This is a genomic window from Xanthomonas sp. NCPPB 2250 (genome assembly GCF_056725265.1).
In genome coordinates, this window is record NZ_CM161520.1 from 926201 (window position 1) to 983871 (window position 57671).

Annotated in this window: 45 protein-coding genes and 1 pseudogene (2 of these 46 running past the window's edge); 36 read left to right on the plus strand and 10 right to left on the minus strand. The window is 69.8% G+C overall.

Features of this window, described 5'->3' with window-relative positions; translation table 11 throughout:
* Together AC1PMG_RS03875 and AC1PMG_RS03880 are read right to left on the minus strand one after the other, a co-directional pair.
* Positions 1-1033: the 5' portion of an acetyltransferase domain-containing protein gene (locus tag AC1PMG_RS03875; RefSeq protein WP_481110726.1), read on the minus strand. It extends 155 nt beyond the left edge of the window; the window shows 1033 of its 1188 coding nt (coding positions 1-1033); its start codon is at positions 1031-1033; the stop codon falls past the left edge of the window.
* A 245-nt stretch (positions 1034-1278) separates the two neighbouring features.
* A complete protein-coding gene (locus AC1PMG_RS03880; RefSeq protein ID WP_010341927.1) occupies positions 1279-1734 on the minus strand; it encodes a nucleoside deaminase in 456 nt (151 codons plus the stop codon).
* A gap of 114 nt (positions 1735-1848) precedes the next feature.
* On the opposite strand from AC1PMG_RS03880, the gene ubiE reads away from it, so the two are divergent.
* The 13 genes and pseudogenes from ubiE (at position 1849) to AC1PMG_RS03945 (ending at position 17892) form a co-directional block, all read left to right on the plus strand.
* Complete coding sequence (ubiE, locus tag AC1PMG_RS03885) at positions 1849-2610, plus strand: bifunctional demethylmenaquinone methyltransferase/2-methoxy-6-polyprenyl-1,4-benzoquinol methylase UbiE (protein WP_152243601.1); 762 nt, start codon at positions 1849-1851, stop codon at positions 2608-2610.
* Positions 2611-3025: 415 nt separating this feature from the next.
* Positions 3026-3127: pseudogene (locus AC1PMG_RS03890) on the plus strand (bifunctional demethylmenaquinone methyltransferase/2-methoxy-6-polyprenyl-1,4-benzoquinol methylase); the annotation flags it as partial.
* Positions 3128-3342: 215 nt separating this feature from the next.
* Positions 3343-5283, plus strand: coding sequence for a M1 family metallopeptidase (locus AC1PMG_RS03895; protein WP_481110727.1), 1941 nt, complete (start codon positions 3343-3345; stop codon positions 5281-5283).
* 422 nt (positions 5284-5705) lie between these two features.
* Positions 5706-6056 carry a cupin domain-containing protein gene (locus tag AC1PMG_RS03900; protein WP_481110728.1) on the plus strand — a complete coding sequence of 117 codons (351 nt, stop codon included), beginning with the start codon at positions 5706-5708 and terminating at the stop codon, positions 6054-6056.
* Between the two features lie 33 nt (positions 6057-6089).
* The gene (locus AC1PMG_RS03905; RefSeq protein ID WP_481110729.1) at positions 6090-7109 is read left to right on the plus strand and encodes an alpha/beta fold hydrolase; all 1020 of its coding nucleotides are present in this window, start codon (positions 6090-6092) and stop codon (positions 7107-7109) included.
* Positions 7106-7825: a hypothetical protein gene (locus AC1PMG_RS03910; RefSeq protein ID WP_017910020.1), complete on the plus strand. Its 720-nt coding sequence runs from the start codon at positions 7106-7108 to the stop codon at positions 7823-7825. Before AC1PMG_RS03905 ends, AC1PMG_RS03910 begins: the two co-directional genes overlap by 4 nt.
* A gap of 5 nt (positions 7826-7830) precedes the next feature.
* The gene (locus tag AC1PMG_RS03915; protein WP_481110730.1) at positions 7831-8469 is read left to right on the plus strand and encodes an HAD family hydrolase; all 639 of its coding nucleotides are present in this window, start codon (positions 7831-7833) and stop codon (positions 8467-8469) included.
* A 416-nt stretch (positions 8470-8885) separates the two neighbouring features.
* A complete protein-coding gene (locus tag AC1PMG_RS03920; RefSeq protein WP_342074502.1) occupies positions 8886-10901 on the plus strand; it encodes a methanol/ethanol family PQQ-dependent dehydrogenase in 2016 nt (671 codons plus the stop codon).
* A gap of 38 nt (positions 10902-10939) precedes the next feature.
* A complete protein-coding gene (locus AC1PMG_RS03925; protein WP_481110731.1) occupies positions 10940-12646 on the plus strand; it encodes a quinoprotein dehydrogenase-associated putative ABC transporter substrate-binding protein in 1707 nt (568 codons plus the stop codon).
* A gap of 77 nt (positions 12647-12723) precedes the next feature.
* The gene (locus AC1PMG_RS03930) at positions 12724-13299 is read left to right on the plus strand and encodes a c-type cytochrome (protein WP_481110732.1); all 576 of its coding nucleotides are present in this window, start codon (positions 12724-12726) and stop codon (positions 13297-13299) included.
* The gene (locus tag AC1PMG_RS03935) at positions 13296-14315 is read left to right on the plus strand and encodes a beta-propeller fold lactonase family protein (protein WP_481110733.1); all 1020 of its coding nucleotides are present in this window, start codon (positions 13296-13298) and stop codon (positions 14313-14315) included. The genes AC1PMG_RS03930 and AC1PMG_RS03935 overlap by 4 nt, the downstream gene beginning before the upstream one ends.
* 53 nt (positions 14316-14368) lie before the next feature.
* A complete protein-coding gene (locus AC1PMG_RS03940; protein WP_481110734.1) occupies positions 14369-15478 on the plus strand; it encodes an S-(hydroxymethyl)glutathione dehydrogenase/class III alcohol dehydrogenase in 1110 nt (369 codons plus the stop codon).
* A gap of 17 nt (positions 15479-15495) precedes the next feature.
* Positions 15496-17892, plus strand: a complete 2397-nt coding sequence (locus AC1PMG_RS03945; RefSeq protein ID WP_481110735.1) for a TonB-dependent receptor — start codon at positions 15496-15498, stop codon at positions 17890-17892.
* Positions 17893-18277: 385 nt separating this feature from the next.
* On the opposite strand, the gene AC1PMG_RS03950 is transcribed toward AC1PMG_RS03945, so the two are convergent.
* From AC1PMG_RS03950 to AC1PMG_RS03965, 4 genes are all read right to left on the minus strand, one after another.
* Positions 18278-20260: a sigma-54-dependent Fis family transcriptional regulator gene (locus AC1PMG_RS03950; RefSeq protein ID WP_481110736.1), complete on the minus strand. Its 1983-nt coding sequence runs from the start codon at positions 20258-20260 to the stop codon at positions 18278-18280.
* A gap of 310 nt (positions 20261-20570) precedes the next feature.
* The gene (locus AC1PMG_RS03955; RefSeq protein ID WP_481110737.1) at positions 20571-22316 is read right to left on the minus strand and encodes an XVIPCD domain-containing protein; all 1746 of its coding nucleotides are present in this window, start codon (positions 22314-22316) and stop codon (positions 20571-20573) included.
* A gap of 43 nt (positions 22317-22359) precedes the next feature.
* The gene (locus AC1PMG_RS03960; RefSeq protein WP_152180764.1) at positions 22360-22872 is read right to left on the minus strand and encodes a hypothetical protein; all 513 of its coding nucleotides are present in this window, start codon (positions 22870-22872) and stop codon (positions 22360-22362) included.
* A 505-nt stretch (positions 22873-23377) separates the two neighbouring features.
* Positions 23378-24310, minus strand: a complete 933-nt coding sequence (locus tag AC1PMG_RS03965) for a carbohydrate kinase family protein (RefSeq protein WP_048491039.1) — start codon at positions 24308-24310, stop codon at positions 23378-23380.
* Positions 24311-24570: 260 nt separating this feature from the next.
* Here AC1PMG_RS03965 and AC1PMG_RS03970 point away from each other — a divergent pair, with 260 nt between their 5' ends.
* The 14 genes from AC1PMG_RS03970 (at position 24571) to AC1PMG_RS04035 (ending at position 42426) form a co-directional block, all read left to right on the plus strand.
* Positions 24571-25617, plus strand: coding sequence for a rod shape-determining protein (locus tag AC1PMG_RS03970; protein WP_010343692.1), 1047 nt, complete (start codon positions 24571-24573; stop codon positions 25615-25617).
* 173 nt (positions 25618-25790) lie between these two features.
* The gene (mreC, locus tag AC1PMG_RS03975) at positions 25791-26900 is read left to right on the plus strand and encodes a rod shape-determining protein MreC (RefSeq protein WP_481110738.1); all 1110 of its coding nucleotides are present in this window, start codon (positions 25791-25793) and stop codon (positions 26898-26900) included.
* Positions 26897-27382, plus strand: coding sequence for a rod shape-determining protein MreD (gene mreD, locus AC1PMG_RS03980; protein ID WP_010343694.1), 486 nt, complete (start codon positions 26897-26899; stop codon positions 27380-27382). Before mreC ends, mreD begins: the two co-directional genes overlap by 4 nt.
* 1 nt (position 27383) lies before the next feature.
* On the plus strand, positions 27384-29444 hold the full coding sequence (gene mrdA, locus AC1PMG_RS03985) for a penicillin-binding protein 2 (protein WP_481110739.1): 2061 nt from the start codon (positions 27384-27386) through the stop codon (positions 29442-29444).
* Positions 29441-30547 carry a rod shape-determining protein RodA gene (gene rodA, locus AC1PMG_RS03990; protein WP_017911558.1) on the plus strand — a complete coding sequence of 369 codons (1107 nt, stop codon included), beginning with the start codon at positions 29441-29443 and terminating at the stop codon, positions 30545-30547. Before mrdA ends, rodA begins: the two co-directional genes overlap by 4 nt.
* Positions 30548-30872: 325 nt before the next feature.
* A complete protein-coding gene (locus AC1PMG_RS03995; protein WP_481110740.1) occupies positions 30873-32213 on the plus strand; it encodes a virulence factor family protein in 1341 nt (446 codons plus the stop codon).
* Positions 32210-33640, plus strand: coding sequence for a glycoside hydrolase family 28 protein (locus tag AC1PMG_RS04000; protein WP_481110741.1), 1431 nt, complete (start codon positions 32210-32212; stop codon positions 33638-33640). The genes AC1PMG_RS03995 and AC1PMG_RS04000 overlap by 4 nt, the downstream gene beginning before the upstream one ends.
* Positions 33641-33964: 324 nt before the next feature.
* Positions 33965-35053, plus strand: a complete 1089-nt coding sequence (locus tag AC1PMG_RS04005) for an NAD(P) transhydrogenase subunit alpha (protein ID WP_481111604.1) — start codon at positions 33965-33967, stop codon at positions 35051-35053.
* Between the two features lie 3 nt (positions 35054-35056).
* Positions 35057-35371 (plus strand): NAD(P) transhydrogenase subunit alpha part 2, encoded by a 315-nt coding sequence (locus AC1PMG_RS04010; RefSeq protein WP_017909700.1) that lies wholly within the window; start codon positions 35057-35059, stop codon positions 35369-35371.
* A 4-nt stretch (positions 35372-35375) separates the two neighbouring features.
* Positions 35376-36782, plus strand: coding sequence for an NAD(P)(+) transhydrogenase (Re/Si-specific) subunit beta (locus tag AC1PMG_RS04015; protein ID WP_481110742.1), 1407 nt, complete (start codon positions 35376-35378; stop codon positions 36780-36782).
* A 65-nt stretch (positions 36783-36847) separates the two neighbouring features.
* The gene (locus AC1PMG_RS04020) at positions 36848-38239 is read left to right on the plus strand and encodes an NAD-dependent succinate-semialdehyde dehydrogenase (RefSeq protein WP_481110743.1); all 1392 of its coding nucleotides are present in this window, start codon (positions 36848-36850) and stop codon (positions 38237-38239) included.
* 196 nt (positions 38240-38435) lie between these two features.
* Positions 38436-39572 carry a lytic murein transglycosylase B gene (gene mltB / locus AC1PMG_RS04025; RefSeq protein ID WP_481110744.1) on the plus strand — a complete coding sequence of 379 codons (1137 nt, stop codon included), beginning with the start codon at positions 38436-38438 and terminating at the stop codon, positions 39570-39572.
* Entirely contained in the window at positions 39569-41065 is a 1497-nt protein-coding gene (locus AC1PMG_RS04030) for a septal ring lytic transglycosylase RlpA family protein (protein ID WP_481110745.1), read from the plus strand. Before mltB ends, AC1PMG_RS04030 begins: the two co-directional genes overlap by 4 nt.
* A gap of 149 nt (positions 41066-41214) precedes the next feature.
* Entirely contained in the window at positions 41215-42426 is a 1212-nt protein-coding gene (locus AC1PMG_RS04035) for a D-alanyl-D-alanine carboxypeptidase family protein (RefSeq protein ID WP_267082854.1), read from the plus strand.
* A gap of 232 nt (positions 42427-42658) precedes the next feature.
* On the opposite strand, the gene AC1PMG_RS04040 is transcribed toward AC1PMG_RS04035, so the two are convergent.
* Positions 42659-43714, minus strand: a complete 1056-nt coding sequence (locus AC1PMG_RS04040) for a lipid A deacylase LpxR family protein (RefSeq protein ID WP_481110746.1) — start codon at positions 43712-43714, stop codon at positions 42659-42661.
* A 352-nt stretch (positions 43715-44066) separates the two neighbouring features.
* Between AC1PMG_RS04040 and AC1PMG_RS04045 the strand changes: the two genes are divergently transcribed.
* The 4 genes from AC1PMG_RS04045 to AC1PMG_RS04060 all read left to right on the plus strand — a co-directional run bounded on the left by AC1PMG_RS04045 (position 44067) and on the right by AC1PMG_RS04060 (position 48483).
* Complete coding sequence (locus tag AC1PMG_RS04045; RefSeq protein ID WP_152243635.1) at positions 44067-44345, plus strand: YbeD family protein; 279 nt, start codon at positions 44067-44069, stop codon at positions 44343-44345.
* Positions 44333-45040 carry a lipoyl(octanoyl) transferase LipB gene (gene lipB, locus AC1PMG_RS04050; RefSeq protein ID WP_481110747.1) on the plus strand — a complete coding sequence of 236 codons (708 nt, stop codon included), beginning with the start codon at positions 44333-44335 and terminating at the stop codon, positions 45038-45040. The genes AC1PMG_RS04045 and lipB overlap by 13 nt, the downstream gene beginning before the upstream one ends.
* A 22-nt stretch (positions 45041-45062) precedes the next feature.
* Entirely contained in the window at positions 45063-46073 is a 1011-nt protein-coding gene (gene lipA / locus AC1PMG_RS04055) for a lipoyl synthase (protein ID WP_242081998.1), read from the plus strand.
* 232 nt (positions 46074-46305) lie between these two features.
* Positions 46306-48483: a carboxy terminal-processing peptidase gene (locus AC1PMG_RS04060; RefSeq protein ID WP_295976168.1), complete on the plus strand. Its 2178-nt coding sequence runs from the start codon at positions 46306-46308 to the stop codon at positions 48481-48483.
* 421 nt (positions 48484-48904) lie between these two features.
* Here the strand turns inward: AC1PMG_RS04060 and AC1PMG_RS04065 are convergent, their stop codons facing one another.
* Positions 48905-49648 (minus strand): sulfite exporter TauE/SafE family protein, encoded by a 744-nt coding sequence (locus AC1PMG_RS04065; protein WP_481111605.1) that lies wholly within the window; start codon positions 49646-49648, stop codon positions 48905-48907.
* Between the two features lie 86 nt (positions 49649-49734).
* Between AC1PMG_RS04065 and AC1PMG_RS04070 the strand changes: the two genes are divergently transcribed.
* On the plus strand, positions 49735-50634 hold the full coding sequence (locus AC1PMG_RS04070; protein ID WP_481110748.1) for a LysR family transcriptional regulator: 900 nt from the start codon (positions 49735-49737) through the stop codon (positions 50632-50634).
* A 583-nt stretch (positions 50635-51217) separates the two neighbouring features.
* Here the strand turns inward: AC1PMG_RS04070 and AC1PMG_RS04075 are convergent.
* On the minus strand, positions 51218-52099 hold the full coding sequence (locus AC1PMG_RS04075; RefSeq protein ID WP_481110749.1) for an endonuclease/exonuclease/phosphatase family protein: 882 nt from the start codon (positions 52097-52099) through the stop codon (positions 51218-51220).
* Positions 52100-52185: 86 nt separating this feature from the next.
* Complete coding sequence (locus AC1PMG_RS04080; RefSeq protein WP_481110750.1) at positions 52186-53184, minus strand: glycosyl hydrolase 53 family protein; 999 nt, start codon at positions 53182-53184, stop codon at positions 52186-52188.
* A 286-nt stretch (positions 53185-53470) separates the two neighbouring features.
* Here AC1PMG_RS04080 and AC1PMG_RS04085 point away from each other — a divergent pair, with 286 nt between their 5' ends.
* The 4 genes in view from AC1PMG_RS04085 to AC1PMG_RS04100 are tightly spaced (at most 60 nt apart) and all read left to right on the plus strand, a layout consistent with a single transcriptional unit that may run on beyond the window.
* Positions 53471-54526, plus strand: coding sequence for a bifunctional nicotinamide-nucleotide adenylyltransferase/Nudix hydroxylase (locus AC1PMG_RS04085; protein ID WP_017909091.1), 1056 nt, complete (start codon positions 53471-53473; stop codon positions 54524-54526).
* Between the two features lie 60 nt (positions 54527-54586).
* The gene (locus tag AC1PMG_RS04090; protein WP_481110751.1) at positions 54587-56011 is read left to right on the plus strand and encodes a nicotinate phosphoribosyltransferase; all 1425 of its coding nucleotides are present in this window, start codon (positions 54587-54589) and stop codon (positions 56009-56011) included.
* A gap of 9 nt (positions 56012-56020) precedes the next feature.
* A complete protein-coding gene (locus tag AC1PMG_RS04095; RefSeq protein ID WP_481110752.1) occupies positions 56021-57127 on the plus strand; it encodes a hypothetical protein in 1107 nt (368 codons plus the stop codon).
* Positions 57120-57671: the 5' portion of a DNA methyltransferase gene (locus AC1PMG_RS04100; protein ID WP_481110753.1), read on the plus strand. It continues 498 nt past the right edge of the window; the window shows 552 of its 1050 coding nt (coding positions 1-552); it begins with the start codon at positions 57120-57122; the stop codon falls past the right edge of the window. The genes AC1PMG_RS04095 and AC1PMG_RS04100 overlap by 8 nt, the downstream gene beginning before the upstream one ends.

Here is a 57671-nt window from a genome sequence, read left to right on the forward strand (position 1 = left end):
ACAGCGCCAGCGCGGCCAGGTAGGCGAGCTTCAGCACGTACAGGTGCAGCAGATAGAAGAACATCGGCGCCGCGCCGATCGTCGCCAGCGGCGCCAGGGTCCGGGCCACGGCGGGATGTTCATACAGGCGCAGCAACAGCAGGCCCACGCCCAGGGTCAGCAGTAGGAACTGCAGCGACGGCGGGTACTTGGTGACGTTGAAGAAGCTCATCGCGGTATGCGCGAGGTCGTCCTGCGCCTGCCAGGGCGCATCGCCGTAGCCGTTGTGCCAGCGCAGCAGGTGGAAGCCGGCCAGCGCGCCCAGCCCCCAGGCCAGCAGGCGCTGCTGGCGTTGCGCCGGCTCGGCGGCGGCGCCGTACCAGGGGCCGGCGGCATAGCCGAGCGCGATCACCCCGATCCACGGCAGTACCGGGTAGGAGGTGCGCAGACGCAGCTCGCCCAACTCCAGCCAGCGCCGGTCGTGCAGCACCGCCCAGGCGGCCGCGAGCGGGCCGTCGCCCTGCACCTGCACCGCGTCCAGCAGGTGGTGGCCGGCGACCAGGGCCGCGCCGAGCAGGGCCAGCGCCGGCCGCGGCAGCCACAGCAGTGCGGCCAGGGCGAGCATGCTCAGGCCGATCGCCCAGATCACCTGCAGGTACAGCGCCTGCGGCGGGAAGGCGCCGCTCCAGGCCAGGTTGACCAGGGTCAGCTCCAGCGCGATCAGGAACAGGCCGCGCTTGAGCAGGAAGCGGGCGGCCGCCGCGCGCCCGTCGGCCTGCCGGGACGCGTACAGCCAGGCCGACAGGCCGGTGAGGAACACGAACACCGGCGCACACAGGTGGGCGAGGGTGCGCGCGACGAACAGCGCCGGCGCGGTCCCTTCCACCTCCATCGGGTCGCCGACCGGGTGGTGCAGGTAGAAGGTCTCGCGCACGTGGTCGAGCAGCATCAGCAGCATCACCGTGCCGCGCAGCAGGTCGATCGAGGCCAGTCGCGCGGCGGGCGTCGCGGGAACGGCGAGGGAGGTGGGCGAAGCGAGGGCAACAGACGGCATGCGGTGAGATTGGTGTCGATTTTGAAACAATATAACACTCGACTGGCAGGCCCCTTCCCGCCGCTGCTGGCGCTGGGGTACTCAGGCTTGGCCGCGCCGGGGTGCCGGCGCGGCGGCGGCGAGGGGCGGGCGGGGCAAGCCGGCGCGCCAGGTTGGCGTCGCTCGGCATGGCCTGGTGTCGGCCCGTGGGCGCATCGGCGGGCGTCCTGCCTGGTGCGCCGAGCGCGGCGCCCGCGGCGGACCGCTCAGTCCTCGCCGATGTCCTCGTTCCACACGTCCGGGTGCGCGGCGATGAAGCCGCCGAGCAGGTCGATGCACTCCTGGCTGTGCAGGTCGATGACCTCCACGCCGCTCTCGCGCAGCCAGTCGATGCCGCCCTGGAAGGTCACCGATTCGCCGACCACCACGGTGCCGATGTTGAACTGCCGCACCAGGCCGCTGCAGTACCAGCACGGCGCCAGGGTGGTGACCATGATGGTGTCCTTGTAACGGCGCTGGCGTCCGGCCTTGCGGAAGGCATCGGTCTCGCCGTGCACGGACGGGTCGCCTTCCTGCACGCGGCGGTTGTGGCCGCAGCCGAGCAGGCGGCCGTCGCGGTGGTACAGGGCGGCGCCGATCGGGATGCCGCCTTCGGCCAGGCCCTGGCGGGCTTCGGCGATGGCGGTGTCGAGCAGGGCGCGGTAGTCGGGCGTGGTCAGCATGGCATGGCCTGGGGGAACGGGAGTCTGACCGCAGTCTGGCGCAGGCGGCCGGCGGCTGTCATCCCGGGTGGCGCTTCACCGGCACGGAGCGGCCGGCAGTGCGATAATCCCGGCATGAGCGAATCTCCCTACAAATCCGGCACCACCCATTTCGGCTTCCGCGACGTCGCCGCCAAGGACAAGCAGAAGCTGGTCGGCGAGGTCTTCACTTCGGTCGCCGGCAACTACGACCTGATGAACGACCTGATGAGCATGGGCATCCATCGGGTCTGGAAGCGCTATTTCGTCGCCACCGCGCAGGTCAAGCCGGGCGACCGCGTGCTCGACCTGGCCGGCGGCACCGGCGACATCGCCGCGCTGCTGAAGGACCGGGTCGGCGCCGACGGCGAGATCGTGCTGGGCGACATCAACGCCGGCATGCTCTCGGTGGGCCGCGACCGCCTCACCAACCGCGGCCTGGTCGCGGGCCTGGATTACGTGCAGTGCAACGCCGAGGCGCTGCCGTTCCCGGACCAGAGCTTCGACCTGGTGACCATCGCCTTCGGCCTACGCAACGTCACCGACAAGGACGCGGCGCTGCGCGAGATGTATCGCGTGCTCAAGGTCGGCGGCCAGGCGCGGGTGCTGGAGTTCTCCGAGGTCACCGCCGACTGGTTCAAGCCGCTGTACGACTTCCATTCGTTCAAGGTGCTGCCGCGCCTGGGCCAGCTGTTCGCCAAGGACGCCGACAGCTACCAGTACCTGGCCGAGAGCATCCGCAAGCATCCGCCGCAGGACGCGCTGAAGGCGATGATGGAAGAGGCCGGCTTCGCCCGCAGCCACTACAAGAATCTCACCGGCGGGATCGTGGCGATCCATTCGGGCTACAAGATCTGAGAAGCCGGGAATCGGGAGTGGGGATTCGGGAATCGTAAGAGCGGGCGATCTGTCGCCCACCGATCGCGGCGCTGGGCTGTTCTTGTGGGAGGGACTTCAGTCCCGACGCGCGGTCCGGCGGTGCCGGCGCAGTATCTGCCACAGAAAGCCGGGATTCGGGAATCGGGATTGGGGAATCGCAAGCGCGGGCGATCGGTTGCCGACCGAACGCGGCGCTGGGCTGTCCTTGTGGGAGGAACTTCGGTCCCGACGCGCGGTCCGGCGGTGCCGGTGCAGCATCTGCCACAGAAAGCCGGGATTCGGGAATCGGGATTGGGGAATCGCAAGAGCAGGCGGTCGGTGCTGACCGATCGCGGGCCCTGTGCCGTCTTTGCGGGAGGGACTTCAGTCCCCACGCGCGGTCCTGCGGTGCCGGCGCAAGCATTCGCCGCGGGACGCGAGGGCAAGGATGGAAGCAGCCGGCTTCGCCCGCAACCACTACAAGAACCCTGCCGGCGGCATCGTGGCGATCCACTCGGCGACAAGATCTGAGTGGAGCGGGGATTGGGAATTGAAGATTCGGGATTCGTCAGCGCGTCGGCTGTTCGCTGCTGCGAATCCCCAATCCCCAATCCCCAATCCCCGCTTAGATCGTCAGCGCGCGCCGCACGGCCGTTGCCAATCCCCACTCCCGAATCCCCACTCCCAGCCTTCCGGTAAACTTCGGGTTTTCCCGAACCGGTGCTGTCCGCCATGCGTTCCCCGTTCCTGTTGTTGTCCCTGGCCGCGGTGATCGCGTCCGGGTGTTCCCGTGAAGCGTCCGCGCCCGATGCGGCCGCCACTGCCGCCAAGCCGGCGCCCGCCGCGGCCAAGCCTGCCGATCGCAGCCACGACGAGACCTCCTACGCCGAGCCGTCCAAGGTGGTGATCAAGGATCTGGCGCTGGATCTGAAGCTGGATTTCGACAGCAAGCAGATCGGCGGCACTGCCACCTACACGCTGGACTGGAAGGACAAGAGCGCCAAGCAACTGGTGCTGGACACCCGCGATCTGACCATCGAGAAGGTGCAGGCCGACGACGGCAAGGGCCAGCAGGCGCCGCTGCAGTACGCGCTGGCGCCGGCCGACAAGATCTACGGCAGCAAGCTGACCATCGAGGCGCCCACCCAGCCGCAGACGATCAGCATCACCTACCACACCGCGCCGACCGCCTCGGGCCTGCAGTGGCTGGAGCCGTCGATGACCGAGGGCAAGAAGCTGCCCTTCATGTTCAGCCAGTCGCAGGCGATCCACGCGCGTTCGTGGGTGCCGCTGCAGGACACGCCGAGCGTGCGCTTCACCTACAGCGCGCATGTGGTCTCGCGTCCGGACGTGATGGTGCTGATGAGCGCCGACAACGATCCCAAGGCGGTGCGCAACGGCGACTACCGCTTCAAGATGCCGCAGCCGATCCCGTCCTACCTGCTGGCGATCGCCGCCGGCGACCTGGTGTTCAAGCCGATCTCGGCGCGCTCGGGCGTGTGGGCCGAGCCGGCGATGGTCGACAAGGCGGCCAAGGAGTTCGAGGACACCGAGAAGATGATCGTGGCCGCCGAGACGCTGTACGGTCCGTACCGCTGGGGCCGCTACGACATGCTGGTGCTGCCGCCGTCGTTCCCGTTCGGCGGCATGGAGAATCCGCGCCTGACCTTCGCTACCCCGACGGTGATCGTCGGCGACAAGTCGCTGGTGTCGCTGATCGCGCACGAGCTGGCGCATAGCTGGTCCGGCAACCTGGTGACCAACGCCAGCTGGAAGGACATCTGGCTCAACGAGGGCTTCACCACCTACGTGCAGGCGCGCATCACCGAGGCGCTGTACGGCCCCGAAGCGGCGGAGATGGAGCGCGAGATCGACCAGACCGACCTGCTCGCCGAACTGAAGGGCATGAGCCCGGCCGACCAGGCGCTGGCGCTGCCGGCGCTGACCGAGCGCGATCCGGACGAGGCGCTGAGCCAGGTCGCCTACGTCAAGGGCGCATGGTTCCTGCAGTTCCTGGAACAGCGCTTCGGTCGCGACACCTTCGATCCGTTCCTGCGCGGCTGGTTCGACGACCACGCGTTCCAGAGCGCGAATACCGACCAGTTCGTCGAGTACCTGAAGACCCACCTGCTGCCGAAGAAGCCGAATGCGGTGACCGCGCAGGAACTGCATGCGTGGTTGGACGAGCCGGGCATTCCGGCGTTCGCGCAGAAGGCGCGTTCGCGCAACTTCGCCATGGTCGACACCGCGCGCATCGCCTGGGCCGGCAGCGGCACGTTGCCGGGCAAGCAGGTGACCGATGCCTGGAGCACCCAGGAGTGGACGCGCTTCCTCAGCGGCCTGGGCGAGAAGCTGACCCCGGCGCAGCTCAAGCAGCTCGACGACGCCTACCACTTCACCGGCACCGCCAATGGCGAGATCGCCATGCGCTGGTATCCGCTGGCGATTCGCAGCGGATACGTGGACGCGCGCCCGGCCGCCGGCGAGTTCATCGCCCGCGTCGGCCGCCGCAAGCTGATCCTGCCGATCTACGCCGAGCTGGTGAAGACGCCGGACGGGCTGGCCTTCGCCGAAGAGGTGTTCGCCAAGGCCAAGCCCGGCTACCACCCGATCACCACGGTGTCGGTGCAGGACATGCTGGACAAGGCCAAGGCTGGCAGCACCGTGCACTGACGCGCGTCGCCTGCGAAAGACCGCGCACACGGCGCCGGGAGCATTCCCGGCGCCGTGTGCGTTTGTGCGGCCTGCGTGCTGCGACGATCGCGTCGCGCGGGGCGGGTGCGATGGTTGCGGCGGCATGGCCGCGCCTGCGTTGCGGGACGTCGTCATCCGCAGCGTCGCATGCGCCGCCGGCAAGAGGCGCGCGCATGTGCATTGCCGCCTTAACGGATTCCACACGCAGCGCCGTCGATCAGCACGACCCGCTGCCGCGCATTCGCGATATCCTCGGCAGTCCCGATGGTCCTCGGTCCATGCGCGCATGACATCGTCCGCCACCGCCGCCCCGGTCTCCGCTGCAAGCGCCAGTGCCATGGCAGGTCGTTGCCGGCGCCGATGCGAGCCGGTCGGTCTGCGCCTCCCGAGGGGCTGCTGAGATGACCGACGCGCCCATCCTGTCCGGTTCCTTGCTGGACGCATTGCCCGATGCCCGCGGCGGCGAAATCTTCACCGAACTGCTCCGGCGCTCCGGTTGCCGCGTCGAGCGCATCGTCTCGCACGGGCAGACCACGCCGCAGGAGGCGCCCTACCTGCAGGCGCACGACGAGTGGGTGCTGCTGCTGCGCGGTCGCGCGCGGGTGGCGCTGTGCGAGCGCGAGGTCGCGCTGGCGCCGGGCGACCATCTGTTCATTCCGGCCGATACGCCGCATTGGGTGACCTTCACCGATCCCGGGCAGCCGACCGTGTGGCTGGCCCTCCATCTCGGCGAAGCCGACGTGGTGGTGTGAGCGCATGACCGGCCTGCGCGCTCCGGTGTCCCCATGGTGATGGCGACCCTGGTCTTGATGATGCTGTTGCTGCTGGCTGGCGCCCTGGCGTTGCTGGTGTCGCTGCTGTGCGTGGCGCTCGTGGCGATGCCGATCGGGGCGCTGCTGGTGGCGCGCGATCCGTTCCTGCTGGTGCGCCTGGAGAGCCTGCGCCAGCGTCGCGGCAGCGGGCTGCAGCGGCGCCAGTCGCAGGTCGCAGGGCATACCTGGACCTATCTGGTGCGCGCCGCGGCCGATCCCGCGGCGCCGACCCTGTTGCTGGTGCACGGCTTCACCGGCAGCAAGGAGAACTGGCTGCCGCTGGCGCGCGCGCTGGGCACGCGCTATCACCTGGTGATCCCGGATCTGCCCGGCTGGGCCGAGAGCCAGCGCATCGCCGGGCAGGACTACGGCTTCGTGGCGCAGGCCGAGCGCGTGGCCGCGTTCGCCATGCAGTGCGCACGCCGTGCGGGCAGCGAATGCGTGCTGCTCGGGCATTCGATGGGCGGCGGCATCGCGGCGCTGGCCGCGGCGCGCCATCCGGCGGTGTTCGACCGGGTCGGCCTGTTCAACGCCGCCGGCGTACGCTTCGCCGACAACGCATTCGGCCAGGCGGTGCTGGACGGGCACAATCCGTTCGCGGTGCACGATGCGGCATCGTTGCGGCGCTACATCGATACCGTGTTCCTGCTCGAACGCGCCAAGCCGCGCATCCCGCGCTGGGCGGTGCCGGCGGTGGTGGCCTGGCGCCGCCGCGAGGCCGCGTTCGAGCAGCAGGTGCTGGCGCGCATCGGCCGCGGCGAGGAGGCGTTCCTGCCGTTCGAGGAAGCCGCGCGCATCCGCCAGCCGGCGCTGCTGCTGAACTGCGTGCAGGATGCGGTGATCGACGCCAGTGCGCTGGCGCTGTACGCGCAACGCCTGCCGCAGGCGATCCAGGTGCTGCTGGACGGCAGCGGCCACATGTCCATCGTCGAGAAGCCCGCCGAGGTCGCGCAGGCCATCGACACCCTGATCCAACGAGGAACCCCACGATGAAACGCATCCTGCTCGGCGCACTGTGCGCCGTCGCCCTGGCCGCTTGCGGCGATCACGAGGCCGAGCGCAAGGCGCAGGCCGCGGCCGAAGCGCAGGCCAAGGCGCAGGCCGCCGACGACCTGGCCAAGCAGTACGACGCCGCGGTGAAGTCGGGTAACTGGGACCTGGCACGGATCCACGGCGCGGCGCTGCTGCAGCAGTACCCCGGCTCGGACGCGGCCGAACGCATCCAGCCCGGCTACGCCGAGGTCAAGGCCAAGGGCGAGGCGGCGCGCGAACTGCGGCGCATGCAGGCGGCCTGGCAGTACTCGCAGGTGCCGGCCGGCAAGGGCGTGCAGCGCTCGGCGATGCTGTACAGCCGCGACAAGGTCGATGTGGACGGCAGCGGACCCAAGCCGGTGCAACTGGTGTTCCGCGACCATCCGGAATGGAAGCGCAGCGCCTACCTGGTGCTGCAGTCCGGCGATTTCCGCTGCGCCGGCGGCTGCAAGGTGGAACTGAAGGCCGACGACGCGCCGCCGCACGCGGCCGCGGCCTGGCGGCCCAAGACCGACGAGGCCATCGCCATGTTCATCAGCGACGACAAGGCGCTGTGGAAGCTGGCGCGCAAGACCACGGTGCTGCAGATCACCTTCCCGGTGAAGGCCGGCGGCACCCGCACCGCGGTGTTCGAGACCGGCGGCCTGGATGGCGCGCAGATGCCGGGCTGGGATTGAGCGCGATGCACGCCGCCACGCCGCCGCCGGCCGAGGCGCTGTGCCAGGTGCGCCACTGGGTGTTCGACATGGACGGCACCCTGACCCGCGCCGTGCACGATTTCGCGCTGATCCGCCGCGAACTGCAGATCCCGCCGCAGGCCGACATCCTGCAGCATCTGGCGGCGCTGCCGGACGCGCAGCGCGCCAGCAAGCACGCCTGGCTGCTGGAGCACGAGCGCGTGCTGGCCCAGGAGGCCACCGCGGCCAACGGCGCGCCGGCGCTGTTGCGCACCCTGCATGCGGCCGATTGCCGGCTGGCGGTGCTCACCCGCAACGCGCGCGAACTGGCGCAGCTGACCCTGGAAGAGATCGAGGTCGACGACCTGTTCGAGGACGTCACCATCCTCGGCCGCGACGAGGCGCCGCCCAAGCCGCATCCCGGCGGCCTGCTGCAGTTGGCCGAGCACTGGGGCGTGGCGCCGCAGGCGCTGGCGATGGTCGGCGATCACGCCTACGACCTGCAGTGCGGGCGCCACGCTGGTGCGACGACCGTGCTGTTGCATCCGGACAACCCCTGGCCGGCGCTGGCCGACCTGCATTTCGCCGATTGCGCCGCGCTGCTGGCGTGGTGGCAGGACCACGTCGGGCCGCAGTCGCACTGATTGCTGCGCTGCGGCGGCTTGACCGCCGCAGCGCGCCGGACCGCTTCTCCCGTAGCGAGATCGGTCCAGGCGTGCCGGATACGCGCTCCCCGTGGCGCGTCCCACCGTGTGCATGCGTGTGCACCAGCGTGGCAAGCGCATCGATGGCGCAGGGTGTGCCACCGGCACATGTGCTCACACTGCGCCACGCGCGATGCAACCGCTTGGCACAAAGTGTCACGTTCCCGAGACGCGTTCGGCGGCGCTGATGCGCGTCTCCGCGACGACAACCGACGTCGTGATCCGTACGTCAAGGGATGTTGCATCGCAGCGCTGCGATGGCATGGACGTTGCTCGTATACACCCACGCTTCAGGTTCCGTGGCACACGCCGACAGAGGTGACGTGGCGCGGCTCTTCAACGAGGGGAGTAGAACGATGCACAGTCATTCACGTCGTACCCACGCTTGTACGTTGCTCGCGCTGGCCACTGCGTTGGCGCTGGCCGGTTGCAAGAAGCAGGAAGAGGCTCCGGCGCCGGCCGCACCGGCCGCCGCACAGCAGCCGCCGGCCGCCGCGCCGGCCGCGGTCGCCGATACCGACAGCGAGTTCGCCAGCAATGCCGCCAACCCGGACAACTGGGGCGGCATCGGCCGCGACTTCGGCCTGACCCGGCACAGCCCGCTGGCCGAGATCAACCGCGACAACGTCAAGAATCTGAAGATGTCGTGGGAGATGAAGACCGACGCCACCCGCGGCCACGAAGGCCAGCCGCTGGTGGTGGGCGGCACCATGTACATGGTCAGCGCCTATCCGAACAATGTGTTCGCGATCGACCTGTCGCAGGAAGACGGCGGCAAGGTGCTGTGGAAGTACACCCCGCAGCAGGACGAGCGCGCCGTCGCGGTGGCCTGCTGCGACACGGTCAACCGTGGCGCGTCCTACGCCGACGGCAAGGTGGTGTTCGGCAGCCTCAGCGGCGACGTGATCGCGCTCGATGCCAAGACCGGCAAGGAAGTGTGGAAGCAGAAGCTCGCCTATCCCGAGAAGGGCGAGACCATCACCATGGCCCCGATCATCGCCGACGGCAAGGTGGTGGCCGGCATCAGCGGCAACGAGTTCGGCGTGCGCGGGCGCGTCGCCGCGTACGCGCTGGCCGACGGCAAGCAGGCCTGGTCCTGCGAAGCCACCGGCACCGACAAGGACATCTGCCTCGGCCCGGACTTCAACAAGGCCAATCCGCAGCACGGCCAGCTCGGCGACCTCGGCGAGAAGACCTATCCCGACGAAGGCTGGAAGCGTGGCGGCGGCGCGGCCTGGGGCTGGTACAGCTACGACCCGAAACTCAAGCTGGTCTACTACGGCACCGGCAATCCCGGCCTGTGGAGCCCGTCGTACCGCTGCGGCAAAACCACGCAGAAGGAATGCGACAGCGGCGAGTACGACAATAAGTGGTCGATGACCCTGTTCGCGCGCAAGATCGACACCGGCGAAGCGGTGTGGGGCTACCAGAAGACCCCGTTCGACCAGTGGGACTACGACGGCATCAACGAGCCGATCCTGGTCGACCTGACCATCGACGGCAAGCAGGTGCCCTCGGTGGTGCAGTTCGACCGCAACGGCTTTGCCTACGTGCTCGACCGCCGCGACGGCACGCTGCTGCGCGCCAACAAGTTCGTGCCGGCCAACTGGGCCGAGCGCATCGACATGAAGACCGGGCGCCCGGTCAAGGTCGCGGCGCATTCGCCGCTGGAACGCGGCCGCAAGGTCGAGGCGTTCCCGTCGGCGATGGGCGGCAAGGACCAGCAGCCGTGCTCGGTGGATCCGGCCAACTCGGCGGTGTTCTTCTGCGGCACCAACAACTGGCACATGGAGCTCGACCCGCAGGAGCGCGGCAACACCATGATGGGCCTGCCGTACGTGTTCGCCAACGTGATGATGAAGCCGAACGAGCCGGGCGCACTGGGCATCGTCAAGGCGTTCGACGTGGTCGAAGGCAAGTCCAAGTGGGAGATCAAGGAGAAGTTCCCGGTGTGGAGCGGTACCCTGGTCACCGACGGCGGACTGGTGTTCTACGGCACGCTGGACGGCTGGTTCCGCGCCGTGGACAAGGACACCGGCAAGAAGCTGTGGGAGACCAAGCTGCCGTCCGGCATCATCGGCAACCCGATCGCCTACAAGGCCAACGGCCACCAGTACGTGGCGGTGTTCTCGGGCATCGGCGGCTGGATCGGCCTGCCGGTCGCCGCCGGCCTGGATCCGGGCGATCCGTACGGCGCGCTGGGTGCCGCGGGCCTGGCCTTCAGCAACGGCTTCGACAAGATCCCGCTGGGCGGCATGGTGCACACCTTCCGCATCGACGGCGCCGGCAAGACCGTCACGCCCACCACGACCGCCACGGCGGCCGCCGGTGGCGGTGGTAGCGCGGCGGTCGCCGCCAAGACGGTGCGATGAGCCGGCGGCGCCGCGTCCAGGGTGCGAGCGGGTGCCGGATGGCACCCGCCTCGTGGCGTCTGCCTGCGGGCGCGCGCGCCGTGTTGCTGTTGTGCAGCCTCGGACTCGTCGCCGCAGGCTGTACGCGCGAGCCGTCGTCCGCGACGGCTCGCGCTCCTGCTGCCCCGCTCGCCGCTGCGGCACCGGCCTCCGCCGCGCCCGCCGCCACGCTGCCGGCCGATGCGCCGGTGCTGCGGGTCTGCGCCGATCCCGGCAACATGCCGTTGTCCGATCGTGCAGGCGAGGGCTTCCAGAACAAGATCGCCCAGGTGGTGGCCGCGGAGATGGGCCGGCGCCTGGAGTACGAGTGGCGCAGCTACTACCAGCGCGGCCTGGCGCGCAGCACGATCAACGCCGGGCGGTGCGACGTGCTGATGGACATGAACAGCGATTTCGAAATGGGCCTGCCCACGCGCCCGTTGTATCGCTCCACCTATGTGCTGGTCACGCGCAAGGGCCTGGATTTGCGCCCGGCGTCGCTGGACGATCCGGCGCTGAAAAAACTCAAGGTCGGCGTGTTCCAGAGCTCGCCGGCGCGGCAGGCGCTGTTCGACCATGGCGTGCAGGGCGAAGTGCAGTACCTGTTCTACGATTCGGCGAGCGCGCCGCAGGAACATCCCGGCAAGCTCGCCGAGCAGGTCGCCGCCGGCAAGCTCGATGCCGCCGAATCCTGGGGACCGGTGGCCGGCTACTACGCCACGCGCGGCGGCCTCGGCGTGGTCCCGCTGAACGTCATCGACAACGAGGTGCTGGAATATTCGATGGCGTGGGCGGTGTCGCGCAAGAACGCGGCATTGCGCGATGCGCTGAACGCAGCGATGCAGCGCAGCGCCGGCAAGATCGACGCGATCCTGCGCGACTATCACGTGCCGCTGGTGGCCTGCGCCGATTGCATCGTTGCCGGCAACCTGCGCTCGCACGGACCTTATGCGGTGCCCGACGACCAGGATGACACGCCGAGCGCGCAGGCCTCGTCGGACATGCTGGCGCAATTGCAGCTGCGCATCGCCGGTGGCGCCGATCCCAACGAGGAGTTGGCGCACGCGCTGGATGCCGGCGATGGCGTGCGCGTGGCCTGGCTGCTGCGGCATGGCGCCAGCGCCGACAAACCCAACCTGCTCGGCGAGCCGCCGCTGCAGCAGGCGATCCGCAACCAGGCGCCGCTGCTGGTCGGCGAACTGCTGGCCGCTGGCGCCAAGGTCGAAAGCCGCGACAGCAATGGCTGGACGCCGTTGATGAAGGCGGCCTGGTCCAACGACGGCAAGAGCGCCGCGCAATTGCTGGCGCATGGCGCCAAGGTCGAGGCGGTGTCCACCGACGGCTGGACGCCGCTGGACCTGGCGATCTCCTACGCCGACGCCGACCTGGTGCAGGCCTTGCTCGCTGCGGGTGCCAGCGTGCGCCGTGCCAATCCGGCCGGCTTCACCCCGGTGATGTTCGCGGTCGCGCGCAACGACCCGAAGATCCTCGACCTGCTGCTCAAGCGCGGTGCCGAAGCCGACCGTGCCAACCGCGCCGGCGTCACCCCGTTGATGCTGGCCGCCGCCGCCGGGCGCGAGGACAGCGCGCGGCGCCTGCTCGCCGCCGGCGCCAGCGCCGATGCGCGCGACGCCGACGGCAAGACCCCGGCGGCGCTGGCCCAGCAACGCGGCAATGCCGAACTCGCCCACCTGTTGACGGAGGCCCAGCACCGACGCACGCAATGACCGCTTCCTGTCGTCCCGCACATGCCGCTCGCGCGGCCTGCTCTTCCCATCGTGCACTCCGCAAAGGTGTTGTCCCCATGCGTCCTGCTTCCGTCCGTCGTCGCGCCCTCTCCACGCTGCTGCCCGTGTCCCTGTTCGCCTCGCTCCTGTTGCTGGCCGCCTGCGGCAAGCAGGAGACGCCCGCCGCGCCAGCGGCCACACCCGAGCCGGCTGCGGCGCCGGCGCCTGCACCGGCCTCTGCGCCGGCGACGACCGCGCCCGCCGCGGCCCCTGCCGCCGCACCGGCCCCCGCTGCGGCGGTGACGCCGATTCCGAAGGGGCCGCCGGTCAAGGTCACCCCGGAGCTGGTCGCCGAAGGCAAGGCGATCTTCAACTCCGCCGGCTGCACCGCCTGCCACGGCGGCACCGGTGGTGGCGGCATGTGCCCGCCGCTGACCAACGACATCTGGGTGTACGGCAGCGACGACGACACCTTGCGCACGCTGATCACCGAAGGGACGGCCGGCATGACCGCGCATGGCAAGACCCGGATCGGCCACGAGAAGGTGGTCGGGCAGATGCCGCCGTTCGGGCCGGTGCTCAAGCCGGGCGATACCGAGAAGCTGCTGGCCTTCATCCATTCCATCAACAAGACGGCAGGCGCCACGCAATGAGGAACGCGTTGCGCCTGTCCGCCGTCGTCGCGCTGTCGCTGTTCGCTGCTGCGTGCCAGCGCACCGCCGCGCCGACGGCGGGCTCCGATGCCGCGGCGCCCGCGCCGGCGCCTGCGGCCGCGACCGCGGCGCTGGCCTACGTGCCGAACCAGCGCAGCGGCACCATTTCGGTGATCGACACCGGCAGCGACCGTGTGGTGCGCACGCTGTCGGCGCAGGGCCAGCTCGGCAAGCGCCTGCAGCAGGTGGTGCCGGGACCGGTCGGGCATCTGTACGTCATCGACGCGCAGGGCCATCGCCTGCTGGACCTGGATACCGTGCAGGACCGGGTGCTGCGCAGCGTCGACATAGGCGAGAACGCCGAAGGCGTCGCGGCGTCGCCGGACGGCCACCAGCTGGCGGTGTGCGTGGAGGGGCAGAACCAGGTGATGCTGATCGACCCGGCCAGCTTCACCATCGGCGCGCACATCGCCACCCGCGGGCAGGCGCCGGAACACTGCGTCTACACGCCCGATGGCGCGCTGCTGCTGACCAGCAACGAAGGCTCCAACGACCTGGACGTGATCGACCTGAAGGCCGGCGCGTCCACCGGCGTCATCGCCACCAGCGGCCATCCGCGCGGCATGGCGTTCGCGCCCGACGGCAAGACGGTCTATGTGGCGCAGGAAGCGGCCAACGTGGTCGACGTGATCGACCTGGCGGCGCGCACGCGCGTGGCCAGCATTCCGGCCGGGCAGCGCACCGCCGGCATCGCCATCGCCCGCGACGGCAGCCGCGTGTACGCGTCCAATGGCGCCGGCACGGTCAGCGTGATCGATCCGACCGCGCGCCGTGCGTTGGCGGAGATCCCGGTGGGGCAGCGGCCCTGGAATCCGGCGCTGAGCCCGGACGGCAAGAAGCTGTACGTGGCCAATGGCCGTTCCAACAGCGTCAGTGTCATCGACACGGCGGCGATGAAGGAGATCAAGCAGATCGCGGTGGGCGAGCTGCCATGGGGTGTGATCGTGGCGCAGTGAGGTGAGGCGAGCGGCGCTCTCGGGCGCCGCGACGGGAGGCGGGGAGAGCCGGAATGAAGACGCGAGCCGCGGTCGCCTGGGCGGCGAACCAGCCGCTGGCCATCGAGGAAGTGGATCTGCAGCCGCCCAAGGCCGGCGAGGTGCTGGTGCGCATGGTCGCCAGCGGCATCTGCCATGGCGACGACATCGCCCTGTCCGGTGCCGATGCCGATGCGGCATTCCCGGTGATCCTGGGCCAGGAAGGCGCCGGCGTGGTCGAGGAGGTCGGCGTCGGCGTCACCAGCGTGCGCCCTGGCGATCACGTGATCCCGCTGTACATGCCCGAATGCGGCGTGTGCAAGTACTGCCGTTCCAACCGCACCAACCTGTGCCAGGCGATCCGAAGCACCCAGGACCGCGGGCTGATGCCCGACGGCAGCAGCCGCTTCTCGCTGCACGGGCGCCCGCTGCTGCACTACATGGGCACCAGCACCTTCGCCGAGTACACCGTGTTGCCGGAGATCGCGGTGGCCCGGATCCATCCGGCCGCGCCGCTGGACAAGGCCTGCCTGCTCGGCTGCACGGTCACCACCGGCATCGGTGCCGTGCTCAACACCGCGCGGGTGCGTCCGGGCGAGAGCGTGGCGGTGTTCGGGCTCGGCGGCATCGGCCTGTCGGTGGTGCAGGGCGCGGTGATGGCGCGCGCCGAACGCATCATCGTGGTCGACATCAACCGCGAAAAGTTCCCGCTGGCGCGCGCGCTGGGCGCCACCGACTGCCTGGATCCGAAGGATTTCGGCGCGCCGGTGCAGCAGGTCATCGTCGACCTCACCGATGGCGGCGCCGACCACAGCTTCGCCTGCGTCGGCGACGTGCGCGCCATGCGCGCGGCGCTGGAATGCTGCCACAAGGGCTGGGGCGAAAGCATCATCCTCGGCGTGGCGCCGAGCGCGCAGGAGATCAGCACGCGGCCGCTGCAACTGGTGACCGGCCGCGCCTGGCGCGGTAGCGCGTTCGGCGGGGTCAAGGGTCGCAGCGAACTGCCCGCCTATGCTGAGCGCTACCTGGCCGGGGAGATCCGCATCGACGAACTCATCAGCGAAACCCTGCCGCTGGACCACATCAATCGCGGCTTCGAGGCGATGCGCGCCGGCCGCGGCATCAAATCGATCGTTCTCTACTGAGCCCTCAAGGAACCGGCATGACCCACACCCCAGGACCGCATACTCCGCCGCCGAGCCTGCTCGCGCTGGCCGTCGTCACCGCCATCGGCCTGCTCGCCGCACCGGCGCACGCGCAGACCACGGTCAATGCCGACGATGCGCAGATCACCGCGCTGGACCGGGTCGAGGTCACCGCCACGCCGATCCCCGGCACGCTGATCGATGCCGACCTGCTGCCGTACACGGTGCAGACCGCCAATGCCGACGACATCGCACGCAGCCAGGCCGGCAACCTCACCGACTTCCTGCTGCGCGAAATGAACGGCGTGGACACCAACGAAGTGCAGGGCAGCCCGTTCCAGACCGACCTGACCTTCCGCGGTTTCCGCGCTTCGGCCTTGCCCGGCGCCTCGCAGGGCGTGTCGGTGTACCTGGACGGCGTGCGCATGAACGAGCCGTTCGCCGACATCGTCAGCTGGGACATGATGCCGGAGGCGGCGATCCGCAGCGTCGCGCTGATGCCGGGTTCCAACCCACTCTTCGGTCCCAACACGCTGGGCGGCGCGCTGGCCTTCACCACCCAGTCCGGCCTGACCGCGCCGGGCCTGCGCGCCGATCTGTCGGTGGGCAGCGGCGCGCGCAAGCGCCTGGACGCGTCCTACGGCTACGCCGGTGCCGACGGCCTGCATGCCTTCGTCGCGGCCACCGGTTTCGACGAGAACGGCTGGCGCGACGCCTCCGCCGGCCGCCTGGGCACCGTGTTCGGCAAGTTCGGTCGGCAGGGCGAGCGCACCGACTGGGACGTGTCGCTGCTGCACGGGCGCAGCCGCCTGGTCGGCAATGGCCTGCTGCCGAGCTATCGCTATACCGACGAGGGCACCGAGCCGGGGCTGTACGAGGCCGACCGCGCCGCGGTCTACACCTCGCCGGACCTGACCCGCAACCGCAACACGCTGCTCACCGGGCAGTTCGACCATCGCTTCGACGAACGCACCGCGCTGCATCTGCTCGCCTACTACCGCCAGGGGCGACGCGACACCGTCAACGGCGACATCAACGACGACTACGAGGAGTTCGTCGACGATTGCGCCGACGGCTACGCCGCCGACGGCACGCCGCTGGACGCCGGCTGCACGGTGTCGCGCGCCGATGCCGACGCGCTGCACAGCGGCGTGCTCAACACCACGCAGATGCGCCAGCATGCCGAGGGCGTGGCACTGAACCTCAGCCACCAGGCCGGCGCGCACACGCTGAGCATCGGCGCCACCTATGACCGCAACCGCGTGCGCTACCGCCAGTACGAACAGGAGGCGTTCGTGCAGGACGACCGCTCGGTGGTCGCCGATCCGGACGAGGAGCGCGCGTTCTTCTCCGGCGTCGACGGGCGCAGCAGCACGCTTGGCCTGTTCGCCGCCGATACCTGGGAACTGAGCGAGGCCACCCACCTCAATGCCGCGCTGCGCTGGAACCGCGTCGCCGTCGCTAACACCCTGTCCACCGCCGACGACGGCGTGCTGCCGCGCGAGCGCTTCGTGTTCGCCAAGGCCAACCCGTCGCTGGGCATCACCCAGCGCCTCGGCGGCGGCTTCACCGCGTTCGCCTCGGCCTCGCAGAACAGCCGCGCGCCGACCGCGATCGAACTCGGCTGCGCCGACCCGGAACAGCCGTGCCGGTTGCCGACCGGGCTGCAGGCCGACCCGCGCCTGGAGCAGATCGTCTCGCGCACCTACGAGCTCGGCCTGCGCTGGAACCCGACGCCGGCGCAGACGCTGAACGCTTCGCTGTACCGCGCCGACAATCGCGACGACATCCTGTTCCTGCGCGCACCCAATTCCCAGCAGGGCTATTTCGACAACGTCGACCGCACCCGCTATCAGGGCGCCGACTTCAGCTACCGCGGCAGCCACGGCGCGCTGCGCTGGTTCGCCGGCTACAGCTACCTGGACGCCACCTACCGCAGCGCCGGCGAACTGCTCTCCGGCGAGCGCACGGTGACCCTGCGGCCGGGCACGCGCATCGCCGGCCTGCCGCGCAACACGCTGAAGCTGGGCGTGGACTGGCAGGCGCTGGCGCAGCTGACGCTGGGTGCTGACTTGCGCGCGGTGTCGCGGCGCGTGGCCAGCGGCAACGAGGACGGCTTGGTCGCGGACCCCGAGGAAGGCGAGGCGCCGGCGCGCCACGACCTGTCCACCGGCGGCTATGCCTTGCTCGACCTGCATGGCACCTGGGAACTCGCCGACGGCCTGTCGTTGTACCTGCGGGTCAACAACGTGTTCGACCGCCGCTACGAGACGTATGCGGCGATTGCCGAGGACCTGTTCCCGGGCGGCGCCCTGGCGCGCCCGCAGGACGCTGCGGTCGAGGACGGCCCCTCGCGCTTCGTCGCCCCCGGCGCCCCGCGGCAATACCAGGTCGGTTTGCGCTGGCGCTTCTAGAGGGCGGCTTGGGGTTTGTGTGGTGGCACCGATCGGCGCGTGCCATCCGCCGTGTCCGCACGACTGCAGGCCAGTCGGCGCGGGTGACGGTCGCGGCTGAAGCCGCTCCTACCTGGTTGCGCGTGGTCACCGGTGTAGCGCTTCCTGCAGGAGCGGCTTCAGCCGCGACCTCGGACGGAACCTCTCTGGCTCCGACAGCAGTCGGGACTGTTGTCTTAGGAGCGGCTTCAGCCGCGACATCGAAGCCAGGCATCCTCCAGCCGCCTCAACGGTCGGGACGCGAATACCCGACAACACTCGCGCCGCTACCGAATGGCAAGACGCGATAGGCGAGGCTTCATTCGCGACGCGCAGCAACCCCATTGAATCGCGATGCATCCTCCACTCAAGCCGTCGCCAACCCGTGCTTGCGCAGCTTGCGATACAGGGTGTTGCGGCTGATGCCCAGCGCATCGGCGGTGCGGCTGACGTTCCAGCGGTGACGCTCGAGCTGCTGCTGCAGCACGCTGCGCTCGGCACTGTCCAGGGCGACGCGGCCGGGGATGCCGTCGCCGGCATGCGCATCGTCGCCGAGCAGACACGGGCCGCTGTCGGCATCGACGATTTCCTGCGGCAGGTTGGGGATGCGGATGACGCCATCGGCGCACAGCACCGCCGCGGTACGCAGCACGTTGCGCAGCTGCCGCAGGTTGCCGGGCCAGGCATAGCTGAGCAGCTTGTGCAGGGCGTCCTCGCTGATGCGCACCGGTTGTTCGCCGCTCTCCTCGCGCAGCAGGGTGCGGATCAGTTCGGCCTTGTCGCTGCGCTCGCGCAGCGGCGGCAGGTGCAGCACCACGCCGTTGAGGCGGTAGTACAGATCCTCGCGGAAGCCGCCGCTGCCGACCATCTGCGCCAGGTCGCGGTGGCTGGCGCTGATCACGTGCAGTTCCAGCGGCACGGCGCGGTCGCTGCCCAGCGGGGTCACGCTCTGTTCCTCCAGCACGCGCAGCAGGCGCGTCTGCAGCGGCAGCGGCATGTCGCCGATCTCGTCCAGGAACAGGGTGCCGCCGCTGGCCTGCAGCAGCTTGCCGTGGCGTCCTTCGCGCGCGGCATCGGTGAAGGCGCCGCGCGCATAGCCGAACAGCTCGCTCTCGATCAGCGCTTCCGGGATCGCCGCACAGTTCACCGCCACGAACGGCCGGTCGGCCCAGGGCGAGCTGCGGTGCACCGCCTTGGCGAACTCTTCCTTGCCGGTGCCGGTGGCGCCGCACAGCAGGATCGACACGCGGTGCTTGGCCAGCTTCAGCGCATTGTCCAGGTTGTGCAGCATGCGCGGATCGGAACCGACATGGTCGTTGGCGCGCGCGGCCTGGCCGTCCTCGCCCGCGGCGCGCGTTCGGCCGGCAGCGCTGCGCGCACGCGGCGGCTGCGCCAGGGCGAAGAAGCGGCGGCCGTGGCAGGCGCAGCGGATCGACCACAACGTGCTGGCGTCGTTGCGCGCGCGCTGCTCCAGCGTGTCGAAATCCAGCTGCATCACCTGGGCGATGTCGCGCCCGACCAGCGGCGAACGGTCGGGCTTGCCGAGCTGTTCCAGCGTGGCCTCGTTGACCGCCAGCACGCGGCCGTCGCCGCCGACCGCGATCAGCGCCTCGTGCAGCAGCCCGGCGAACTCGGGGCGGCTGTGGAAGCGCAGGATCCACGCATGCCGGTACTGCTCCAGGAAATACGCGCGGGCGATCTGCGCCGCCGACATGCGCACCAGCGCGCCGGTATGGCGCTGCACCAGCTTGGTGTCGCGTGCGTCGGGCGTGGAGGCGTCCAGCACCGCCAGCAGATGGCCTTGCGGATCCAGGATCGGCGCGCCGCTGCAGGACAACGGCAGGTGCCGCTCCAGGTAGTGTTCGCCGCGGTGCACGCTCAGCGCACTGCCCTCCACCGCGCAGGTGCCGATGCCGTTGGTGCCTTGGTAGCGCTCGGCCCAACTGGCGCCACAGAACAGCCCGGTTTCGCGGAACGCACGCAGCAGCGCCGGATCCTGCACGCTGTGCAGGACCGTGGCCTCGGTGTCGGCGAACACCACCGCGTAGCTGCCGCCGGCGATCTGTTCGTAGAGATTTTCCATCTCCACCCTGGCGATGCGCAGCAGCGCCTCCAGCCGCTGCTGGCGTTCGCGCAACTCACCGTCGTCGTGGACCATCGGCGAGGGATGGGTGTCCGGAGCCAGGCCGTACTCGTCGAGGCAGCGCCGCCACGAGCGTGCAAGCGCCGGCGGCAAGGACTCGATCTGGCGGAAATGGCGCATGCGCGCCAGTGGCGCGCAGTCGGCCTCGGCGGCGGATGGTGCGACGACCTTGGCTTGCGCGAGGCTGGCGACAGTCGACTCGGACATGGGCGCGCTCTCGTCCCCCCAGGGGGCCCCTGGCGCAAGTGACGCACAAACCAGGCCTGGGCTCAACCCGCAGTGCAGCAAAGCGATGGCGTTGCCCGCCGTCGATCCACCGGTCGCGCCGGGAGCCTCGCTCCATCATGACGGTCAGTGGCCGTGCAGGACGCGTCGCGCTCCGGCAGCGCCATGTCGTAGTGCATCCGCATCCACCGTCGGGTGCGGGAACGGGGACGGGGCGAATCGAGTGCCTGTCATACCGCCTGCTACGCAGACGGCGCGATGCGCGCTGCCGCATGCGCCTGGCCGAAGGTGGTTATGCCAGTGCCGGACCGTTGCGGCTCGGTGCGTCCCGCTCGCGCGCCAATTCCTGCTGTTGCGTGAGTTGCCGTTCGCGGTCGATCGCCTGGTTCGCGGCCTGCAGTCGCTGGTCGGACTGTTCCACCGGAGTGGCGAGCGCCACTTGCACATCCACGCTGGCGCGCTTTTGCGCTGGGTCGCGCTGTTCACCTTCGACCACCACCAGATGGCCCTTCTCGGTGAGCGCCACGCGATCGGCCCGTTCCAGTGCGTTCGACGCCAGCGGCGCGTTGCCGGGGCCGCCATTGTCCCGGCAAGCGGCCAGCGCAGCACTGCTCAGGCGTTCGCTGGCCGCATCGTACGGTTTGCCCAGATCCTGGTCGATCCTTCTGACGCCCTCGCGGATCTGCTCGAGCAGCGCATGATTCGGGTGGCTGGCGTCGTTCGGGCCGGGCGCCGACGCCGGAGCGCGATCCGGCGCAGGCGTTTGCGGTTGCTGCTGCTCGCTGCGTTCGCGCAACTGCGCCGGGGTCGGTACGTGCAGCAGCGTTTCGCTCTTGCCGTCTTTGCGCAGTTGAAGATCCACGCTCTGATCGGCATTGCCGACGCGCTTGACCTCGTCGCGCTGCACCGCGCTCCACTTGCCGCCGACGAAGGCGGTACCGTGACCGTTCCCATCGAAGACGACCACATCGTTGTCCGCGCCGAACAGGCTCGACGACTGCGCGACCGTCTTGCCGTTCCGGCCTTTGAGGTTGTAGCCGAACGCACTGTCCTGGTCGAGGGCGCTGATCAGTTTTGGCGACTGGCCGTTCTGCAGGAACAGAGTCTTGGTCGCGTTGTACTGATGCAGCGCATCCGCGTGGGCGGTATCGCCCTTCAGGTCGACCGGGCTGCGCAATGGGTCGGCGGAGACCGCCGCAAAAGCATCATGCAGAGGATTTCCAGGCTGCGCCGCACGGAGCTTGTTGAACACCTCGGTACCTGCGAGCGCGTGGTGGACGCCGCTCTCAATGTAGTCGGGCACCACCTCGCCTTTCTTGTTGGTCTTGTTCGGCAGCAGCGCGTCGACCTTGTTCACCACGTCCTCGACGCTGCCGAGGCTGCCGTCGTTGATACCCTTGAGGATCTTCGGATACTGACTCTTGCCGGCCTGGTTCTCCAGCTTCATCAGCACGGTGGCGTACTTGGCCTGGTCGTCCAGGCTCGCGTTCTTGTACAACTCCGTCTGGCGCAATTGGTGCAGCGCGCCGCCAGGGTCCTTCTTGCCGTCGCCTTCGCGCATCAGATGGTCGATCTGTGTGCGGTCGCGATCGTGTACGAATTGCACGCCTGCATCGGAGGCCAGGAAGGTATTGAGGTTCTTGAGGACGGTTGCATCGGGTGCGCGGCCGTTGTCCGCGCGGATGGCATCGCCATTGCGCTGCAGATCGGAGATCGTCTGTGTTCTTTGGTTTTCCGACAGCGCCAGGCTCGGAGTCTGGCGGGCGGCCCATGTCTGGTAGGCATCCACCAGCGTCGGGACGACGTCCGGATGTGCGCCCAGGTCGGTCTGCAGCGTGCCGATGCTGAAGCCGCTGTTGGCCACCGGCTTGAGCGTGTTGCCCTCGACCGATCCGGCGAACGACAGGTGATAGGCCACATTCTTGGGGCCCAGGCTGCCTTCCGAGGCCACGCCGATGGCGAAGTAGCCCAAGGTCTTGAGTTGCGCGTCGGTGAGTTGCGGCGTTGCCGCGGTGGGGGCGGTGTTTGGATCGGACATGTCGCTGTTCCCCGATGGTGTGTCGTCCCTGTAGACGCTCGCGTTAGCCTCTGCCTTCTCCGCAGAGCTTGAGGTTGGTGCGTGCGGCGCGGATCACGCGGAGGTAATCGTCGACGAGGGCGGGCGTCATGCCCTCGCTGATGGCGTCGTCGCTGCGCTTGGCGTCGTCCTGGTAGGGCGCCAGTGTCTGCCGGCATCCGGCATCGTCGCCGAGTTTATGCTGGGTCAGCGCGTAGTCGTTGCGGATGGCGCCGGCGTCGCTGAAGCTGAGGGCCGCCACGCAGTCGCGATAGAGCGGCGCGAGCGCCGCTTCGGCACCCGCATAGTCCTTGCGATCGTAGGATGCCTGGAAGGCCTTGCGCGTTCGCTGCATGGCTTCAGGCGTGCAGGTCGCAGCCTGTTTCAGATAGTCGCCTGCGAAGCTGCCGTTGCCGCCGCAGTACTCCCGGCACGCGCTCTCGGCGCCGGCCGTGGCGGACACCGCCACGCCGTCTGCCTTGGGTGCGAACTGCAGCGTGCAGGTGCCGTCGTCGACCGCGGCCTGGGTTCCGTGCAGCGTGCCGCTGAAGCTGCAACCGGCATCGACATTCTGCGTTTCGAGGGTGAAGCGTGCATCGGGCTGCACGGTCAGCTGGCCCCAGCCGGGCTGGGTGGCATAGTGGCCGGCGGGCACTTGCGCGGCCGTCGCATCGTGCGTCGCAGCAGGCGCCCTTGGGCCGTTCGCGGCAGGCGCAGGGGCGGTCGGGGGCACGGAGGGAGTCGCGCTCGCGGGTGCCTGGGCGGCGTTGCCGCAGGCGCACAGGGTCGCTGCGCAGCACAGGGAGAGCAGCAGTCCACGCGGGATCGGTGCAGCGGCCAGGATCCTGGCGGTCCAGCGAGGCGCGGTGTCCATCCGATCATTCCGTCGACGCGGGCGGCCGAGTCTAGCCCCGGCCGGATCGGCGCCGCAAGCCTGGATGCCGCGTCGCAATCGGTCGTGGAACCGCGGCCCGCCGGGTAAGCGGCCGGCAAGCGCGATGGCCAGGCGTCGACGCTGCCGTTCCGCCGGTAGTGCCCCGGCCTTACAACGCGTAACCGAACTGCTGCTTGAACTGGTCGTTGAATTCGTCGAAGTCGAAGCGCTGGTTCTGGGTGCCCGGGTGCTCGACCTTCAGGGCACCCATCAGGTTGCCCATGCGGCCGATGGTCAGCCAGTCGCAGCCGCGCTGGATGCCGAAGATCAGGCCGGCGCGGAAGGCGTCGCCGCAGCCGGTGGGGTCGACCACGCGGCGCTCGTGCGCCGGCGGGATGTCGAAGGTCTTTTCCGGGGTGTGGACCAGCGCGCCCTTGGGGCCCTGGGTGGTGATGTAGGCCTGCACGCGCGAGACGATGTCCTTCTCGTCCCAGCCGGTGCGCTCCTGCAGCAGGTTGGACTCGTAGTCGTTGACCACCACGTAGTCGGCCTGCTCGATGAACTGGCGCAGCTCCGGGCCGTTGAACAGCGGCATCGCCTGGCCCGGGTCGAAGATGAACGGCACGCCGCCGGCGCTGAACTCCTCGGCGTTCTGGATCATGCCCTCGCGCCCGTCCGGGCCGACCAGGCCCAGGGTCACGCCCGGCACGTCCTTCACGTGGTTCTCGTAGCTGCGCATCATCGCGCCCGGATGGAACGCGGTGATCTGGTTGTTGTCGTGGTCGGTGGTGATGAACGCCTGCGGGGTGAACAGCTCCTCGATCACCTTGACCCGCGACAGGTCGATGCCCAGCGCCTGGAAATGTTCGCGGTACGGGCCGAAATCCTGGCCCACGGTGCCCATCGGGATCGGATCGCCGCCCAGCAGGTGCAGGTTGTAGGCGATGTTGCCGGCGCAGCCGCCGAACTCGCGGCGCATCCGCGGCACCAGGAACGACACGTTCAGGATGTGCACCTTGTCCGGCAGGATGTGGTTCTTGAACTGGTCCGGGAACACCATGATGGTGTCGTAAGCGAGAGAACCACAGATCAGTGCAGACATCGGGCAGGCCTTGGCGGAGGAATGAGCCCGCATTCAGGCGGGCGAGGGGCGGGGTCGCCGCGGCGCAAAGGGTAACGGCTGCGGCCCGGCAGGGCCAGAACCACGATCCATCGCGATCCCGCCGATACCACGCAACGCGTGGTTTTAGCGAGAATTTTCCTTGCCCGCACCCAGGCGGGTTGCTAGGCTAGCGGACTTCGTTTTCTGCCCATTTTTTCGCCATTCTGGCGACGGCGCGCGCCCCAGGACCCAATCCCCCGATGTTCAAGAAACTCCGCGGCATGTTCTCCAACGACCTGTCCATCGATCTGGGCACGGCCAACACCCTCATCTACGTGCGTGGCCAGGGCATCGTGCTGAACGAACCGTCGGTGGTCGCGGTGCGCCAGGATCGTGCGATCGGCGGCACCCGCTCGGTGGCCGCGGTCGGCGCCGAGGCCAAGCAGATGCTCGGCCGTACCCCCGGCCACATCACCACCATCCGCCCGATGAAGGACGGCGTCATCGCCGACTTCACCTACACCGAGGCGATGCTGAAGCACTTCATCAAGAAAGTGCACAAGTCGCGCTTCCTGCGCCCCAGCCCGCGCGTGCTGGTGTGCGTGCCGGCCGGCTCCACCCAGGTGGAGCGCCGCGCGATCAAGGAATCGGCCGAGGAGGCCGGCGCCCGCGACGTGTACCTGATCGAGGAGCCGATGGCCGCGGCGATCGGCGCCGGCATGCCGGTCACCGAGGCGCGCGGCTCGATGGTCATCGACATCGGCGGCGGCACCACCGAGGTCGCGGTCATTTCGCTGAACGGCATCGTCTATTCGCAGTCGGTGCGCATCGGCGGCGACCGCTTCGACGAGTCGATCACCAACTACGTGCGCCGCAACCACGGCATGCTGATCGGCGAGGCCACCGCCGAGCGGATCAAGCTGGAGATCGGCTGCGCCTACCCGCAGGCGGTGGTGCAGGAGATGGAGATCTCCGGCCGCAACCTCGCCGAGGGCGTGCCGAAGATGATCAAGATCAACTCCAACGAAGTGCTGGAAGCGCTGCACGAGCCGCTGTCGGGCATCGTCTCGGCGGTCAAGCTGGCGCTGGAGCAGACCCCGCCGGAGCTGTGCGCCGACGTCGCCGAGCGCGGCATCGTGCTGACCGGCGGCGGCGCGCTGCTGCGCGACCTGGACCGGCTGATCTCCGAGGAAACCGGCCTGCACGTGCAGGTCGCCGACGATCCGCTGACCTGCGTGGCCCGCGGCGGCGGCCGTGCGCTGGAACTGGTGGACATGCACGGCAACGAGTTCTTCGCGCCGGAGTGAGGGTGAGGCCGGGAATGGGCAGTCGGGAATGGGGAATAGAATGGCCCCTCCGCCTCTGCCCTGCCGGCTCCGTCTCCACCAGCCGCCTGCCTGCGCCCCGGCCTGATCGCGCCGGGAGCGCGCCGTTGCTTTCCGATTCCCCACTCCCGATTCCCCATTCCCGGCTTTAGCCCGTGCCTCCTTACGCCGGTCCTCCCGTCACCGCCCGCCCCGGCGAATCCGCCAGCACGCCGCGCCTGCTGGCCTACCTGGCGTTGGCGCTGGTGCTGATCGTGCTCGACGCGCAGGCCGACTGGCTGGCCCGCCTGCGCAGCCAGGCCACGGTGCTGGTGCAGCCGATCTGGGCGCTGGCCGGCCTGCCCGGGCGGCTGGGGTCGCAGGTGCAGGAGAACGCGGCCAGCCACGCGCAGCTGGTCAAGGAAAACCGCGCGTTGCGCAACGAACTGCTGATCGCCAAGGCGCGCCTGACCCGGCTGCAGACCGCGGCGCTGGACAACGCGCAGCTGCGCGAACTGCTGGGCGTGGCCGAGCGCCGCGGCCTGGACGTGCAACTGGCGCCGATCCTGGACATCGACCTGGACCCGACCCGGCAGCGGCTGGTGCTCGATGCCGGCAGCCGCGACGGCGTGCACGTCGGCCAGGCGGTGATCGACGCCGGCGGCCTGATGGGCCAGGTGATCGCGGTGACCCCGCTGCACTCCACCGTGCTGCTGCTGACCGACCCCGACCACGCGGTGCCGGTGACGGTGGCGCGCAACGGCGTGCGCCTGATCGTCTACGGCCGCGGCGGCAGCCTGGAACTGCGCGACATCCCGCTCAGCGCCGGCGTCGAGGTGGGCGACGAGATCGTCACCTCCGGCCTGGGCGGCCGCTTCCCGGCCGGTTTCCCGGTCGGCACCATCTCCGCCCTGCGCCCGGACGACACCCACGCCTTCCTGGTCGGCGAACTGAAGCCGGCGGCGAAGCTGGACCGGGGGCGGGATGTGTTGTTGCTGCGGCCTTCGGCCGCGGCAACGGGAGTGGGGATTGGGGATTCGGGATTGGTGAAAAGCCTGGTCAACAGCGCCGACGCCTCCTCGGCGGCGGCCCAGCCGCCGGCCGACTCCGCGGCCCCGGGTAGTCAGGCCACCGCTCCAGCGGCTGCGTCGGGAGCACGCAAGACCGAATCGATGACGCACACCACCAATGGCAGCGGTACCCCAGCCACGCCCAAACGCGCGACCGCTTCGCCAATCCCCAATCCCCAATCCCCAATCCCGGCTCCAAAGGAGCCCACCCAATGAGCCGCCTGCGCAGCAAAGGCTGGGTGCTTCCGGTCAGCGTGATCGTGGCGCTGTTGCTGGGGTTGATGCCGTTGCCGCTGGTGGTGCAGCCGCTGCGGCCGTACTGGCTGGCGCTGGTGGTGGCGTACTGGGTGATCGAGACGCCGGACAAGGTCGGGCTGGGCTTCGCCTTCGCGGTCGGGGTGCTCGCCGATCTGCTGTACGGCGGGGTGCTGGGCGAGCAGGCGCTGCGCCTGGTGATCCTGAGCTTCATCCTGCAGCGCTTCCGCGCGCGCATCCGCTTCTTCCCGATGTCGCAGCAGGCGCTGGCGATCGGCGGCCTGCTGGTCAACGACCGCATCGTCGCCGCGGCGGTGCACCTGGCCGTCGGCGAGCCGACGCTGCCGTGGAACTACTGGTGGGCGCCGCTGCTGGGCATGGCGCTGTGGCCGCCGCTGTTCGTGCTGCTGGACGCGCTGCGGCTGGGCCGGCGGAGCAAGTAGCATGGCCCTGCATCCGCGCCGCGCGCAGAAGAATCCGCACGCCGAGGCCGAGCAGTTCCGGCGCCGCGCCGCGCTGGGCTTCCTGTGCGTGCTGCTGGCGCTGCTGGGCCTGGGCGCCTGGTACTTCAAGCTGCAGGTGCTGGACCACGACGTCTACGCCACGCGTTCGGACGCCAACCGCATCAAGCCACGGCCGGTGGTGCCCGGGCGCGGCATGATCTACGACCGCAACGGCCGCCTGCTGGCCGAGAACGTGCCCGCGTTCCGGCTCGACGTGACCCCGGACAAGGTCGCCGACATGGACGCGCTGCTGGCCGAGCTGGGCAAGGTCATCGCGCTGTCGCCGGAAGACATCGAGCGTTTCCAGGCCGCGCGCAAGGCCAGCCGCAGCTTCCGCCCGATCACCCTGAAGCTGCGGGTCAGCGAGGAGGAGCGGGCGCGCTTCGCGGTGGATCGCTGGCGCTTCCCGGGCGTGGAGCTGGAACCCTACCTGACCCGGCACTACCCCTACGGCGACCTGTTCGCGCACATCATCGGCTACGTCGGCCGCATCGACGAGAAGGACCTGGAGACGCTGGGCGAGGGCAATGCCGCGCTGACCCACATCGGCAAGTCCGGGCTGGAGCGCTATTACGAGGAGCAACTGCGCGGCAAGGTCGGCTACGAGCAGGTCGAGACCAACGTGCAGGGCCGCGCGATCCGCACCGTCGGCCGGGTGCCGGCGCAGTCCGGTGCCGACCTGCGCCTGTCCATCGATGCCGACCTGCAGCGCGCCATGGTCGCCGCGTTCGGCGACTACCAGGGCTCGGCCATCGCCATCGATCCGCGCACCGGCGAGATCCTGGCCATGGTCAGCCTGCCGTCCTACGACCCCAACCTGTTCGTCAACGGCATTTCCCACGCCGATTTCCAGGCGCTCAACAGCGACCCGTCGCGACCGCAGTTCAACCGCCTGGTGCTGGGCGGCGTGGCGCCCGGCTCCACCATCAAGCCGTTCATGGGCCTGGCCGGCCTGGACAGCGGCACCCGCCGCCCGGAGGACAAGATCCTCTCCACCGGCATGTTCTACCTGCCCGGGGTCAGCCGCGGCTGGGGCGACTCGCACCGCGGCGGCCACGGCTGGACCGACCTGCGCAAGTCGATCGCGCAGTCGGTGAACACCTACTACTACAAGCTGGCCATCGACATGGGCATCACCAAGGTCGACCAGTACATGACCCGCTACGGCTTCGGCGTGCCCACCGGCATCGACCTGGTCGGCGAGACCGGCGGCATCGTGCCGTCGCCGGCGTACAAGGCCAAGAGCCGCAAGGAAGCCTGGTACCCCGGCGACACGGTCAACATCGCCATCGGCCAGGGCGACTGGAAGGTGACCCCGCTGCAACTGGTGCGCGGGGTCGCCGGCCTCGCCGATGGGCAACTGCGCACGCCGCACCTGGTGATGGCCACGCGCCAGGCCTTCGACCAGCCCTGGGCGCCGGTGCAGTCGGGCACGAGCAAGCCGATCAGCGACAACCCCAGCAATCTGCAGGCGGTGCGTGAAGGCATGATGGACACCATGCGTCCGGGCGGCAGCGGCTATGCCATCACCGTCGGTGCGCCCTACCAGATGGCCGGCAAGACCGGCACCGCGCAGGTGGTCAGCCGCAAGGGGCTGGCCGCGGTCGATCCGCGCAGCCTGCCGATGCACCTGCGTCACCGCTCGCTGTTCGAGGGCTTCGCGCCAGCGGAGCGGCCGACCATCGCCCTGGCGATCGCGGTGGAAGGCGGCGGTTACGGCGCCAGTACCGCCGCGCCGATCGCACGCAAGATCTTCGATGCCTGGCTGCTCGGCCGGCTGCCGCCCGGCGTCGAACCGCTGGACAGCCTGCGCGGCGCCACCGCGTTCGGCAGCCACCTGTACTACGCCGAGGATCCGGGCTCGCGCGCCGCCGCCGACGCGGTCGCCCTGGCCGCCGGCGAACGCCCGGTGCTGATCGGTCAGGCCGAGGTGGATGCGGCGGTGGTGCCGCTGCAGTCCGCAGCGCCGGCGATCCCTGACGAGATTCCGGACGAGCGATGAAGGATTTCCTGCGCTGGCTGGTCGAGATCGGCGGCCGCTTCACCCGCACCCTGGACTGGCCGCTGTGCCTGGCGCTGGGCGCGCTGATGGCGATGGGGCTGGCGGTGCTCAAGAGCGCCGGCGGCATGCACCTGGTGATGGCGCAGGGCGCGCGTTTCGCCATCGGCGCGGCGGCGATGTGGAGCCTGTCGCGGGTGTCGGCGCTGCGCCTGCGCGCCTGGACCCCGCTGATCTATGCGCTGTCGATGCTGCCGCTGCTGGCGGTGTTCGTGCTGGGCACCGGCAAGTACGGGCGGCAGTGGCTGGACCTGAAGGTGTTCTACCTGCAGCCGGCCGAGCTGCTGAAGATCAGCATGCCGATGATGGTGGCCTGGTACCTGCACCGCATGCCTTTGCCGCCGCGCATTCCCACGGTGCTGGTCAGCGCGGTCATCATCGGCATTCCCACCGCCTTGATCATGCTGCAGCCGGACTTCGGCACCGGCGTGCTGATCGCCGCCAGCGGTGGCTTCGTGCTGCTACTGGCCGGCCTGCCGTGGTGGTGGGTGGGCATCGCCGTCGGCGGCGTCGCCGCGGCCGCGCCGGTGGCCTGGCTGTGGCTGCTGCGGCCCTACCAGAAGGACCGCATCATGATGTTCCTCAACCCGGAGAACGACGCGCTCGGCGCCGGCTGGAACATCATCCAGTCCAAGATCGCGATCGGTTCCGGCGGCCTGCACGGCAAGGGCTGGGGCATGGGCTCGCAGTCGCACCTGAACTTCATTCCCGAGCAGACCACCGACTTCGCGTTCTCCGTGCTCAGCGAGGAGTTCGGCTGGATCGGCGTGGCCACGGTGATGACCCTGTACCTGATCGTGATCGGGCGCTGCCTGTGGATCGCCTCGCAGGCGCGCGACACCTTCTCGCGGCTGCTGGCCGGCGCCACCGGCCTGGCGTTCTTCGTCTACGTGCTGGTCAATGGCGGCATGATCTCCGGGCTGCTGCCGGTGGTCGGCGTGCCGATGCCGCTGATGAGCTACGGCGGCACCTCGGCGGTGTCGCTGCTGGCCGGGCTGGGCCTGGTGATGGCAGTGAAGGCGCACCGTCCGGTGCACGGCTACTGAACCAGCGCACGGCGTTCGACGCGCGCTGGCTTAACCGCAACCTTGCAAGCAGGTGACGGCATTATTGCGGCGCATGTCGTGCATCCGCACAATGCGCGTCGATGCCACGTGACGCGCGCCGCTCCCCCCGGCCCACACGTGTGCAGGAACTTCCGGGTAGGCAGGTGCGACCCCGCGCATCCATCCCAGCCCACATCGCCGAGGCATCCTCCGCAGCGCATCCGCCGATCCGGGCTCCGGCCCACCCGTCTGCGTCGTCCGCCGCTGCCTCGTCGTTCCCGTGGTTGTCCAGAGGCTCGGCGTTGGCCGGGATGGATGCGTGTCGATGAAATTCCTGCGCGTGTTGCTGTTGACGAGCGTGGTGCTGGGCCTGAGCGGCTATGCACTGCTGCGCTATTACTTTCCGCCGGGGGCGCTGCACGCCCGTGGCTACGGGCGCACGACCCTGGTGCATCCGCCGGGGGCGCCGCAGGGCCTGGTGATCCTGCTGGCCAGCGGCAGCCCGGCGCAGCGGCAGGACGCCGCGCGGCGCATCGCCGCCAGCGGCGCGCTGGTCGCGGTGGTCGACGGCCAGCGCTATCTGAAGCACTTGCGCCATGGCGGCCACGGCTGCGACAAGGCCTGGCACGATGCCGAACGGCTGAGCCGGCGGCTGCAGCGGCAGTTGCACGGCGACAGCTACTACCTGCCGGTGCTGGCCGGCACCGGCACCGCCGCGACCCTGGCCGCGCGCATCGTCGGCGCGGCGCCCTCGGCGACCCTGGGGGGCGCCATCGGCGTGGCGCCGGCACCCACCGAGGTCTGTGCCGGCACCGCCGCCGCGACCGCAGCGCAGGGCTTTGTCGACACCGTGGCCGCGCCGGCCGACGGCGGCGTGGATGCCGCGCTGGCCGCGCGGGTCGCCGCGCACCTGCATGCGCGCGGCCGTGGCGGCGCGCTGGACGATCTGCCGCTGACCGAGCTGCCCTCGGCGACCCCGGGCGCACCGCTGGCCATCGTGCTGTCCGGCGACGGCGGCTGGCGCGACATCGACAAGGGCATGGCCGAAGCGCTGCAGCGCCGCGGCATCGCCGTGGTCGGCTGGGACAGCCTGCGCTACTTCTGGCGGGCCAAGCCGCCGGCGCGGGCCAGCGCCGACCTGAGCCGGGTCATCGCCTACTACCAGCAGCGCTGGCGTCCGCAGAAGATCCTGCTGGTCGGCTATTCCTTCGGCGCCACCACCCTGCCGTTCATGGTCAACCGGCTGCCACCGGCGCAGCGCGAGCAGGTCGGCCTGGTGGCGTTGCTGGGCCTGGAGCACAAGGCCGACTTCCAGATCCGCGTGCGCGGCTGGCTGAATCTCGGCGACGACGACGACGCACTGCCGGTGCAGCCGGAACTGGCGCGCATTCCCGCGGCGCAGTTGCTGTGCGTGTACGGCGACAAGGAAAAAGATACGCTCTGCCCGCAATTGCGCGCGCGCGGAGCGGAGGTGGTGGTGTTGCACGGCGGTCACCATTTCGATCAACACCCGGCCGGGCTGGCGACGATCGTCGACGACCGCTGGCAGCAACTGTCCGCGGACGCGCGCCTGCCGGTCGCCGAGTTGCGGGAGCCGCGTCCCGCGGCCGCCGCGGCGTCGCCCGCCGCCACGCTGCCGCCATCGCACGCCGCGCTCCGGCAATGAGCAAGCCTGTGCGCGTCGCGCTGGTGTGCGGCGGCGTACTCGCCGCCGCTGCGTTCGTTGGCGCTGCCGCGACTGGCGATTCCCGTCACGTGGTCGAACCGCACTTGCCGCCGGTGTGCATGGCGCTGGATGCCACCCTGCAGGCGCAGCAGCGCCGCTTCGCCGACGCGCAGGAGCGCAGCGCGCCGGACACTGCGCGCATCCAGGCCGCGCTCGATCGCTGCGCCGCGGGTGCGCACGGCGCGGTACTGCTGCGCGCCGGCAGCGGCAACGCCTTCCTCAGCGGACCGTTGACGATTCGCAGCAATACCACGCTGGCGATCGACAGCGGCGTGACCTTGTTCGCCTCGCGCCAGCCCGCCGACTACCAGGTGCCCGGCCGCAACGCCTGCGGCCAGGCCGCGGCGCGCAGCGGCGGCTGCCGCGCGCTGATCACGCTGCAGGGGCGCAGCCTGGGGGTGATGGGCGTGCGCGACGCCGCCGGCCACCAGGGCAGTATCGACGGCCGCGGCGACCTGCCGATGCTCGGCGGCAGCGACAGCTGGTGGCAGTTCGCGCGCAGCGCCAAGGCCGCCGGCCAGACCCAGAACGCGCCCGACCTGATCCGCGCGCAGGACGTCGCCGATCTGCAGCTCTACCACGTCAACCTGATCGACGCGCCGTACTTCCACGTCTTCGTGCACGGCGGCGACGGCGTCACCGTGTGGGGCGTGCGGGTCAGGGCGCCAGCCAACAGCCCCAACACCGACGGCCTCGATCTGGACAGCGTGCGCAATGCGACCCTGGCCGACAACGACGTGATGGCCGGCGACGACGGCATCGCGATCAAGACCAGCGCCGCGCGCTCGGCCGACATCACCGTGCGCGACTCGCGCTTCTACGGCACCCACGGCATCTCCATCGGCAGCGAGGTGATGTACGGCGTCGGCAACGTGCTGGTGGACGGCAATCGCCTGGTCGGCCACGACGCCGACGGCATCGTCGCCACCGACAACAACGGCCTGCGCATCAAGACCGGCCTGGCCAAGGGCGGACCGGTGCGCGACGTGCTCTACCGCAACACCTGCCTGTTCGATGTGGCCAAGCCCCTGGTGATCACGCCGCTGTACGGCCACGACCACGGCGGCAGCCGCAGCGGCAGCGTGCCGACCTTCGCCGGGATCGTGGTCGACGGACTGCGCGCGCAGGACACGCCCGCCGGCAAGGGCAGTACGGTGCAGGGCTACAGCGCCGCGACACCGCTCGAGCTGGTGCTGGCGCACGTGGCCGCCGACGTCGCCACGCTGCATGCCAGCAATGCGCGCATCGGCGTGGACCAGTCCGACCTGCGCTTGAGCGAGGACAGCAGCGCGGCCTCGACCTACGCGACCACGCTCGCCGGGTCGATTCCGGCCTGCAGCAGCGCGCCGGTGTTCCCGGCCCTGTAGCACGCGCGCAACGCCGGCGGCCACTCGGCGCGCGCCCGCGTGGCGCGAGCGGTCGGTGCCTGCGTCGTGCGGCTGCGACGGGGTGCGCCGCCACGTATTGCAATCGCCAGCGCGTGATGCCAGCGCCCTGTCGCACCGCGGCGTTCCGCCGCCTTGCTGCGGTCAGCGCGCGCGTTCTTTATGCGCGTGATGCGGCAGCGCGCTTGATCCGGATCAATGCCCGCGCATCGGCCGGCGCGCACAGTGCACGCGTCCTCCAAGCGAGCCGCGATCATGGCGTTCACTGTTGCAGTGCTGAAGGAAGAACAGGCCGAGGAGCGTCGCGTGGCGATGGTGCCCGCGGTGCTGCCGAAACTGGCCAAGTTGGGCGCGCAACTGCGCCTGCAGGCCGGTGCCGGCAGCGGTTCGCGACTGCCGGATACGGCCTATGCCGGCGCCACCGTGCTCGACGATGCGCAAGAGGTGGTGGCCGGTGCGGACCTGCTGCTGGCGGTGCAGGCGCCATCGCTGCGCACGGTGGCGGCGTTGCGCCCGGGCAGCATGCTGATCGCGATGCTGTACCCGGCCAAGGTGCCGGGCCTGCTGGAGCTGCTGTGCGAACGCCGCATCACTGCCTTCGCGATGGAGACCGTGCCGCGCATCAGTCGCGCGCAGGCGCTGGATGTGTTGTCTAGCCAGGCCGCGCTGGCCGGCTACTACGCGCCGCTGCTCGGCGCCGTGCATCTGCCGCGCATCCTGCCGATGATGACCACCGCAGTCGGTTCGCTGCGCGCCGCGCGCGTGCTGGTGATGGGCCTGGGTGTGGCCGGCCTGCAGGCGCTGGCCACCGCGCACCGGCTTGGCGCGATCACAGAAGGCTACGACGTGCGTCCGGAAACCCGCGAGCAGGCGCAGTCGGTCGGCGCGCGCTTCGTCGACACCGGCATCGATGCGCGCGGCGAGGGCGGTTATGCGCGTGAACTCAGCGCCGAGGAGCGGGCCAAGGCCGCGGCGGTGCTGACCCAGCACATCCAGCAGGCCGATCTGATCATCACCACCGCCAATGTGCCCGGGCGCACCGCGCCGATCCTGATCGACCGCGAGCAGATCGCCGGCATGAAGCCCGGCGCGGTGATCGTGGATCTCGCCGCCGACAGCGGCGGCAACTGCGAAGGCAGCGTGCCGGGGCAGGCCGTGGAGGTCGGACCGGTCACCCTCGTCGCCCCGCGCAACGTGCCTTCGGCGCTGGCCCAGCACGCCAGCGAGCTGTACGCCAAGAACCTGCTGGGGCTGCTCGACCTGCTGGTGCGCGACGGCGCACTGGTGCCGGACTTCGACGATGCGGTGGTCGCCGGCACCGCGCTCACCCACGACGGCCGCCTCTGCCACCCACTGGTGTCGGCCGCCGCGCCCGTTCCCACCAAGGAGTCCTGAGTCATGTCCCTCGATCTGTCGATGAGCTGGCTGATCGCGTTGTACGTGTTCATGCTGGCCGCGTTCACTGGCTACGAAGTGATCGGCAAGGTGCCGTCGATCCTGCACACGCCGCTGATGTCCGGGTCCAACTTCGTCCACGGCATCGTCGTGGTCGGCGCGATGCACGCGCTGTTCAATGCCGACACCGTCGCCGGCCAGGCGATCGGCTTCGTCGGCGTGTTGCTGGGCGCCGGCAATGCCGCCGGCGGCTACGTGGTCACCGACCGCATGCTGGCGATGTTCAAGCCCAGCGCCGCGCCGGCCGCGAAGGAGTAGCGCCATGCTTTCGCTCCTGGTGGAACTGAGCGGGTTCGCCGCCGCGTTGCTGTTCATCCTCGGCCTCAAGCGCATGTCCTCGCCGGTGACCGCGCTGCGCGGCATCGTCCTGGCCGGGATCGGCATGCTGGTGGCGGTGGCCGCCGCCTTCGGCTATCTCGCCGATCTGCAGCCCGCGGCGCGTCCGCATGCGCTGACCAACCTGGCCCTGGCGCTGCTGGCGTTGCTGCTGGGCGGTGCCTGGGCCTGGCGCAGCGGCCGCCGTGTCGCGGTGACCGCGATGCCGCAGATGGTGGCGCTGTACAACGGCATGGGCGGCGGCGCCGCCGCGGCGGTGGCCGGGGTCGCGCTGACCGCGCGGGAGCCGCAGCAGGGCGGCCTGCATCTGGCGGTGACCGTGCTCGGTGCGCTGATCGGCGCGATCTCGCTGTCCGGCTCGGTGATCGCCTGGGCCAAGCTCGACGGCCGCATCAACACCGCGTGGCGGTTCAAGGGGCAGAGCGCCTTCAATGCTGCGGTGTTCTTGGCCGCGCTGGTGCTCGGCACGCTGGTGGTCACCGGCACGGGCGGCGCCTGGGCGGCGCCAGCGTTCTTCATCGCCGCGCTGGGCTTCGGCGTGCTGATGACGCTGCCGATCGGCGGCGCCGACATGCCGGTGGTGATCTCGCTGTACAACGCCTTCACCGGCCTGGCGGTGGGCCTGGAAGGCTTCGCCCTGCAGAACCCGGCGCTGATGATCGCCGGCATGGTGGTCGGCTCCGCCGGCACCCTGCTGACCGTGCTGATGGCCAAGGCGATGAACCGCTCGCTGGGCAACGTGCTGTTCAGCAATTTCGGCGACGGCGCCGCGGTCGTGCAGGGCGACGTGCAGGGCCGCATGACCGCGGTCGAGCCGGGCGATGCGGCGACATCGATGCGCTACGCCTCCAGCGTGATCATCGTGCCGGGTTACGGCCTGGCCGTGGCGCAGGCGCAGGGCCGGCTGTACGAACTGGTGAAGCTGCTGCAGGCCGCCGGCGTCGACGTGAAGTTCGCCATCCATCCGGTCGCCGGGCGCATGCCCGGGCACATGAACGTGCTGCTGGCCGAAGCCGGCGTGCCCTACGACCTGATCTACGACATGGAAGACATCAACGACAGCTTCGCCAGCACCGACGTGGCGCTGGTGATCGGCGCCAACGACGTGGTCAACCCGGCGGCGCGCACCGACAAGGCCTCGCCGATCTACGGCATGCCGATCCTCAACGCCGACCAGGCGCATCAGGTCTACGTGATCAAGCGTGGCCAGGGCAAGGGCTACGCCGGCGTGGAGAACCTGCTGTTCTACGGCGACAACTGCGACATGGTCTACGGCGACGCCGCCGCGGTGCTCAACCGCATGGTGCAGGCGGTGAAGGAACTGGCCGCCTGACCCAACCGCTTCCCGCGCCGGCGCGAGGCGTCCGGCGCTTTCCGACCTTCCACGAGGACACCACCATGACCTATGCGACCCGCAATCCCTATACCGGCGAACTGCTCGCCACCTTCCCCGAGGCCACCGATGCGCAGGTGCTGGCTGCGATCGATGCCGCCGATGCCGCGTTCCAGCAATGGAAGCAGGCCCCGTTCGCCGAACGCGCCAGGGTGATGCATGCCGCGGCGCGGCTGCTGCGCGCCAACACCCGCGAGTACGCATCCCTGCTGACCCTGGAGATGGGCAAACTGATCGGCGAGGCCGAAGCCGAGGTGCGGCTGTCGGCGGACATCTTCGAGTACTACGCGGTCAACGCCGAGCGCTTGCTGGCGCCGGAGCATCTGCCGGTGGCCGATCCGGCCGAGGGCAGGGCGATGGTGGTGCACGAGCCGCTGGGCGTGCTGCTGGCGATCGAGCCGTGGAATTTCCCGTACTACCAGATCGCGCGGATCATCGCCCCGCAACTGTCGGCCGGCAACCCCGTGCTGCTCAAGCACGCCTCCAACGTGCCGCAATGCGCGGCCAAGTTCGAGGCGCTGATGGCCGAAGCCGGGCTGCCGGCCGGGGCCTTCGCCAATCTCTACGCCACCCGCGGCCAGGTGGAAACCATCCTCAACGATCCGCGCGTGCACGGTGTGGCGCTCACCGGGTCGGAAGGTGCCGGCGCCATCGTCGCGGCCCAGGCGGCCAAGGCACTGAAGAAGTCGACCATGGAACTGGGCGGTGCCGACGCCTTCGTGGTGCTGGACGATGCGCCGCTGGAGAAGACGGTGAAGTGGGCGGTGTTCGGTCGCCACTGGAACGGCGGGCAGGTCTGCGTGTCGTCCAAGCGCATGATCGTGGTGCAGGAGGTGTACGAGGAATTCCTGCAGCGCTACCGCGCCGGTGTGGCGGCGCTGCGTGCCGGCGATCCGATGGATCCGGCGACCACGCTGGCGCCGCTGTCTTCGCAAGGCGCCGCCGACGACCTGAAGCGGCAGATCGCCGAGGCGGTCAGGCATGGCGCCACCGCGACCGAGGTCGGGCCGCCGGTGCCGGTGCATGGCGCGTTCGTGCAGCCGACCCTGCTCACCGACGTCGCCCCGGACAACCCGGCCTACCACCAGGAATTCTTCGGCCCGGTGTCGATGCTGTTCCGCGCCCGGGACGAGGACGACGCGGTACGCATCGCCAACGATTCGCCGTTCGGCCTGGGCGGCTCGGTGTTCACCGGCGACGATGCGCGCGGCGTGGCGGTGGCCAGGCGCATCTCCACCGGCATGGTGTTCGTCAACCACCCGACCATGGTCAAGGCCGACCTGCCGTTCGGCGGCGTGCGCCGTTCCGGCTACGGGCGCGAACTGATCGGGTTGGGCATCAAGGAATTCGTCAATCACAAGCTGATCGACGTGGTCGACATCGACGCGCCGTTCTGAGTGGGCGCCATGCGTTAGGCCAGGCCGCCGGGGGCGACCCCGGCGGCTTTTTTGTGCCGTCGCCACGCCCGGGCCGGGGCGTGTACCCGGTGCATGCCGGCAGGTCATGCTGCGGGCGCACTTGACCTGGGGCAAAGTTCTTTTGTTTCATGGCGTTATTGGTAGAAATTCATCTTGAATCTGTTAGTCTGCCGGCATGATCCGACGCTCGCTGATTTGCCTGCTCACGCTTGGACTGGTCGCATGCGCGACCCAGCCCAAGGCGCCACCGTCGCCGCCGCAGGCCAGCGCGCCGCCGCCTGCGCCGCGTCCGGCGCCGCCGGCCGAGGCCGCGCCGGAAGTGGTGCAGGCGCCGCCGGTGGACCTGACCCCGGTGCCGTTCGAGGTCGCCCGCGCCAACTTCGTCCGCGACACCGCGGCCAAGTACGGCATGGATCCGGCGCAGATCGAGGCGACCCTGGCGCAGGCCCAGTTCAAGGATGCGATCGTCGCGGCGATGTCGCGCCCGGCCGAGCGGGTCAAGCCGTGGAGCGAATACCGGCCGATGTTCATCAGCCAGGCGCGCATCGACGGCGGCCGCGCGTTCCTGGCCACGCATCGCGACGAATTGCAGCGGGTGCAGGCGCGCACCGGCGTGCCGGCCGAAGTCATCGTCGCGATCATCGGCGTGGAAACCAGCTACGGCAAGAACGCCGGCTCCTACCGCGTGCTGGATGCGCTGTACACGCTGGCGTTCCGCTATCCGCGCAGCGGCGACCCGGCCAAGCTCGAGCGCGAGGTGCGCCGCGAACTGTTCTTCCGCGATGAGCTCGGCCAGCTGTTCGCGCTGGCCCGCGAGGAGAACCTGGACATCACCAGCCTGATCGGCAGCTACGCCGGCGCGATGGGCCTGGGCCAGTTCATGCCGTCCAGCTACCGGCAGTTCGCGGTCGACGGCGATGGCGACGGCAAGCGCAACCTGTTCACCGACTACGACGACGCGTTCTCGTCCATCGCCAACTACTTCGTCAAGAAGGGCGGCTGGGTGCGCGACGGCGTGGTCGCGGTGCCGGCGACGCTGCGCCCGGGTGCCGAGGAATTCAATCCGACCGACTGGACGCCGACTTACACCCTGGCCGACCTGGCCGCGCGCGGCTACACGCCGACCGCGCCGGTGCCGGCGGCCGCTGGCGGCGCCACGCCGATCACGCTCGACGGCAGCGCCGGCAAGCAGTACTGGCTCGGCTTCCAGAACTACTACGCGATCACCCGCTACAACAATTCCAAGATGTACGCGATGGCCGTTTACCAACTGTCCCAGGCCATCGCCGGCAAGGAGTTACCCCCGGCATGAACCCGAACGCGCTGCTCCGGATCGCTCCCGTCGTCGCTGTGCTGGCGCTGGCCGCCTGCAGCAGCGCCCCGAAGAAGACCGCTGGCGGCGCCGGGCCCGGCATCCGGGTCGAGGGCAAGGGGCCGGCGCACGTCGCCACCGGTTGTCCTTCGACCTCGCCCTACGCGCCGGCCAAGGAAGATCCGTCCAAGCGCGGCAACTACACCGCCGGCGGCCTGTACGCCCCCGGCGTGCGCGACGCCACCCCGGACTACGTGCCCAACGTCGCCTGCATCCCCGAGCCGCTGGTCACCGACGAGCCGCGTTCGGCGATCGGCAACCGCTCCCCGTACATGGTGCTGGGCCGCGAGTACGTGGTCATCGACGATCCGCACAGCTACGTCGAGCGCGGCACCGCCTCGTACTACGGCAGCAAGTTCCACGGCCGGCTGACCTCCAACCGCGAGGTCTACGACATGTACGCGTTCACCGCCGCGCACAAGACCCTGCCGCTGCCCAGCTTCGCCCTGGTCACCAATCTGGACAACGGCGAATCGGTGGTGGTGCGGATCAACGACCGCGGCCCGTTCCACGACGACCGGCTGATCGACCTCAGCTACGCGGCGGCGGTCAAGCTCGGCATCACCGGCAAGGGCACCGGCCGCGTGGAAGTGCGCGGGCTCACTCCGGCCGACAACGGCGACCTGCTGGCGCGGCGCGGCACCGGCCGGCGCCCGGCGACACTGCTGGCCAGCGCGTCCACCGCGACCGCCGCCACCGCCACGCGCGATCCCGCGGCAGTGCGGCGCGCGGCGGACATGGACAACCTGGTCAAGACCTTGCCGGCGAAGTCGGCCGGATCGGCCGGCGGCAGCGTGGCCGCCGCCGCGACCGTGCCGGCGCGCGCCGTGCCGGTGGCGGCGGTCGCTGCGCCTACCGCCGCCGCGGCGACCGCCACGGCCGCGGCGCTGCCGGAAGGCGAGCGCTGGCGCTATCGCGTGCAGGACGCGCCGGGCCGGGTCGGCGATGCCGATCGTTTCGACGCATGGATGAAGTCGCGCGGCGTGCGCGTGGCCACCGGCAAGCCGGCCACGCCCGCGCCCAGCGTGGCCGCAGCGAGCACCCCGGTGCGCGGATCCCGCGGCACCGCGACGGCCAGGCCCACTGCCGCGCCTGCCGCCACCGTGGCCGCCCCGACCGTCGCAGTGGCGACGCCGGCAGCGCCTCCCGCACCGGTCGCCAGCGCCGCGTCGCGCGCCGAGGACGACAGCGCGCGCGGGCCGCTCGGCATCCTGCTGCAGGTGGCCAGCTTCGCCAGCCGCGAGAACGCCAACCGCGCGCTGTCGCAGTTGGCCTCGGCCGGCATCGTCGGCGCCAGCATCAGCGACATCGTCTCCGGTGGCCGCACCCTGTGGCGGCTGCGGGTGGCGGCCGAGGACCATGGCCGCGCCGCCGAGCTGGCCACGCGCATCGCCGGCCTCGGCTTCGGCCGGCCGCAGATCGTCAAGGATTGAGGCGGCGTGCCCGCCACGGCGGGCGTTCGGCGCGCCGATGGCTTAACGCCGGTTCGCGCGCGTGCCCGCACCGCGCCTGCCCGGGCGCCGGCTCGGCCTACAATGTCGCGTTTCCCATCGGCCTTCGGGCCCGCCAGGAGTCGTTTTAGATGAAATTCCGCTTCGCCGTCGCTGCCGTGGCCACGTTCGCCGTCGGCCTGGTTTCCGCGCAGACGCCCGGCCCGGTTCCCGCGCCGCCGGCCGCTGCCGCCGCTGCTCCGGCCACCGTGGCGATCCCGCCCGCGCCCAAGCCGGCCGTGTCCAAGTCCTGGGTGCTGATGGACTACGCCACCGGCCAGGTGCTGGCCGGCGAGAACGAACACGAACGCGTGGCCCCGGCCAGCATCACCAAGGTGATGACCTCGTACGTGATCGCGGCCGAACTGAAGCTGGGCAAGATCACCCGCGACGACCAGGTCATGCTCAGCGAGCGCGCCTGGCGCGAGGGCGGTGCCGGCACCGACGGCAGCTACAGCGGCTTCCCGGTCAACAAGACCGCGCGCCTGGAAGACATGGAAAAGGGCATGGCGATCCAGTCCGGCAACGACGCGGCGATCGCGCTGGCCGAACACACCGCCGGCAGCGAGGAAGCCTTCGCGTCGCTGATGAACGAGTACGCGAAGAAGATCGGCATGACCGGCTCGCACTTCGTCAACGCCCACGGCCTGTCGGCCGAAGGCCACTACACCACCGCCTACGACCTGGCGCTGCTGGGCCGGGCGATGGTGCGCGACTATCCGGAAACCTACGCGTACAACAAGATCAAGGAATTCCGCGTCGGCGACATCACCCAGCCGAACCGCAACCTGCTGCTGTGGCGCGACCCCAGCGTGGACGGCATCAAGACCGGCCACACCTCCGAGGCCGGCTACTGCCTGCTCAGCTCGGCCAAGCGCGGCGACCAGCGCCTGATCGCGGTGGTGATGGGCGACAGCTCCGAGAAGCAGCGCGCCGAGGACAGCCTGGCGCTGCTGAACTGGGGCTTCCGCTTCTTCGAGACCCACAGCCTGTACGAGCCGGGCAAGCAGGTCGCGCAGCAGCGCGTGTGGAAGGGCACCGAGAAGCAGGTGCTGCTGGGCGTGGCGCAGCCGCTGCTGGTCAGCGTGCCGCGCGGCCGCTACAACGAACTGAAGCCGTCGATCGAAGTGCCCAAGACCCTCGAGGCGCCGATCAAGCAGGGCCAGCAGATCGGCATGGTCAAGGTGAGCCTGGACGGCAAGGTGGTGGCGCAGGCCCCGCTGGTGGCGCTGAAGGCGGTCGACGAGGCCGGCTTCTTCAAGCGCCTGTGGGACAGCTTCTGGATGTGGTGGGAATCGGAATAAGTTCCTGTCCTCTCGAAAAAAGCCGGCTGACGCCGGCTTTTTTCTTGGGGATTCGGGAGTGGGGATTCGGGAGTGGTGGCAACAGCGCGTGCGTGCCGCCTCTCGCTCTTCGTAGGAGCGGCTTCAGCCGCGACGCCTTACCGATAAAGCCTCGCGGCTGAAGCCGCTCCTACGGAGCTGCGCGCTCGCGAAGACCTTCGAATCCCAAATCCCGACTCCCAAATCCCGGCGGCTAAAGCCGCCTGCTGACCGTAAAACTCCCAAACACCGGCGTCTGCCGCTGCAGATCGAACTCGCGGGTGCGCCAGTAGCGGGCGAGGGCGAACTTCCACTTGCCGCGCATCACCGCCAGGCCGATGCCGGCGTCGCCGACGAAGGGGCGCTTCTTCACGCTGTGGCTGTCGCGGAAGGTGTTGCCGTCCAGGGTGATGTCGCGCAGGACCCAGCGTCCATCGGTGGTCACGAACAGATGCGCCGACCAGCCGCTGCCGACGCTGTTGGCCGGCGGGGCGACGTTCTCGCCGGCGGGGCGCAGCGGCGAACTGCCGAAATCGTCGGGCAGCTTCCAGCCCAGGCGCAGTTCCATGCCGGCATTGGCGTGGGTATCCAGCGTGCCCAGCGCGCCGCCCCAGTGGCTGATCGCGTCCCATCCCCAGCCGTCGCGGCCGCTGTCGCCGGACCAGCGGCGCAGCCGTTCGTGCAGCACGCGGAACACCGGTTCGTCGTGCAACTGGTTGTCCCAGCCCTGGAACTTGGCGTCGCCGAGCAGGGCGTGCACCGCATCCTGCACCTGCTTGCCCTGCGCCGACGGGCCGATCAGGCCCAGCGTGAGTTGCGTGGTACGCAGGCGATCGTCGTTGCGCGCGTTGTAGCCGATGTTCATCAGCAACAGGCCGGCGTAGGGGCGGTCGTCCTGGATCAGGTCGCGGCGGGTCTTGTCGGTGGGGGTGAACAGCGCTTGCCCGACCGCGAAGGTCATGTTGCGCTGGGTGAAGTCGCTGTTCGGCTGCAGCCAGGTCAGACCACGGTTCACCGCCCGCGCCAGCCGCGGCAGGCAGGGGTCGTCGGTGTAGTCGCGCAGGTTCGGCGAGACGATGATCAGGCCGAACCCATTGGTATAGCCCTGGTCCTGGCCGGCGCCGCCGAACAGGTCGTTGTCGACGCGGACGTTGACCGTGGGCGCGGTCGCTTCCAGGGTGTCGCGTGGGCATTGCGCGGTGGCAACGGCGGGCGCAACCGCGGCGGCGAGGGCAACAGCCAGCGGAAGCAACGGGCGGGATGACGGCATGAGCGGCGTCTCTGGTCGGAAAGGGAGTGAGCGGCGATGTACGCCTGCAGGCAGTCGATGCCGGCGCCACCCCGGACCATGAACGCAGCCCGTGCGGTGAAGGATAGGCAAAAGCGCCGTAGCGGACAAATTCGTCCGTTTGGGTTTGTCTGTCCCATCTGCCCTCTTGCAGTGTGAAGGCGGTGGTGCGCAATGACGCGCAGGGCGGCCACCGCCACGGCGCGCGGCCGTGCCACACCGGTGGCTGGCGCGCGGTCGGACCTCCGTGCCGCGTGGCTCCGCGATCCCGGGGCGCTGTCTGCCCACCGGGGCCGGCCTTGGGTTTGCCCGGCGCCGGCCCGATAATGCGGACATGGACATCACTTCCGATAACCCCGATCACGGTTTCCAGTTCCCCGGCGTGTTCGAACTCAGCGCCATGGGCACCGCCAACACCGGCCTGGAGGCCGAACTGCCGCGCCTGCTCGCCGCGGCCGGCGTGGAGGTGATGGACGAGCGCATCAGCTGGAAGCATTCGTCCAACGGCAAGTACGTGTCGGTGCGCATCGCCTTCCGTGCCGTGGACCGCGCCCAGTACGACGCCGCGCACCAGGCGCTGCGCGAACACCCGGAAGTGAAGTGGACGCTGTAGCCGAGGACGCGCCAGTGGCGCCGGCACCGACGCTGCCGCCGTGCGGCGTCCGCCAGTTCGGCCGCCAGCCCTACGAGCCGGTGTGGCGGGCGATGCAGCGCTTCACCGACACGCGCGACGAGGCCACCCCCGACGAACTGTGGGTGGTCGAACACGACCCGGTGTTCACCCTCGGCCAGGCCGGCAAGCCGGAACACGTGCTGGCACCGGGCGACATCCCCGTGCTGCAGGTCGATCGTGGCGGCCAGGTCACCTATCACGGCCCCGGCCAGTTGGTGGTGTACCCGCTGCTGGACCTGCGCCGGCTGCACATCGGCGTGCGCGACTACGTGTGCCGGATTGAGCAGGCGATCATCGACACCCTCGACGAATGGAACATCCTCGGCGAACGCCGCGAGGGCGCGCCGGGCGTCTACGTCGGCGGCGCCAAGGTCGCCGCCCTCGGCATCCGCGTCCGCCGCGGCTGCACCTTCCACGGCCTGTCGTTCAACGTGGCGATGGACCTGGAGCCGTTCCACCGGATCAATCCCTGCGGCTACCAGGGCCTGCAGGTGACCGCGGTGCTAGACTTGGGCGGTCCCTCCGGCATGCAGGCGGTCACTCCGGTCCTGCTGGCCCAACTGGCGCGCCAGTTCGGGCTGACCCTGCAGCCGCTCGACGCCTTGCCCGACCTCTCGCTCACGCACGCGGCCTGACCGCCTGCCCGCCGACCACGCCATGACCCAGCCCAGCGCACGCTCCATTCCCTTGCAGGTCCTTTCCGGCGACAGCGCGTCCGCGCCGCTGCAGACCGGCGTCAAGCAGTTGGGCGGCGACAAGATCGCGCGCTCGCCGGTGCAGTTCGCCGACGCGCCGGTGCTGCGCAAACCCTCGTGGATCCGCGTGCGCATTCCCTCCGGCAATGCGGTGCAGAACCTCAAGGCCAAGCTGCGCGAGAACCGCCTGGTCACCGTCTGCGAAGAGGCCAGCTGCCCGAACATCCACGAGTGCTTCGGCCACGGCACCGCCACCTTCATGATCCTCGGCGAGGTCTGCACCCGCCGCTGCTCGTTCTGCGATGTCGCGCACGGCCGGCCCAAGCCGCCGGACGCCGGCGAGCCGGCCAGCCTGGCGCAGACCGTGGCCGACATGGGCCTGAAGTACGTGGTGGTGACCAGCGTCGACCGCGACGACCTGCGCGATGGCGGTGCCCAGCATTTCGCCGACTGCATCGGTGCGATCCGCGTCGCCGCGCCGACCACCCGCATCGAGATCCTGACCCCGGACTTCCGCGGCAAGGGCCGCATGGACCGCGCGCTGGAGATCCTGGCGACCAATCCGCCGGACGTGTTCAACCACAACATCGAGACCGTGCCGGACCTGTACCCGAACGTGCGTCCCGGTGCCGACTACCAGTGGTCGCTGACCCTGCTGAAGAAGTTCAAGGCGCAGCATCCGGCCATCGCCACCAAGTCCGGCATCATGCTCGGCCTGGGCGAGACCCTGGAGCAGGTGCAGGCGACCCTGCGCGACCTGCGCGCGCACGACGTGGACATGGTCACCATCGGCCAGTACCTGCAGCCGACCGCCCATCACCACCCGGTGATGCGCTACTGGACGCCGGACGAATACAAGGCGCTGGAGGAGTACGGCAACGCGCTGGGCTTCAGTCACGTCGCCTCCGGTCCGATGGTGCGCTCGTCCTACCACGCCGATCGCCAGGCGGCCGGCGCCGGCGTCGCCGCCTGAATCTCGGCCTCCTGAGCCGCGTCGTCGATCGCGCCTTTGCGCGGCGGCGACGCGCGTTCGTCGCCGCAGGACGACCGTCCGCGCGGCTCGCACCGGCAGCGTTCACATTTCTGCGCAAGCCGGCAGCTAGTCTGCTTCATGAACAGGTGACACGGCCTGCAACTTGCGTCACTGTCGTGTTGTCTCACGCGATGTGCTGCCCCCCTGACGGCCTGGTGCCGAGAGTCCCCAGATGAAATTCAAAGCTTCCGCCTTCCTGCTGGCGTTTGCGCTGACCGCACCGCTGGCGCTGTTCGCCCGTACCGATGCGCCCGCCCTGCCGGCCGCTGCCACCGCCGACCAGGCCACCACCGCCAAGCTGGTGTACGGCCTGCTCTCCGACAGCCGCTACGCCTACCGGCCGCGCGCCCTCGACGAGGCGACCTCGAAGGAGGTCTTCAAGAAGTATCTGGAGACCCTGGACGGCAGCAAGCAGTTCTTCACCCAGGCCGACGTCGACAAGTTCGCCAGCTTCCAGAATAACCTCGGCGCCAACATCGCCTCCGGCCAGCTGGAACCGGCGTTCCAGATCTTCGCCGTGTACCGGCAGCGGGTGGACGAGCGCATCGCGTATGCGCGCAAGCTGCTCAAGCAGGACTTCAATTTCGACGGCGACGAGAAGTTCGAGTACGACCGCAAGAACGCGCCTTGGGCCAAGGACGACCAGGAACTGGATGCGCTGTGGCGCAAGTCGGTGATGAACGACTGGCTGCGGCTGAAGCTCGCCGGCAAGAAGCCGGACGACATCCGCAAGACCCTGGACAAGCGCTACGCCAACCTCGACGACTCGGTGAAGGAACTGAAGAGCGAGGACGTGTTCCAGTTCTTCATGAACGCCTACACCAACACGGTCGATCCGCACACCGACTACTTCACCCCGCGCACCGCCGAGAACTTCAACCAGCAGATGTCGCTGTCGCTGGAAGGCATCGGCGCGCAGCTGCAGAAGCAGGACGACCTGGTGGTGATCCGCGAGGTGATCCCGGGCGGCCCGGCCGCGCTGGACGGCACGCTCAAGCCGGGCGACCGCATCGTCGGCGTCGGCCAGGGCAAGAGCGGCCCGGTCGAGGACGTGATCGGCTGGCGCATCGACGACGTGGTCGCCAAGATCCGCGGCGACAAGGACACCCAGGTGCGCCTGGAGTACGTCCCCGCCGAGGCCGGTGTGGACGGCAAGCACCGCCAGGTGCTGCTGACCCGGCAGAAGGTGCGCCTGGCCGAACAGGCCGCCAAGGGCGAGACCATCGAGCTGCCGGCCAAGGACGGCGAGCCGGCGCGGCGCATCGGCGTGATCAAGCTGCCCGCGTTCTACCAGGACTTCGAAGGCCGCCGCCGCAACGCCAAGGACTATGCCTCGGCGACCCGCGACGTGGCCAAGCTGCTGGCCGGGTTCAAGACCGACAAGGTCGACGGCGTGGTGCTGGACCTGCGCAACAACGGCGGCGGTTCGCTGGACGAGGCGATCGAGCTGACCGGCCTGTTCATCGAGCAGGGCCCGGTGGTGCAGGTGCGCGAATCCGGCGGCCGCGTCACCGTCAACAGCGACCAGAACCCGGCCGTGGCCTGGGATGGCCCGCTGGCGGTGCTGATCAACCGCGGCTCGGCTTCGGCGTCGGAGATCTTCGCCGGCGCCATCCAGGATTACGGCCGCGGCCTGATCATCGGCGAGACCAGCTTCGGCAAGGGCACGGTGCAGAACATCGTCGACCTGGACCGCTGGCCGGCCAACGAGACCGACCGCTTCGGCCAGGTCAAGCTGACCATCGCCCAGTTCTTCCGCGTCAGCGGCAGCAGCACCCAGCACAAGGGCGTGGTGCCGGACATCGCCTTCCCGGCCAGCGTCGATGCCACCGAGTTCGGCGAGAGCACCTACGACAACGCGCTGCCGTGGAGCCGCATCGCCGCGGTGCCGCACACCCAGTACGGCAATTTCGCGCCGCTGCTGCCCAAGCTGGAGGCGCTGCACAGCACGCGCATCGCCAACGACAAGGAATTCCAGTGGTGGGAAGAGGACGTGCGCCAGTTCCGCACCGAGGCGGCGAAGAAGTACGTGGTGCTCAACGAGGCCGAGCGTCGCGCCGAGCGTGAGAAGCAGGACGCGCAGCGCAAGCAGCGCCAGGAGATCCGCAAGCAGCTCGGCCTGCCGCTGGATCCGCTGGCCGACGACAGCAGCGATGACGGCCTGACCGGCAACGAGCGCGACATCGTCAAGGACGCCGCGCGCGAGAAGCTGGTCGACAAGCGCCCGGATCCGCTGCTGCGCGAATCGGCCTCGATCCTGAGCGATGCGGTCAACCTGCTGGAGAAGGACCGTCCGCTGTCGGTGCAGGTGCTGCCGCAGTCCACCGGCCCGGGGCGCTGGGCCGACTGAGCCCGCGCTCTAGCGTCGCAAAAACCAACGCGCCATCGCTCAGCGGTGGCGCGTTTTTTGTGGGAGCGGCGTCAGGCCGTCTTTCGCAATCTGTTCCGCCACGCGCAGGCGGATTCTGCTTGCCTGGTAGGAGCGGCTTCAGCCGCGACAAGGCGTTCCCGGTCAAGCATGTCGGGCGTAGCCGCGCCTGCAAAGACACTTCCGTTGCTTTTTGAGCTGTCCATCAGGCGCGGAGGAAGAACGCGTCGCACCGCGCGCCCTGCTGTGGTCAGCGGGATGCACCATTGCCCTGGTAGGAGCGGCTTCAGCCGCGACGGGCGTTCCCGGTAACGCCTCGTCGCGGCTGAAGCCGCTCCTACGGATGAGAGACCTGTCGCGATCAGGTTGCTCCCACATCCCGCGTCGTCGCGACGACGCGGCCTTACCCCAGCGCCTGCCACACCTGGTGCAGGCCCAGTGCCAACAAGGTCAGGAAGAACACGCGGCGGAACGCGCGGACGGAGATGCGTTGGCGCAGCCGCGTTCCCAGCCACATGCCCACGGCAGTGGGCAGCAGTGCCAACAACGACGGACCCAACGCCTGGGTGGGGAAGGCGCCGTGCGCGACCAGGGCGGCGGCCAGCGCCAGGGTGGCCGCGGCGAAGCAACTGCCGAGCGCGCGCATCAGCGCCTCCCGCGGCAGATCCAGCGCCACCAGGTAGGGCAGCACCGGCAACACGAACACACCGGTGGCGCCAGTCAGCAGCCCGGTCGCCAGGCCCACGGGTGCGGCCGCCCAGCGCGCCTGCGATGGCGACAGGCGTGCCTGCCATTGGCTCAGGCCGAGCACGGCGTACAGCGCCAGCAATGCGCCCAGGCCGGCGCGCGCCAGCCGCGGGTCGGCGCCGGCGAGGATGCCGGCGCTGCACCAGGTGCCGGCGACGATGCAGGCCAGCAGCGGCCACAGCCGCCGCAGCAGCGCGCCCGTGCCTGCGCCCCAGGCCTGTTGCAGATTGGTCAGCAGCGACGGCAATGCCAGCAGCGCCGCCGCCTCGGTCGGCATCAGCCACAGCCCGAGCAGGCCCATCGCCACCGTCGGCAGGCCCATGCCGGCCACGCCCTTGACGCCGCCGGCGAGCAGGAAGACCAGGGCGATCGGCAACAGATGCGGTGCGAGGGTGTCCATGGCATCCAGCATCGGCGCGCCGCGGCGGCCGGACAATGCGCCAATGCTTCAGGCAGACTTCGGCAACGACGAAGGCGGGAGGGCCGATGCACCTGGATTTCACCGATCTGCGCCTGTTCCTGGCGGTGGCCGAGGCCGGCAGCATCACTGCCGGTGCCGACCGCGCGGCACTGTCGCTGGCCGCGGCCAGTGCACGCATCCGCGCGCTGGAGACGCAGCTTGGCGTCGCGCTGTTCGAACGCGGCCCGCGCGGTGTCGGCCTTACCGCGGCCGGCACCGCGCTGTTGCGGCACGCGCGGCAGTTGCTGCGGCAGGCCGAGGCGATGCGCAGCGAACTGGGCGAGTACGCCGGCGGCAACCCGACCAGCGTGCGCCTGCTGGCCAATACCGCGGCGCTGTCGGAATGGCTGCCGGAGCTGCTGGCCGAGTTCCTGGTGGCGCATCCGCGTATCGATCTGGCGCTGCGCGAGCAGGGCAGCGTCGCCGCGGCCGATGCGCTGCGCGAGCAACGCGCCGATCTGGCGGTGATCGCCGACCATGCCGATCTGCAGGGCCTGCAGGCACACCCGTTCCGGCAGGATCGACTGGTGCTGGTGGCCGCGGCCACGCATCCGCTGGCGCAGGCGCCGCAGCTGCGGTTCGCGCAGGTATCGGAGGCGCAGTTCCTTGGCCTGGCCGAGGACAGCGCGTTGCAGCAGCATCTGCGTACCCAAGCTGCGCGTGCCGGTGGCCAGTTGCGCATCCGCGCGCAGGTGCACGGCATCGAACCGCTGTGCCGCATGCTGGCGCGCGGCGCCGGCGTGGCGATCCTGCCGCAGGCGGCGCTGGAGCGGGTCAGCGTGCGTGCGCAATTGGCCGCGGTACCGCTGCAGGAGCCGTGGGCGCTGCGCCAGTTGTCGATCGTCTGGCGACCGACACCGGTGCCGTCGCCGCCGGTGCAGCAGGTCCTGGATTGGCTGTGCGCGCATGCCGCGCCGGCGGGGTGAGTGGCACAGGCCGGGGCGTTCCTGACGCTTTCGACGACGTGCTGGTGCAGCGGTGCGGTGGGGCGTCGCTCACGTGCAGGCGCGACCCTCGTTCCGTGTTCGCGATCAGTTGCGGCGGCTGTTTCCCCATCATGCGTGTCGCGGCCGAAGCCGCGTCTACGACGAACGGCGCTTTGTCAGCGCACCTGCTTCCTGTGGGAGGGACTTCAGTCCCGACGGCCGCCGAAGTCGGATGCGTTCCGGTGCGAGGTTGCGACTGAAGAACTGCTCCGATCACGCGCTTTTGCTTTGGCTCGGCCGGAGGCGTCGTTGTCTTTGCAGCGCTTGCGGTGGCCTTGGCCTGCCGGGCGCTCCGAAGCCTTTCCGGTCATGCGCGTCGCGGCTGAAGCCGCTCCTACGACGAGCGGTGTCTCGCTAGCGCGAATGCTCCTGGTCAGAACACCTCCAACGGCCCGCTTCGCCTGGCATCACGTTGCCTCGTAGGAGGGGCTTCAGCCGCGACAGGCGTTACCGCTAGCGCCTCGTCGCACCTGAAGCCGCTCCTGCACCTACGCCTGCGGCCGATGCCGCAGGCTTTATCGCGTCACTGCGGCCAGGCGAACGTGGCGATCACGGGGAAATGGTCAGACGGCCAGTGGCCCTGCGGCCGTGCGTCGAGCGTGGCGTAGTGGGTGGCCTTCAACCCGCGCGAGAGGATCCAGTCGATGCGCCGGTCGGGGTGGCCGGTGAAATCGTGGAAGGTCGCTTCCGGGCCCTGCGGTTGCGCCACCTGCGTGCGCGCATCGGCCAGGCTGGCGGTGAGGGTGCGGTAGGTCGGCGAGTCCGGCACCGTGTTGAAGTCGCCGGTCAGCACCACCGGCACGTCCGCCGGCAGCGCCTTCAGTCGCGACACGATCAGCGCCGCGCCCTTGGCGCGCGCCGCTTCGTCCTCGTCGCGATAGGGCAGGTGGGTGTCGAACAGGTAGAAGCGGCGGCCATCGCCGATGCGCTCGAACAGCCCCCAGTTGACCATGCGCGGCAGCGGATGCCCCCAGCTGATGCTGCCCATCACCTCCGGCGTGTCCGACAGCCAGAAGTGTCCGGACTCCACCAGCTTCAGCGTATGGCTGTCGTAGAACACGCCCATGCGCTCGCCGTCGTCCTTGCCGTCGCGGCTGGGGCCGAACCAGCGGTACTCGGGCAACTGCGCGGCCAGGTAGTCGGCCTGGCGCTCGACCAGTTCCTGGGTGCCGAACACGTCCGGGTGCTGCGCGCGGATCAGCGCGGCCATCGCGCTGCGGCGCACGTCCCAGCGCTTGTCGCCGTCGGTGTCGACCGGCACGCGGACGTTGAAGCTCATCACCTTGAGCGGGGCCGGCGCGGCGGGCGGCGCCGGCTTGCGCGCCTGCGCCGGCGCGATGCACACGCCCAGTACCAGCAGCAGAGGGAGCGCGAGCTTGCGCGCGGACGACAGCGACAGCGACATGGCAGATCTCGACAGGAGCGGAGCACGCGATGGTGGCACGGCGGTGGTGTCGATGACCACCGCGTGGCGCGCCTGCCGAGCGGCGCTCAGTTGAACGCCGACAGCGCCTGGGTGAGTTTGCCGTTGTTGTCGACCGCGCCCATCGTGTAACCCTGCCAGCCCGGATAGGCGTCGGGTTCCCAATAGAACACGCCCAGCCCACGGCTGCCGAGCGCGCGGGTCTTGCTGAGCAGATCGGCGAGCATCGCGCGGGTGGTCGCGGCCTGCTGCCAGTCCATGCCGACCTCGCTGACGATCACGTCCGACCCGTAGCGCGCCACCATGTCCTGCATGTTGCTGGCGATCTGCGTGTTGGCGCTCTGCCAGGCATTGGGGGATGGGTAGTGCGACATGCCGACCACGTCCCACTTGCCGCCGGCCGACTTGAGGCTGTCGAAGAACCAGCGGAAGGTCGCGTTGTCGTGGCCGTTGGCCAGGTGCACGATCACCTTGGCGTTGGGATAGACCGACTTGCTGGCGTTGTAGCCGCTGTTGATCAGTTGCGCGAGGTTGCCGAAGTTGGGCGTCTTGCCGTCCGGCCACAGCATGCCGCTGTTGATCTCGTTGCCCACCTGCACCCAGCTCACGTCGATGCCGTTGGACTTGAGATAGGAGAGGATGCCGTTGGTGTGCGCATACACGTCCTTCACCAGGGTGGCGAAGTCGTGGTTGTTCCAGGCCGCCGGCTTGGTCTGCTTGCCGGGATCGGCCCAGCTGTCGCTGTAGTGGAAGTCGATCATGATGCGCATGCCCTGCGCCTTGGCCCGCTTGGCCATGTTCAAGGTGTCGGCGCCGTCGTTCCAGCCACCCTGCGGATTGACCCACACGCGCAGCCGGATCGCGTTGACGCCGGTGCCCTTGAGCAGCGAAAAGAAATCGGTGGTGGCGCCAGAGGCGTTGCGGAACACGCGCCCGCTGCTCTCCTGCTGGTCGATCCAACTGACATCGGCGCCCTTGGCGAAGGTCTGTGCCATGGCCGGCGCACACAGACAGGCGAGCAACAACACCAGCAGCCAGGCGGACACGCGCTTGCTCGATCGGTTCATGCGATTCTCGCGGTGATGGGAGGAGGGAAGGGGGGCGTCGTGCGGCCCCGAGGAGTGGGCGCCGCGACGTGCCGGGCCGTCCCCCGCGGCCGCGGCGCGCACGAGGCTAGCGCGATCGTCACGGCGACGCGCGCTGCACTGCAGCGGTGCTGTCGCGACGTCCGCAAGCGCTGTCTGGAATGGCCGATGAATCTGCGCGGTGTGTCACTTGACGCGATACGGCATCGGCGTAGCATTCCGCTCACGCCAAGGGACAGACCCGCGGCGATCCACCCAACCGTGAGGGATGCTCATGGAGTTCGACTATCTGGTGTTCATCGGGCGCTTCGAGCCCTTCCACAACGGCCACGCCGCCGTTGCCCGCCACGCCCTCGCGCGTGGTCAGAAACTCATCTTCCTGATCGGCTCGGCCGAGACCCCCCGCACCATCCGCAATCCCTGGACCGTTGCCGAGCGCAGCGTGATGATCCAGGCTGCGCTCGAGGGCGCCGGCGAGCGGCTGATCCTGCGTCCGCTTCGCGACCACCTGTACAACGAAAGCCAGTGGATTGCCGCAGTGCAGTCCACGGTGGCTGAGGCGGTGCGCAGCGACGGCGGCAGCGCCGAGGCGCGGATCGGCCTGATCGGCATGGACAAGGACGCCAGCAGCTATTACCTGCGCGAATTCCCGCAGTGGCCGCTGGTCGATGTGCAGCACACCGAGACGCTGTCGGCGACCGAGCTGCGCCGCTACCTGTTCGAGGCCGGCAGCATCGATTTCCACGGTGCGCTGCTGATGCTGCGTGGCAACGTGCCGACGCCGGTGTTCGACATGCTCGAGGCGTTCCGCAAGAACTCGCCCTCGTATGCCGAACTGCTCGCCGAGTACCAGTTCATCGAGCAGTACCGCGCCGCCTGGAAGGAGGCGCCGTATCCGCCGACCTTCGTCACCGCCGACGCGGTGGTGGTGCACTCCGGGCATGTGCTGCTGGTGCGCCGCCGCGCGGCGCCGGGCAAGGGCCTGTGGGCGCTGCCGGGCGGCTTCGTCGGCCAGCACGAGAGCATCCTCGACGCCTGCCTGCGCGAGCTGCGCGAGGAGACCCGGCTGAAGATCCCGGTGCCGGTGCTCAAGGGCTCGCTGAAGAACCGCCACGTGTTCGACCATCCCGAGCGCAGCCTGCGCGGGCGCACCATCACCCACGCCTTCCACTTCGAGTTCGTGTTCGGCGAACTGCCCGAGGTGCGTGGCGGCGACGACGCCGACAAGGCGCGCTGGGTGCCGGTCAGCGAAGTGCTGGGCATGGGCCCGAAACTGTTCGAAGACCATTTGCACCTGCTCGAATTCTTCCTCGGCCGCGGTTGACGCGGCCTCCCGGCCGGCGGACAGACCGCCGGCTTTCCCAGACGCGAAGGAGCTTCCGTCATGCAATGCCTGAACAACCTGCTGCTCAACACCGATAGCTACAAGGCCAGCCACTGGCTGCAGTACCCGCCCGGCACCGACGCCACGTTCTTCTACGTGGAATCGCGCGGCGGCGTCTACGACCGCACCGTGTTCTTCGGTCTGCAGTCGATCCTCAAGGAGGCGCTGGGCCGCCCGGTCACCCATGCCGACATCGACGAAGCGCGCGACCTGTTCGCCGCGCACGGCGAGCCGTTCAACGAGGCCGGCTGGCGCGACATCGTCGACCGCCTCGGCGGCCAGTTGCCGATCCGCATCCGCGCCGTGCCCGAGGGCAGCGTGGTGCCGACCCACAACGCGCTGATGACCATCGAGTCCACCGACGCGCAGGCCTACTGGGTGCCGTCGTACCTGGAGACGCTGCTGCTGCGCATCTGGTACCCGGTGACCGTGGCCACGGTGAGCTGGCACGCCAAGCAGACCCTGCGCCAGTTCCTGGAGCGCACCAGCGACGATCCGGACGGGCAGTTGCCGTTCAAGCTGCACGACTTCGGCGCGCGCGGCGTGTCCAGCCTGGAATCGGCGGCGATCGGCGGTGCGTCGCACCTGGTCAACTTCCTCGGCACCGACACGGTGTCCGGGCTGTTGCTGGCGCGCGCGCACTACCACGAGCCGATGGCCGGCTATTCGATCCCCGCCGCCGAGCACAGCACCATCACCAGCTGGGGCCGCGAGCGCGAGGTCGAGGCCTACCGCAACATGCTCAAGCAGTTCGGCAAGCCTGGTGGCGTGGTCGCGGTGGTGTCGGACAGCTACGACATCTTCCACGCGATCCGCGCGCACTGGGGCACCACGCTGCGCGAGGAGGTGATCGCCTCCGGCGCCACCGTGGTGATCCGCCCGGACTCCGGCGATCCGGTGGCGGTGGTGCACCAGTGCCTGGAACTGCTCGACGAGGCCTTCGGCCACAGCGTCAACGGCAAGGGCTACAAGGTGCTCAACCACGTGCGCGTGATCCAGGGCGACGGGGTCAACCCGACCAGCATCCGCGCGATCCTGGAGCGCATCACCAGCGCCGGCTACGCCACCGACAACCTGGCCTTCGGCATGGGCGGAGCCTTGCTGCAACGGCTCGACCGCGACACCCAGAAGTTCGCGTTGAAGTGCTCGGCCGCGCGCGTCGACGGCCGCTGGATCGACGTGTACAAGGATCCGGTCACCGACAAGGGCAAGCTCAGCAAGCGCGGCCGCATGCGCCTGCTGCGGCACCGCGAGTACGGCAGCTATCGCACCGAGCCGGTGGCGGCCGATGCCGTCTCTGCCGAGGCGGTCGCCGGTCCGGCCGGCTACGACGATGCGATGGTCACCGTGTGGGAGAACGGCCGCCTGCTGCACGACTGGACCTTCGCCGAGGTGCGCGAGCGCGCGAACGCCGCGCGCCTGTAGGAGGCGCCCATGCACGCCTCCCTGCCGAGTCCGCCGCCATTGAGCGGCGGCTCGCCGCTGTTCGCCGCGCTGCGCGCCAGCACTCCGCATCTGGAATGGCGGGTGCCAGCCGCGGCGGATGCCTCCCGCTGGCGCCAGCAACGCATCGGCGCGCGCGACTACCGCGTCGCGCAGCCGGTGACCTTCACCCCTTACGCATCGGTGCGGCCGTGTTCGGCGCGCTGCCGTTTCTGCTCGGAAACCCTGCGGCCGCTGGCTGGTGGCACCGCCGCGGCGAGCCTGCGGCCACCGCCGGATTATTTCGCGCACTTGCGCCAGGCGCTGGTGCAGCTGCGCGGGCTGCCGCTGTCGCATTCGCTGTCCGGGCTGGAGATGACCGACGACGAAGCCTGGTTCGTGGAACTGCTGCAGACCCTGGGCGCGGCCGAGCGCGAGGGGCTGCTGGTCGAACAGCGGGTGCTGTACAGCAACGGCGCCGGTTTCGCCCGCGGCCACGGCGAGGTGTTGCTGCAGGCGTTGCAGCGCTTCGGTCTGTCGTGGATCGAGCTGTCGCGGCACCATCCGCAGCAGGCGCGCAACGACGCAATCATGCGTTTCCGCCCCGGCGAGGCGATCGCCGATGCGGGCGTCTTCGTCGCCACCGCGCAACGCATCGCCGAAGCGCTGCCGTTGCGCATGGTGTGCATCCTGCAGCACGGCGGCATCGCCGATGCCGACGGCGTCGCCGCCTACCTGGAGTGGGCGCGCGCCTGCGGGGCGCGCACAGTGATCTTCCGCGAGTTCTCCCGGCTCGGCGACGGCTACCGCGATGGCGGCACCGCGCGCTATCTGACGCAGGCGCGGGTCGCGGTGGAGCAGGTGCTCGGCGCCTGCATGGCCGCGCCGTGGTGGCGCGAATTGCAGCCGCTGCAGATCACCGAGGGCTACTACTTCTGGAACCTGCGCCTGGCCACCGCCGACGGCATGGAGGTGGTGTTCGAAACCTCCGACTACGGCGCGATGCACGCGCGCCACGACAGCGGCGACATCTACAAGCTGGTGTTCTTCGCCGACGGCCGGCTGTGCGCCGGCTGGCAGCCGGACCGCGATCTGCTGTGGCGGGCGCCGCATGGATAGCCGCAGCTGGTGGACGCCGTTGCCGGATCCGCCCGAGCATCGCCTGCCGGAGGACCTGCGCCAGCGCGATCCGCTGGGCGCGCGCGACTGCGGCTGGGTCGGGCAGATGCGTCCGTTCGTGCGCCACTTCAGTGCGCCGGGCGAGCGCGTGCTGGATCCGTTCTGCGGCTTCGGCAGCACCTTGCTCGCGGCGGAACTGGAAGGGCGCCACGGCATCGGCCTGGAGATCGACGCGGCGCGCGCGGCGCTAGCGCGCGAACGGCTGCAGCGGCTCGACCTGCACGCCGAGGTGCTGGACGGCGGCTTGCCGCACTGCGCGCCGTCCGCGCCGGTGGACCTGTGCCTGACCAACGTGCCGTACTTCGGCTGCGCCTGGCCGGCCACGGCAGCGCCCGACCAGCTCTACGCCAGCGCCGACTACGCCGCCTACCTGCACGGCCTGCGCGCGGTGTTCCATGGGGTACGCCGGCACCTGCGGGAGGACGGCTTCTGCATCGCGATGGTGGAGAACGTGCAGCTCGGCGCAACCACGGTGCCGCAGGCC

Coding starts and splice junctions, on each gene's coding strand:
- AC1PMG_RS04095 (WP_481110752.1), top strand. CDS start 56,021: ATGCACGCCTCCCTGCCGAGTCCGCCGCCATTGAGCGGCGGCTCGCCG.
- ubiE (WP_152243601.1), top strand. CDS start 1,849: ATGAGCGAATCTCCCTACAAATCCGGCACCACCCATTTCGGCTTCCGC.
- AC1PMG_RS03995 (WP_481110740.1), top strand. CDS start 30,873: ATGAAATTCCTGCGCGTGTTGCTGTTGACGAGCGTGGTGCTGGGCCTG.
- rodA (WP_017911558.1), top strand. CDS start 29,441: ATGAAGGATTTCCTGCGCTGGCTGGTCGAGATCGGCGGCCGCTTCACC.
- AC1PMG_RS04015 (WP_481110742.1), top strand. CDS start 35,376: ATGCTTTCGCTCCTGGTGGAACTGAGCGGGTTCGCCGCCGCGTTGCTG.
- mltB (WP_481110744.1), top strand. CDS start 38,436: ATGATCCGACGCTCGCTGATTTGCCTGCTCACGCTTGGACTGGTCGCA.
- lipA (WP_242081998.1), top strand. CDS start 45,063: ATGACCCAGCCCAGCGCACGCTCCATTCCCTTGCAGGTCCTTTCCGGC.
- AC1PMG_RS04020 (WP_481110743.1), top strand. CDS start 36,848: ATGACCTATGCGACCCGCAATCCCTATACCGGCGAACTGCTCGCCACC.
- mrdA (WP_481110739.1), top strand. CDS start 27,384: ATGGCCCTGCATCCGCGCCGCGCGCAGAAGAATCCGCACGCCGAGGCC.
- AC1PMG_RS04045 (WP_152243635.1), top strand. CDS start 44,067: ATGGACATCACTTCCGATAACCCCGATCACGGTTTCCAGTTCCCCGGC.
- AC1PMG_RS03935 (WP_481110733.1), top strand. CDS start 13,296: ATGAGGAACGCGTTGCGCCTGTCCGCCGTCGTCGCGCTGTCGCTGTTC.
- AC1PMG_RS03910 (WP_017910020.1), top strand. CDS start 7,106: ATGAAACGCATCCTGCTCGGCGCACTGTGCGCCGTCGCCCTGGCCGCT.
- AC1PMG_RS04060 (WP_295976168.1), top strand. CDS start 46,306: ATGAAATTCAAAGCTTCCGCCTTCCTGCTGGCGTTTGCGCTGACCGCA.
- AC1PMG_RS03905 (WP_481110729.1), top strand. CDS start 6,090: ATGGTGATGGCGACCCTGGTCTTGATGATGCTGTTGCTGCTGGCTGGC.
- AC1PMG_RS03900 (WP_481110728.1), top strand. CDS start 5,706: ATGACCGACGCGCCCATCCTGTCCGGTTCCTTGCTGGACGCATTGCCC.
- AC1PMG_RS04040 (WP_481110746.1), bottom strand. CDS start 43,714: ATGCCGTCATCCCGCCCGTTGCTTCCGCTGGCTGTTGCCCTCGCCGCC.
- AC1PMG_RS03880 (WP_010341927.1), bottom strand. CDS start 1,734: ATGCTGACCACGCCCGACTACCGCGCCCTGCTCGACACCGCCATCGCC.
- AC1PMG_RS04035 (WP_267082854.1), top strand. CDS start 41,215: ATGAAATTCCGCTTCGCCGTCGCTGCCGTGGCCACGTTCGCCGTCGGC.
- AC1PMG_RS03965 (WP_048491039.1), bottom strand. CDS start 24,310: ATGTCTGCACTGATCTGTGGTTCTCTCGCTTACGACACCATCATGGTG.
- AC1PMG_RS04065 (WP_481111605.1), bottom strand. CDS start 49,648: ATGGACACCCTCGCACCGCATCTGTTGCCGATCGCCCTGGTCTTCCTG.
- AC1PMG_RS03940 (WP_481110734.1), top strand. CDS start 14,369: ATGAAGACGCGAGCCGCGGTCGCCTGGGCGGCGAACCAGCCGCTGGCC.
- AC1PMG_RS04000 (WP_481110741.1), top strand. CDS start 32,210: ATGAGCAAGCCTGTGCGCGTCGCGCTGGTGTGCGGCGGCGTACTCGCC.
- AC1PMG_RS03950 (WP_481110736.1), bottom strand. CDS start 20,260: ATGTCCGAGTCGACTGTCGCCAGCCTCGCGCAAGCCAAGGTCGTCGCA.
- AC1PMG_RS03970 (WP_010343692.1), top strand. CDS start 24,571: ATGTTCAAGAAACTCCGCGGCATGTTCTCCAACGACCTGTCCATCGAT.
- AC1PMG_RS04080 (WP_481110750.1), bottom strand. CDS start 53,184: ATGAACCGATCGAGCAAGCGCGTGTCCGCCTGGCTGCTGGTGTTGTTG.
- AC1PMG_RS03930 (WP_481110732.1), top strand. CDS start 12,724: ATGCGTCCTGCTTCCGTCCGTCGTCGCGCCCTCTCCACGCTGCTGCCC.
- AC1PMG_RS03920 (WP_342074502.1), top strand. CDS start 8,886: ATGCACAGTCATTCACGTCGTACCCACGCTTGTACGTTGCTCGCGCTG.
- mreD (WP_010343694.1), top strand. CDS start 26,897: ATGAGCCGCCTGCGCAGCAAAGGCTGGGTGCTTCCGGTCAGCGTGATC.
- AC1PMG_RS03925 (WP_481110731.1), top strand. CDS start 10,940: ATGGCACCCGCCTCGTGGCGTCTGCCTGCGGGCGCGCGCGCCGTGTTG.
- AC1PMG_RS03945 (WP_481110735.1), top strand. CDS start 15,496: ATGACCCACACCCCAGGACCGCATACTCCGCCGCCGAGCCTGCTCGCG.
- AC1PMG_RS04075 (WP_481110749.1), bottom strand. CDS start 52,099: ATGTCGCTGTCGCTGTCGTCCGCGCGCAAGCTCGCGCTCCCTCTGCTG.
- AC1PMG_RS04030 (WP_481110745.1), top strand. CDS start 39,569: ATGAACCCGAACGCGCTGCTCCGGATCGCTCCCGTCGTCGCTGTGCTG.
- AC1PMG_RS04090 (WP_481110751.1), top strand. CDS start 54,587: ATGCAATGCCTGAACAACCTGCTGCTCAACACCGATAGCTACAAGGCC.
- AC1PMG_RS04010 (WP_017909700.1), top strand. CDS start 35,057: ATGTCCCTCGATCTGTCGATGAGCTGGCTGATCGCGTTGTACGTGTTC.
- AC1PMG_RS03895 (WP_481110727.1), top strand. CDS start 3,343: ATGCGTTCCCCGTTCCTGTTGTTGTCCCTGGCCGCGGTGATCGCGTCC.
- AC1PMG_RS03955 (WP_481110737.1), bottom strand. CDS start 22,316: ATGTCCGATCCAAACACCGCCCCCACCGCGGCAACGCCGCAACTCACC.
- AC1PMG_RS04070 (WP_481110748.1), top strand. CDS start 49,735: ATGCACCTGGATTTCACCGATCTGCGCCTGTTCCTGGCGGTGGCCGAG.
- AC1PMG_RS04085 (WP_017909091.1), top strand. CDS start 53,471: ATGCTCATGGAGTTCGACTATCTGGTGTTCATCGGGCGCTTCGAGCCC.
- AC1PMG_RS03915 (WP_481110730.1), top strand. CDS start 7,831: ATGCACGCCGCCACGCCGCCGCCGGCCGAGGCGCTGTGCCAGGTGCGC.